This is a genomic window from Streptomyces sp. NPDC034037, from assembly GCF_055575715.1.
This window is the reverse complement of sequence record NZ_JBVISC010000010.1, coordinates 171,913-221,847: the sequence shown is the minus strand read 5'-3', so window position 1 is coordinate 221,847 and position 49,935 is coordinate 171,913. Positions and strand designations below refer to the sequence as shown.

At 70.3% G+C, this 49,935-nt stretch carries 20 protein-coding genes (1 of these 20 only partly in view); 11 read left to right on the top strand and 9 right to left on the bottom strand.

Annotated features, from left to right (window positions below):
* From ACZ516_RS29835 to ACZ516_RS29815, 5 genes are all read left to right on the top strand, one after another.
* A partial coding sequence (locus ACZ516_RS29835) for a type I polyketide synthase (protein ID WP_469012620.1) occupies positions 1 to 3,888 on the top strand: 3,888 nt, incomplete at its 5' end.
* Positions 3,812 to 14,212 (top strand): type I polyketide synthase, encoded by a 10,401-nt coding sequence (locus ACZ516_RS29830; protein ID WP_469012645.1) that lies wholly within the window; start codon positions 3,812 to 3,814, stop codon positions 14,210 to 14,212. The genes ACZ516_RS29835 and ACZ516_RS29830, both read left to right, overlap by 77 nt.
* A gap of 61 nt (positions 14,213 to 14,273) precedes the next feature.
* Positions 14,274 to 19,181: a type I polyketide synthase gene (locus ACZ516_RS29825; protein ID WP_469012618.1), complete on the top strand. Its 4,908-nt coding sequence runs from the start codon at positions 14,274 to 14,276 to the stop codon at positions 19,179 to 19,181.
* Positions 19,182 to 19,205: 24 nt separating this feature from the next.
* A complete protein-coding gene (locus ACZ516_RS29820) occupies positions 19,206 to 28,796 on the top strand; it encodes a type I polyketide synthase (protein WP_469012616.1) in 9,591 nt (3,196 codons plus the stop codon).
* Entirely contained in the window at positions 28,772 to 30,004 is a 1,233-nt protein-coding gene (locus ACZ516_RS29815) for a macrolide family glycosyltransferase (RefSeq protein ID WP_469012614.1), read from the top strand. Before ACZ516_RS29820 ends, ACZ516_RS29815 begins: the two co-directional genes overlap by 25 nt.
* 60 nt (positions 30,005 to 30,064) lie before the next feature.
* Here the strand turns inward: ACZ516_RS29815 and rfbD are convergent, their stop codons facing one another.
* Positions 30,065 to 30,973, bottom strand: coding sequence for a dTDP-4-dehydrorhamnose reductase (rfbD, locus tag ACZ516_RS29810; RefSeq protein ID WP_469012612.1), 909 nt, complete (start codon positions 30,971 to 30,973; stop codon positions 30,065 to 30,067).
* 254 nt (positions 30,974 to 31,227) lie between these two features.
* Between rfbD and ACZ516_RS29805 the strand changes: the two genes are divergently transcribed.
* Entirely contained in the window at positions 31,228 to 32,493 is a 1,266-nt protein-coding gene (locus ACZ516_RS29805; protein ID WP_469012609.1) for a glycosyltransferase, read from the top strand.
* A gap of 72 nt (positions 32,494 to 32,565) precedes the next feature.
* On the opposite strand, the gene rfbB is transcribed toward ACZ516_RS29805, so the two are convergent.
* The 7 genes from rfbB to ACZ516_RS29770 all read right to left on the bottom strand — a co-directional run bounded on the left by rfbB (position 32,566) and on the right by ACZ516_RS29770 (position 39,235).
* Complete coding sequence (rfbB, locus tag ACZ516_RS29800; protein WP_469012607.1) at positions 32,566 to 33,513, bottom strand: dTDP-glucose 4,6-dehydratase; 948 nt, start codon at positions 33,511 to 33,513, stop codon at positions 32,566 to 32,568.
* Positions 33,510 to 34,577, bottom strand: a complete 1,068-nt coding sequence (locus tag ACZ516_RS29795; RefSeq protein ID WP_358580698.1) for a glucose-1-phosphate thymidylyltransferase — start codon at positions 34,575 to 34,577, stop codon at positions 33,510 to 33,512. Before ACZ516_RS29795 ends, rfbB begins: the two co-directional genes overlap by 4 nt.
* Positions 34,578 to 34,641: 64 nt before the next feature.
* Complete coding sequence (locus ACZ516_RS29790; RefSeq protein ID WP_358580700.1) at positions 34,642 to 35,205, bottom strand: dTDP-4-dehydrorhamnose 3,5-epimerase family protein; 564 nt, start codon at positions 35,203 to 35,205, stop codon at positions 34,642 to 34,644.
* A gap of 79 nt (positions 35,206 to 35,284) precedes the next feature.
* On the bottom strand, positions 35,285 to 35,704 hold the full coding sequence (locus ACZ516_RS29785; protein WP_358580703.1) for a cold-shock protein: 420 nt from the start codon (positions 35,702 to 35,704) through the stop codon (positions 35,285 to 35,287).
* Positions 35,705 to 36,015: 311 nt separating this feature from the next.
* Complete coding sequence (locus ACZ516_RS29780) at positions 36,016 to 37,125, bottom strand: hypothetical protein (protein ID WP_469012604.1); 1,110 nt, start codon at positions 37,123 to 37,125, stop codon at positions 36,016 to 36,018.
* A 45-nt stretch (positions 37,126 to 37,170) separates the two neighbouring features.
* Positions 37,171 to 38,595, bottom strand: coding sequence for a hypothetical protein (locus ACZ516_RS29775; protein ID WP_469012602.1), 1,425 nt, complete (start codon positions 38,593 to 38,595; stop codon positions 37,171 to 37,173).
* Positions 38,596 to 38,647: 52 nt separating this feature from the next.
* Positions 38,648 to 39,235: a hypothetical protein gene (locus tag ACZ516_RS29770; RefSeq protein WP_469012600.1), complete on the bottom strand. Its 588-nt coding sequence runs from the start codon at positions 39,233 to 39,235 to the stop codon at positions 38,648 to 38,650.
* A 342-nt stretch (positions 39,236 to 39,577) separates the two neighbouring features.
* On the opposite strand from ACZ516_RS29770, the gene ACZ516_RS29765 reads away from it, so the two are divergent.
* The 5 genes from ACZ516_RS29765 to ACZ516_RS29745 all read left to right on the top strand — a co-directional run bounded on the left by ACZ516_RS29765 (position 39,578) and on the right by ACZ516_RS29745 (position 49,657).
* Entirely contained in the window at positions 39,578 to 40,978 is a 1,401-nt protein-coding gene (locus ACZ516_RS29765) for an RCC1-like domain-containing protein (protein ID WP_469012599.1), read from the top strand.
* A 147-nt stretch (positions 40,979 to 41,125) separates the two neighbouring features.
* Positions 41,126 to 42,664: a sigma-70 family RNA polymerase sigma factor gene (locus tag ACZ516_RS29760; RefSeq protein ID WP_469012597.1), complete on the top strand. Its 1,539-nt coding sequence runs from the start codon at positions 41,126 to 41,128 to the stop codon at positions 42,662 to 42,664.
* A 194-nt stretch (positions 42,665 to 42,858) separates the two neighbouring features.
* Positions 42,859 to 45,240: a non-reducing end alpha-L-arabinofuranosidase family hydrolase gene (locus ACZ516_RS29755; RefSeq protein WP_469012595.1), complete on the top strand. Its 2,382-nt coding sequence runs from the start codon at positions 42,859 to 42,861 to the stop codon at positions 45,238 to 45,240.
* An 81-nt stretch (positions 45,241 to 45,321) separates the two neighbouring features.
* Complete coding sequence (locus ACZ516_RS29750) at positions 45,322 to 47,511, top strand: WD40/YVTN/BNR-like repeat-containing protein (RefSeq protein ID WP_469012594.1); 2,190 nt, start codon at positions 45,322 to 45,324, stop codon at positions 47,509 to 47,511.
* Between the two features lie 271 nt (positions 47,512 to 47,782).
* Positions 47,783 to 49,657 carry an APC family permease gene (locus ACZ516_RS29745; RefSeq protein WP_469012591.1) on the top strand — a complete coding sequence of 625 codons (1,875 nt, stop codon included), beginning with the start codon at positions 47,783 to 47,785 and terminating at the stop codon, positions 49,655 to 49,657.
* An 18-nt stretch (positions 49,658 to 49,675) separates the two neighbouring features.
* Here the strand turns inward: ACZ516_RS29745 and ACZ516_RS29740 are convergent, their stop codons facing one another.
* A protein-coding gene (locus ACZ516_RS29740) for an APC family permease (RefSeq protein WP_469012589.1) crosses the window boundary here: on the bottom strand, positions 49,676 to 49,935 show its end. It continues 1,717 nt past the right edge of the window; 260 of the gene's 1,977 nt are visible here — the last part of the coding sequence; its start codon lies off the right edge, out of view; the stop codon is at positions 49,676 to 49,678.

The following is a 49,935-nucleotide window of genomic DNA, read 5'->3' as shown; positions in this document are numbered from 1 at the left end:
CTGTGGCTGGGGTCGCTGAAGTCGAACATCGGCCACACCCAGGCCGCCGCGGGTGTCGCCGGCGTGATCAAGATGGTGCTCGCCATGCGGCACGGTGAGCTTCCGCAGACCCTGCACGTCGACGAGCCGTCGACGAAGGTGGACTGGTCGGCGGGCGCGGTCGAGTTGTTGACCGAGCAGCGGGAGTGGCCGGAGAGTGACCGCCCGCGCCGCGCCGGTGTCTCCTCGTTCGGGGTGAGCGGTACGAACGCGCACGTCATCTTGGAGCAGGCCCCTGAGGTGGCCAAGCTTCAGCGGACCGAGGAGCCGGGTGCGGCTCCCGCGGTGGTGCCGTGGGTGGTCTCGGGTCGTGGCGCGCAGGCGCTGCGCGAGCAGGCGGGCCGGCTGCTGTCACACGTCCGGAGCGACAGCCGTCTGTCGCCGGTCGATGTCGGCTGGTCGCTGGTGTCCGCGCGGTCGGAGTTCGAGCACCGGGCCGTCGTGGTCGGCGGGGACCTGGACGCACTGGTGTCCGGAGTCGGCGCCCTGGCGCGGGGTGAGTCGGTGCCGGGCGTCGTGACGGGGCCGGTGGACGGCGTGACACGGACGGCTGACCGTGTGGTGTTCGTCTTCCCGGGTCAGGGTTCGCAGTGGGCCGGAATGGGTGCCCGTCTGCTCGATGCCTCTCCGGTGTTCGCGGAGGTGATGAACGAGTGTGCGGTGGCGCTCGCACCGTATGTGGACTGGTCGTTGCTGGATGTGGTGCGGCAGGCGGATGGTGCTCCCTCGTTGGAGCGGGTGGATGTGGTCCAGCCGGTGTCGTTCGCGGTGATGGTGTCGCTGGCCGCGTTGTGGCGTTCGTATGGTGTTGAGCCGGCTGCGGTGGTGGGGCATTCGCAGGGTGAGATCGCGGCCGCGTATGTGGCGGGTGCGCTGTCCCTGCGGGATGCGGTGCAGGTGGTGGCGCTGCGGTCGCAGGCGATTGCCGGTGGGTTGGCGGGGCTTGGCGGGATGGTGTCGGTGGCGTTGCCGTTGGTGGAGGTGGAGTCTCGGCTTGAGGCGTTCGGCGGCCGGATCGAGGTCGCGGCGGTGAACGGGCCGGCGTCGGTGGTGGTGGCCGGTGAGGTCGAGGCGCTTGATGAGTTGCTGGCCCAGTGCCAGGCTCAGGATGTCCGGGCGCGCAGGGTTCCGGTGGATTACGCGTCGCACACTTCGCACGTGGAGCGCATCGAGGGCGAGCTGGCAGGGCTGCTGGCGGGGATCGAGCCGGCGTCGGCCCAGGTCCCGCTCTACTCCACGGTGCACCGGGACTGGCTCGGAGACACGCTTGTCGACGCGGACTACTGGTACCGCAACCTGCGCCAAACCGTGCACTTCGAGTCGGCCGTCAGGGAGCTCGTGGCCCAGGGCTACGGGGCGTTCGTCGAGGTCAGCTCGCATCCCGTGCTCACCATGAGCATTCAGGAGGCCCTGGAGGGGGAGCACGGTGCGGCCCCGGTGGTCACCGGCACCCTGCGGCGCGACGAGGGTGGTCTCGACCGCTTCCTCACCTCGCTCGCGGAGGCCTACGTCCAGGGTGTGACTGTCGACTGGGGTGCGGCCTTCGCCGGCGCGGGCGCGTCCCGCGTCGATCTGCCCACGTACGCCTTCCAGCGCAAGCGCTACTGGCTGGACGTCACCCCCCTGCCCGCGGGCAGCGGCTCCCAGGGGCGCGCGGAGAGCCTGGACGGGAGCTTCTGGGCGGCAGTCGAGCGCGGCGATGTGGAGTCCCTGGCCACGACGCTCGCGGTCGAAGGCACCGAGGAGCAGTCCTCGCTGAACTCCCTGCTGCCCGCACTCTCCTCCTGGCACCGGCAGCGCCGTACGCAGTCGACGCTCGACGCCTGGCGCTACCGGGTCACCTGGAAGCCGCTGGCCGCCGAGCGGACCTCGGCGGCGCTCGACGGTACGTGGCTGCTGGCCATCCCGGCGGGACACGCGGACACCGACTGGGTGGCCGCCGCGTCCCGGGCGCTCACCGAGCGCGGAGCCAAGGTCGCCCGCGTCACGTGGGACGCGGCCGAAGACGACCGCATCCAGCTGGCCGAGCGGCTGCGCCAGGTTCTCGCGTCCACCACCGCCGACGGCGACGAGGTCGGCGGCGTGCTGTCGCTGCTCGGGTTCGACGAGACCCCGCACCCGGCACACGCGGTCCCCCGCGGCGTGGCAGGCACGCTGCTGCTGGTGCAGGCACTGGGTGACGCGGGGCTCGACGCGCCGCTGTGGCTGGCGACGCGGAACGCGGTGGCCACGCAACGTGGGGACGAGGCAACCATCAGCGCGGCGCAGGCGCAGCTGTGGGGCTTCGGCCGGGTCGTCGGGCTGGAACACCCGGAGCGCTGGGGCGGTTTGATCGACCTTCCGGAGTTGAGCGTTCCGGCTGCCGCGGAGCGACTCGGCGAGGTCCTCGCGGGAGCTCCGACACACTCCGAGGACCAACTCGCGGTACGGGCATCGGGGTTGTTCGTACGCCGCCTGGTGCACGACCCGCGTGGTGATATTCGTCCTGTACGGGACTGGAAGCCGCAGGGTACGGTCTTGATCACAGGTGGCACAGGTGCGCTCGGGGGGCAAGTCGCCCGTTGGCTCGCGCATCGGGGTGCGGAACACCTCGTATTGACCAGCCGCCGCGGCGCACAGACACCGGGCGCCGCTGAGCTGGAGACAGAACTGACGGGGGTCGGTGTGCGTGTGACGGTGGCCGCATGCGACGTCGCGGATCGTGCCGCGGTCGCAGCGCTGCTGGACGGGCTGAGGGCTGAAGGCTCGCCCGTACGGTCGGTGGTGCATGCCGCCGGCGTGGTGCGGTCCGCGCGTATCGACGAGACCGACGTGGCCGCGTTCGCGGACGGCACGGAGGCGAAGGTCGCGGGTGCCATCAACCTGGACGAACTGCTGGCGCGGGACGAGCTCGACGCGTTCGTGCTCTTCTCCTCGAACGCGGGCGTCTGGGGCAGCGGAGGCCAGGGCGCGTACGCCGCGGCCAACGCCCACTTGGACGCGCTCGCACTGCGCCGCCGCGCCCGTGGCCAGGCCGCGACCGCCGTGGCCTGGGGCGCTTGGGCGGGCGGCGGCATGGCCACCGACCGCGAGGCGGAGGAGCAGCTGCGGCGACGCGGTGTGCTCGCCATGGACCCGGAGCTCGCCATCGCGGCGCTCCAGCAGACGCTGGACCACGGCGAGGCCAACTCGGTGGTCGCGGACGTGGACTGGGCGCGCTTCGCACCGGGCTTCACGGCGGCGCGGCGACGGCCGCTGCTCGACGAACTGCCCGAGGTCCAGGACTTCCTGCGGGCCGAGAGCAGCGACGCCGAGCAGGCGGACGGCGAGTCCTCCTCGTCGCTCGCCCAGCGGCTCGCCGAGGTGACGGAGCCCGAGCGCGATCGCATGCTGCTGGACCTGGTGCGCTCCAACGCGGCGGCCGTACTGGGTCATGTGGAGCACGAGTCGGTCGGCGCGAGCCAGGCGTTCAAGGAGCTCGGCTTCGACTCCCTGACCGCCGTCGAACTCCGCAACCGGCTGCAGTCCGCCACCGGCCTGCGACTGCCCGCCGCGCTGGTCTTCGACTACCCGACACCCACGGACCTCTCCGACTACCTGCGCGCACAACTGGTCGGTTCCGAAGCGGCCTCCGGAGAGACCGCGCTGGCGGAACTCGACAAGCTGGAAGCGGCGATATCCGCTTCCGCGACGCTCTCGGAAAAGGAAGAGCTCCGCTCCGAGGTCACCACCCGACTCCAGATCCTGCTGTCGAAGTTGAGCGAGATGCAGGGCGAATCGAACGACGCGCCGGATACGCGAGACCAGCTCGTGTCGGCATCGGACGACGATCTGTTCGAATTCATCAATCAAGAGTTCGGCAAGTCCTGAGCGACTTGTAACAGCGTCCGGCGAATCACCGAAACAGGCAAAGGCTGAAATGGCGAACGAAGAGAAGCTCCGCGAATACCTCAAGTGGGTTACGGCTGACCTGCACGAGACGCGCAAGCGTCTTCAGGAGCGGGAAGCGGGAGAGCGGGAGCCAATCGCTATCGTCGCCATGAGCTGCCGGTACCCGGGTGGTGTGGGAAGTCCGGAGGACCTGTGGAAACTGCTGTCCAGCGGCGGTGACGCGGTCTCCGGATTTCCCGAGGGCCGGGGCTGGAACTTCGACGAGCTGTACGGGTCGGACCCCGACGCGGCGGGCACCAGTTACGCGCGCGAAGGTGGATTCGTCTACGACGCCGACCGGTTCGACCCGGCCTTCTTCGGGATATCGCCGCGCGAGGCCCTGGCCATGGACCCGCAGCAACGGCTGTTGCTCGAAACGACGTGGGAGGTGGTCGAGCGCGCCGGAATCAACCCCACCTCACTCAAGGGCACCAAGGCCGGTGTCTTCGTCGGCGGCACGCCCTCCGGCTACGGCTCCGCACTCGGCACTCTCCCCGAGGACGTCCAGGGCCACATGCTGACCGGCAGCTCCGGCGCCGTACTCTCCGGACGGCTCTCCTACTTCCTGGGCCTCGAAGGCCCGGCGGTGACGGTCGACACGGCGTGCTCGTCCTCTCTGGTCGCACTGCACCAGGCCGTCCAGGCGCTCCGACAGGGCGAGTGCTCGCTCGCCCTCGCCGGTGGCGTCACGGTCATGTCCACCCCGACGGCGTTCGAGGAGTTCAGCCGTCAGCGGGGGCTCGCGGCGGATGGTCGCTGCAAGTCGTTCGCGGACGGCGCGGACGGTACGGGCTGGGGCGAGGGCGCGGGCATGCTGCTCCTCGAGCGGCTGTCCGATGCCCGCAAGAACGGCCACGCGGTGCTCGCGGTCGTGCGGGGCTCCGCCGTGAACCAGGACGGCGCGTCGAATGGGTTGACGGCGCCGAATGGTCCGTCCCAACAGCGGGTGATCCGTCAGGCGCTGGCGAGCGCACGGCTGACGGCCGCCGATGTGGACGCGGTGGAGGCGCACGGCACGGGCACGACACTCGGTGACCCGATCGAGGCCGACGCGCTCCTTGCCACATACGGCAAGGAGCGGCCGGAGGGGCGACCGTTGTGGCTGGGTTCGCTTAAGTCCAACATCGGCCACACCCAGGCGGCTTCCGGCGTCGCCGGTGTGATCAAGATGGTGCTCGCCATGCGGCACGGCGTGCTGCCCCGCACGCTGCACGTGGATGAGCCGACGCGGAAGGTGGACTGGTCGGACGGCACCGTCCGGCTGCTCGCCGAGCAGCAGCCGTGGCCCGAAACGGGTCAGGCGCGCCGGGCGGGTGTGTCGGCGTTCGGTGTGAGCGGTACGAACGCGCACGTCATCCTGGAGCAGGCGCCGGTGGTGGCCGAGGAGCCGGCGGAGGCGTCGGTGGTGCCTGCGGTGGTGCCGTGGGTGGTGTCGGGGCGTGGTGCCCAGGCGTTGCGGGGGCAGGCGGGGCGTTTGGTGTCTCGTGTGGAGCGTGATGGTGGGTTGTCGCCGGTGGATGTGGGCTGGTCTCTGGCGTCGGGGCGTTCTGCTTTCGAGCACCGGGCTGTGGTGGTCGGTGACGGTCGGGATGCTCTGCTGGCGGGGTTGGGTGCGTTGGCGCGGGGTGAGGATGCGCCGGGTGTGGTGAGGGGGCCGGATGAGGGTGTGGGTTCTGGTCGGTTGGCGGTGTTGTTCTCGGGCCAGGGCAGTCAGCGGGTGGGGATGGGCCGTGAGCTGTATGGCCAGTTCCCGGTGTTTGCGGATGTGTTTGACCGGGTGTGTGGGCTGCTGGACCAGGAGCTGGCGGGGCATGTGGAGTGCTCGGTTCGTGAGGTGGTGTTCGGGGATGCTGGTCTGCTGGGTCAGACGGTGTTCACGCAGGCCGGCTTGTTCGCGGTCGAGGTGGCTCTGTTCCGGCTAATCGAATCCTGGGGCGTGACACCGGAGTTCGTTGGTGGACATTCCATCGGTGAGATTGCGGCGGCTCATGTGGCTGGGGTGTTCTCGTTGGAGGACGCGGTGCGGCTGGTGGCGGCTCGTGGCCGGTTGATGCAGGCACTTCCCACCGGCGGGGCGATGATCGCCGTCCAGGCCACCGAAGAGGAGGTCACGCCTCTCCTCGCCGAGTACGGGGACCGGATCGGCATCGCGGCGATCAACGGACCGACCTCCGTGGTCGTCTCCGGCGACGAGGACGCTGCTCTCGCCGTCGCGGAGACGCTGCGCGGTCAGGGCCGTAAGACCAAGCGCCTTGACGTCTCGCACGCGTTCCACTCGCCGCGCATGGCCCCGATGTTGGACGACTTCCGTGCGGTTGCCGAGTCCCTGACCTACGCGGCGCCGCGCATCCCCGTGGTCTCGAACGTGACCGGGAAGCTGGCCACGAACGATGAGCTGGGCTCGGCCGAGTACTGGGTCCGCCATGTCCGTCAGGCTGTGCGCTTCGCGGATGGCGTGACTGCCCTTGCCGAGCAGGGCATCTCGACGTTCCTCGAAATGGGCCCCGATGGCGTGCTGAGCGCCATGGGTGCCGACATCATCGATGAGGGCCTTTTCGTTCCGGTACTGCGGGCAGAGCGACCTGAGACGCAGAGCCTGTTGTCGGGCTTGGCGCAGGTCTGGGTGCAGGGCGTGGCTGTGGATTGGGCCGCGGTGTTCGCCGGTACGGGTGCGTCGCGGGTGGATCTGCCGACGTATGCGTTCCAGCGTGAGCGGTTCTGGTTGGAGGCTCCCGCGTCGGCTGGGGTGTCGGTCGATGAGGTGGAGGCGCGGTTCTGGGAGGCGGTGGAGCGGGAGGATTTGGAGTCGCTTGCTTCGACGCTTGATGTTTCTGGTGATGAGTCGTTGAGTGCGGTGTTGCCGGCGTTGTCGTTGTGGCGGCGGCAGCGGCAGGTGCGGTCTCGGCTGGATGGCTGGCGTTATCGCATCGGCTGGAAGCCCGTGCCGGTTGAGCCGTCGGCGGTGCTGTCGGGGGTATGGCTGTTGGCGGTTCCTGCGGGTGTGGCCGATGACCCGTGGGTGGAGGAGACGGTGCGCGGGCTGGAGGGCCGGGGCGCCGAGATTCGACGTCTGGTCGTGGAGATCGATGGTGATCGTTCGCGTCTGGCGCAGTCCATATCCGAGGCGGCGGCCGGCGCTTCTGTGGGTGGTGTGTTGTCGCTGGTGGCGCTGGACGAGGCGGTGCGTGACGGTGTTCCCGTGGGGTTGGCGGGTTCGTTGGTGTTGGTGCAGGCGTTGGGCGACGTGGGGGTGGAGGCGCCGTTGTGGGTGGTGACGCGTGGTGCGGTTGCGGTGGGTGGGTCTGAGTCGCTGGTGAGTGCGGTGCAGGCGCAGGTGTGGGGGTTTGGCCGGGTGGTGGCTCTGGAGCATCCGGAGCGTTGGGGTGGTCTGGTGGATCTGCCCGAGACGCTCGACGAGCGTGTTGCGGACCGGCTGGCGGGTGTGCTGGCCGGTGCGGGCGTTGGTGGCGAGGATCAGGTTGCGGTCCGCTCGGCGGGTGTCTTTGGTCGTCGTCTGTTGCGGGCTGGTGGCCGCGGTGTCGGCCAGGAGTGGCGGACCAGTGGCACGGCCCTGATCACCGGTGGTACGGGCGCGCTGGGCGGGCATGTCGCCCGCTGGCTGGCCCGTAACGGTGCCGAGCACCTCGTACTGACCAGCCGCCGTGGCCTGGATGCCCCCGGCGCTTGTGACCTGGTCGGTGAGCTGGAGGCCCTGGGGGTGAAGGTCACCGTTGCCGCTTGTGATGTGGCCGACCGGGCCGCGCTCGGGCAGCTGCTGGCCTCGATACCTGCCGCGCATCCATTGACGACCGTGATCCACGCGGCCGGTGTGCTGGACGACGGTGTCATCGAGTCCCTGACCCCCGAGCGCTTCGCGAGCGTGCTGCGTGCAAAGGCGGACGCCGCCCTCAACCTGCACGAACTCACGAAGAACCTCGACCTCTCCGCGTTCGTCGTGTTCTCGTCCTTCACCGGGGTTGTGGGCAATCCCGGCCAGGGCAACTTCGCCGCCGCCAACGCCTTCCTCGACGCGCTCGTGCAGCAGCGTCGGGCGTCCGGTCTGCCGGGCACGTCCGTCGCGTGGGGACCCTGGGCCGAGGCCGGAATCGCCGCCGAGAAGGCGGGCGAGGAGCGTCGGCAGCGTGGTGGGATGGTCGCGCTGGCGCCCTCCGACGCGGTGACGGCCCTCGGTCAGCTGCTGGGCCGCGACGACGGCTGTGCCGTGATCGCTGACGTGGACTGGGAGCGGTTCGCCCCCACCTTCACCACGGTCCGGCCGGCCCCGCTGATCGGCGAGGTCCCGGAGGCCCGCCGCGTACTGGACGCGGCCGGCGCCGCGACCGCGGAGTCCGAGGCCGCCTCCGGCCTGCGGGGGCAACTCACTGGACTCTCCCCCGCAGAACAGGACAAGAAGCTGCTCGACCTGGTCCGGGGCCAGGTCGCGGCGGTGCTCGGCTACCCGAACATGGAGGCCGTGGCGGGGAGCCGGGCCTTCCAGGAACAGGGCTTCGACTCGCTGATCGCGGTCGAACTCCGCAACCGCCTCCAGGCCGCCACCGAGCTGACCCTGCCAGCCACGCTGGTCTTCGACTACCCCACCCCCGCCGCGCTCGCTCAGTACCTTCGTTCGGAGGTCGTGGGCGACGCGGAGGACGAGGCGGCCGACTTCTCGTCCGTGGCGGGGGCCGCCGAGGACGACCCCATCGTCATCGTGGCCATGAGCTGCCGCTTCCCCGGGGGAGTCGACAGCCCGGAAGGGCTCTGGGACCTGGTGGCCTCGGGCACCGACGCGATCTCGGACTTCCCGGCCAACCGCGGCTGGGATCTCGATGGCCTGTACGACCCGGACCTTCAGCGGCCCGGTACCTCGTACGTGCGGGAGGGCGGCTTCCTGCACGACGCCGCCGAGTTCGACCCCGGGTTCTTCGGGATCTCGCCGCGTGAGGCCCTGGTCATGGACCCGCAGCAGCGCCTGCTGCTGGAGACCGTATGGGAGGTCTTCGAACGCGCGGACATCGACCCCACGTCGGTCCGCGGCAGCCGGACGGGCGTCTTCGCCGGGACCAACGGCCAGGACTACACGCTGCTCCTGACCGAGGCCATGGAAGCCGCCGAAGGGTATCTGGCCACGGCGGCCACGGCGAGCGTGATGTCCGGGCGTCTGTCCTACACCTTCGGCCTCGAAGGCCCCGCGGTCACGGTCGACACGGCCTGTTCGTCTTCGTTGGTGGCGCTGCACCTCGCCGTGCAGGCGCTGCGGCAGGGCGAGTGCTCGCTCGCGCTCGCCGGTGGCGTGGTGGTGATGTCGACACCGGCCGCGTTCGTGGAGTTCAGCCGCCAGGGCGCCCTGTCGCCCGACGGCCGCTGCAAGTCCTTCGCGGCGGCAGCCGATGGCGCGGGCTGGGGTGAGGGCGCGTCGATGCTTTTGCTGGAGCGGTTGTCGGATGCCCGCCGTAACGGTCATCCGGTGTTGGCGGTGGTGCGTGGTTCTGCGGTGAACCAGGACGGTGCCTCGAATGGGCTGACGGCGCCGAATGGTCCGGCTCAGCAGCGGGTGATCCGCCAGGCGCTCGCGAACGCGCGGCTGACGGCCGCCGAGGTCGATGCGGTGGAGGCGCACGGGACGGGGACGACACTGGGCGACCCGATCGAGGCGCAGGCACTGCTCGCCACGTACGGTCAGGATCGCCCCGAGGGCCGGCCGCTGCTGCTGGGCTCGCTGAAGTCCAACATCGGCCACACCCAAGCGGCTTCCGGCATCGCCGGCGTGATCAAGATGGTGCTCGCCATGCGGCACGGGGCCCTGCCCCGGACCCTGCACGTGGACCAGCCGTCACCGAAGGTGGACTGGTCGGCGGGCGCGGTCGAGCTGCTGACCGAGCAGCGGGAGTGGCCGGAGAGCGACCGTCCGCGTCGCGCCGGTGTCTCCTCGTTCGGGGTGAGCGGGACGAACGCGCACGTCATCTTGGAGCAGGCCCCTGAGGTGGCCGAGCTTCAGCGGACCGAGGAGCCGGGTGCGGCCCCCGCGGCAGTCCCGTGGGTGGTCTCGGGCCGTGGCGCGCAGGCGCTGCGGCAGCAGGCGGAGCGGCTGCTGGCGCACGTCGAGGCGCGTGGCGAGTTGTCGCCGGTGGATGTGGGGTGGTCGCTGGTATCCGGGCGCGCGGAGTTGGAACACCGTGCGGTGGTGGTCGGTGAGAGCCAGGACACGCTGGTGTCCGGGCTCCGCGCGGTGGCGCAGGGCGCCACGGCCGCGGGCGTGGTCGAGACGCCTGCCTCCGGCCTGGGGCCCGCGGGCGGCAGGCCTGTGTTCGTCTTCCCGGGTCAGGGGTCGCAGTGGGCGGGTATGGCGGTCGAGCTGCTGGACCGCGCGCCGGTGTTCGCCGACCGGTTCGCTGAGTGCGGGCGGGCGCTGGCGGAGTTTGTCGACTGGGATCTTGAGTCGGTGGTGCGGCAGGTGGATGGTGCCCCCTCGTTGGAGCGGGTGGATGTGGTCCAGCCGGTGTCGTTCGCGGTGATGGTGTCGCTGGCCGCGCTGTGGCGTTCGTATGGTGTTGAGCCTGCTGCCGTGGTGGGGCATTCGCAGGGTGAGATCGCGGCCGCGTATGTGGCGGGTGCGCTGTCCCTGCGGGATGCGGTGAAGGTGGTGGCGCTGCGGTCGCAGGCGATTGCCGGTGGGTTGGCGGGGCTTGGCGGGATGGTGTCGGTGGCGTTGCCGTTGGTGGAGGTGGAGTCTCGGCTTGAGGCGTTCGGCGGCCGGGTCGAGGTCGCGGCGTTGAATGGTCCGGCGTCGGTGGTGGTGGCCGGTGATCCGGATGCGTTGGATGAGTTGCTGGCCCAGTGCCAGGCTCAGGGGGTCCGGGCGCGCAAGGTTCCGGTGGATTACGCGTCGCACACTTCGCACGTGGAGCGCATCGAGGGCGAGCTGGCAGGGCTGCTGGCGGGGATCGAGCCGGCGTCGGCTCAGGTACCGCTCTACTCCACGGTGACGGGTGAAGTCATCGACACCGCAGGCATGGATGGCGCGTACTGGTACCGCAACCTGCGGCACACGGTTCGTTTCGAGGAGACCATCGGCACCGTTCTGGAGGCAGGTGACGCGGTCTTCATCGAGGTGTCCGCGCACCCGGTGCTGGTTGTCGGAATGCAGGAGACCGCCGAGGCGCGCGGCGCGGACGGCACAGTGGCGCTCGGCTCGCTGCGGCGTGACGAAGGCGGTCTCGACCGCTTCCTCACCTCACTCGCCGAGGCCTACGTCCAGGGCGTGGCCGTCGATTGGGCACAGGCCTTCGAGGAGGCTCGGCCTTCGCGGGTGGACCTGCCCACCTACGCCTTCCAGCGCAAGCGCTATTGGTTGGACACCGCCGGCGCCACGGCCGGTTCGGCCTCGGGCCTCGGGATCAGCTCCGCGGAGCACCCGTTGCTCAGCGCCGCCGTGGAACTGCCGGACTCCGAAGGCGTCGTGTTCACGGGCTTGTTGTCGCTGCGTACGCACCCCTGGCTCGCCGATCACGCGGTGGGCGGCACCGTGCTGCTGCCCGGCACCGCGTTCGTGGAACTGGCCATCCGCGCGGGCGACGAGGTCGGCTGCGACGTGGTCGAGGAACTGACGCTCCAGGCCCCGCTGATCCTTCCCGAGCGCGGCGGCATCCAGCTGCGGCTCACGGTCGCCGAACCGGACGAGACCGGGCGTCGCACCCTGAGCGTCTACTCGCGGCGCGACGAGGAGGCCGCCGGCGAGCCCTGGACATGCCACGCCACCGGAGTGCTGGCGGTCGGCGCGCCCACCGCCTCGTGGAACCTGGCGGCGTGGCCCCCCGCGGGCGCGACCGCCGTGGCCACCGAGGGGCTGTACGACGCGCTGACTGAGGTCGGGCACGGCTACGGGCCGGTCTTCCAGGGACTGCGCGCGGCCTGGCGGCGTGGTGAGGAGATCTTCGCCGAGGTCGTGCTCCACGAGGACCATCAGTCCGACGCCGCCCGCTTCGGTGTTCACCCGGCCCTGCTCGACTCGGCGCTCCACGCCGTCGGGCTCGGCATCGTCGACTCCCGGACGGCAGGCGGCGACGGAGCGGAAGCGCCCAGGGCGCGGCTGCCGTTCGCCTGGCGCGGGGTGTCCCTGTACGCCGCGGGCGCCGCGCTGCTACGGGTGTCGCTGACGCCCGCCGGCACGGACGCGATGACCGTGGCGGTCGCCGACGGCACCGGCGCCCCGGTGGCCAAGGCCGAGTCCCTCGTGCTGCGCCCGGTCGACCCGCAGCAGCTCGGCGGCGCCCAAGGCGGTCAGCACGAATCGCTCTTCCACATCGAGTGGATCAACCGGCCGGTGTCCGGTGACGCCTTCGCCCCCGGCACCGACCGGTGGGCCCTCGTGGGCGACGACCGCCTCGGCCTGGCGGCCGCGCTGAGCGGCACACGCGTCTTGGCCAAGCCGTACGAGGACCTGGCCTCGCTCGGCGACAGCCTCGCGGAGGGCGAGCCCGGTCCAGCGGTGGTCCTGCTCAGCTGCGCGCCTCGGATCGACGCCACCCCGGGTGCCACGGCTGACGCCGCGCGCGACGCGGTGCACCAGGCCCTCACCCTGGCGCAGGAGTGGCTGGCCGCCGACGAGCGGTTCGCCGAGTCGCGGCTGGTCGTCGTGACACGGGGTGCGGTGTCCACGGGCACGGGCGAGGACGTACAGGATCTCGCGGCGGCCCCGGTGTGGGGTCTGCTGCGCTCGGCGGAGTCGGAGAACCCCGGCCGCTTCGTCCTCCTGGACACCGACGACTCGCAGCCGTCGTGGCAGGCCCTGCCCGCGGCGGTGACGTGGGCGGTAGCCCAGGACGAGTCGCAGGTGGCGCTGCGCGCGGGCGAGGTACGGGTGCCGCGACTGGCGCGGGTCCCGATCCCGGCCCGGACCGACGAGGCGCGCACGGATACCGGAGCCGGCGCGTTCGGCTCAGGCACGGTACTGATCACGGGTGCGACCGGGACGCTGGGCGGCGTGTTCGCCAAGCACCTGGTCGCCGAACACGGCGTGCGCCGACTGCTGCTGGTGAGCAGGAGCGGACCCGCCGCCCAGGGGGCCGACGAGCTGGTGGCACAGCTCGCCGAGCTCGGGGCGGAGGCCACGGTGGCGGCGTGCGACGTGGCCGACCGCGCGGCGCTGGCCGAACTCCTCGCCTCCGTACCGGCGCAGCACCCGCTGACCGGCGTCGTGCACACCGCCGGTGTGCTCCACGACGGAGTGATCTCCTCGCTGACCCCGGAACGCGTCGACCAGGTGCTGCGCCCCAAGATCGACGCGCTGGTTCACCTGCACGAGCTGACGCGCGACCTGGACCTCTCGGCGTTCGTCTTCTTCTCCTCGGCCGCCGCCACCTTCGGCAGCCCCGGGCAGGGAAACTACGCCGCGGCGAACGTGTTCGGCGACGCCCTCGCACACCACCGCAGGGCTCAGGGCCTGCCCGCCGTCTCGCTCGGCTGGGGCTTTTGGGCGCAGAGCAGCGGCATGACCGGCGACCTCACCGACGCCGACATCCAGCGCATGGCGCGCGGCGGCATGACCCCGCTGCGCACCGAGAAGGGCCTGGAACTCTTCGACACGGCCCAGGGCATCGACGAGGCACTGCTGCTGCCCATGCAGCTCGAAGCCGCCGCGCTGCGGCGCCCGGTCACCGCCGACGCCATCCCCGTGATGATGCGCGGTCTGATCCGCGTACCCGCGCGGCGCACGGCGGAAGCGGGATCGGCGGCCGATGACTCCCTGCTCAAGCAGCGGCTCGCGGGCCTCTCCGACGCCGAACGGGAACGCGCACTGCTGGATCTGGTGCGCGCGCAGGCCGCGGCCGTGCTCGGATTCGCCACACACGACGCGGTGGAGCCCGGACGGGGCTTCCTCGAGGTCGGATTCGACTCGCTGACCGCGGTCGAGCTCCGCAACCGCCTGAACGCCGCCACCGGGCTGCGGCTGCCCGCGACCCTGGTATTCGACTACCCGACGCCCACCGCGCTCGCCGGACTGCTGCGCACCGAGATCCGTCTGGACGGAGTCGAGACCGGGACCTCGCTGGTCGAGGAATTCGACCGGCTGGAGTCGGTGCTCTCCGCCGTCGCCGCCGACGACGGCAAGCGAGTCGAAGTCATGGTCCGTATGAAGGCCCTCCTGGCGAAGCTGGGCGACACCGAGGGAACGACGAGCGACCTCGATGAAGACGGCGATTTCGACGAGGCGACAGATGAAGAGCTGTTCAGCGCTCTCGAGAACGAGCTGAGGAAGTCCTGAACCACATGAGCGTGACCGTGCACACCGCCGTATTCGCCGTTACCGTGAGGAGCTGATCCCGATGGCCAGCGAGGAGAAGCTTCGCACCTATCTCAAATTGGCGACCACCGACCTCCGCCAGACCCGTCGGCGGCTGGAGGAAATGGAAGCCAAGGAGTCCGAGCCCATCGCGATCGTGGGCATGGGCTGCCGCTATCCGGGAGGCGTGGGCTCGCCCGAGGAACTCTGGGACCTGGTGGCCGCCGGCACCGACGCCGTCTCCGACTTTCCGATGGACCGCGGCTGGGACGTCGAGAACCTCTACGACCCGGACCCGGACCGGCAGGGCAAGAGCTATGTGCGGGAGGGCGGCTTCCTGTACGACGCCGCCGAGTTCGACCCCGGGTTCTTCGGGATCTCGCCGCGCGAGGCGCTCGCGATGGATCCGCAGCAACGCCTGCTGCTGGAGACCGCGTGGGAGGCGTTCGAACACGCGGGCATCGCCCCATCCTCCGTACGGGGTTCAAAGGCGGGCGTTTTCGCCGGCGTGATGTACAGCGACTACGTGTCCCGGCTGAAGGTCGCCCCAGAAGGTTTCGAGGGCTACTTGGGCAACGGCAGCGCGGGCAGCGTCGCCTCGGGCCGCATCGCCTACACCCTGGGTCTCGAGGGCCCGGCGGTGACGGTCGACACGGCGTGCTCGTCCTCGCTGGTGGCGCTGCACCTGGCGGCGCACGCCCTGCGCCGCGGAGAGTGCGCCCTCGCGCTGGCCGGCGGTGTCACGGTGATGTCGTCCCCGATGGCGTTCGTGGAGTTCAGCCGCCAGCGTGGCCTTGCCGCGGACGGCCGCTGCAAGTCCTTCTCCGACGCGGCCGACGGCGCCGGCTGGGCCGAGGGTGCGGGCATGTTGCTGCTCGAGCGGCTCTCGGACGCCCGCCGCCATGGGCACCCGGTGCTCGCGGTCATCCGGGGCAGCGCGGTCAACCAGGACGGCGCGAGCAGCGGCCTGACCGCACCGAACGGCCCCGCCCAGCAGCGGGTGATCCGCCAGGCGTTGGCCAGTGCTGGTCTGTCGTCGGCCGAGGTAGATGCGGTGGAGGCGCACGGTACGGGTACGACGCTCGGTGACCCGATCGAGGCGCAGGCACTGCTCGCCACGTACGGTCAGGATCGGCCGGAGGGTCGACCGTTGTGGCTGGGTTCCCTGAAGTCGAACATCGGTCATACGCAGGCCGCCGCGGGCGTCGCCGGTGTGATGAAGATGGTGCTTGCCATGCGGCACGGCGAGCTTCCGCGCACCCTGCATGTGGACGAGCCGTCGCGGCAGGTGGACTGGTCGGCAGGTGCGGTCGAGCTGCTGACCGAGCGGCGGGAGTGGCCGGAGAGCGACCGACCGCGGCGGGCGGGTGTGTCGTCGTTCGGCGTGAGCGGCACGAACGCGCACGTGATCGTTGAGGAAGCGCCCGCGCTGGAGGCGGCGACGTCGGAGTCTGATGAACCTGCGGGGCCGGCGGTGACGCTTCCGGTGGTGCCGTGGGTGGTGTCGGGGCGTGGCGCGCAGGCGCTTCGGGGTCAGGCGGCCCGGTTGTTGTCGCGTGTTGAGGGTGATGGTGGGTTGTCGCCGGTGGATGTGGGCTGGTCGCTTGCGTCCGCGCGTTCTGCTTTCGAGCACCGGGCTGTGGTGGTCGGTGACGGCAGGGATGCCCTGCTGGCTGGGTTGGGTGCGTTGGCGCGGGGTGAGTCTTCTCCTGGTGTCGTTGTCGGTCAGGGTGTGGGTTCGGGTCGGTTGGCGGTGTTGTTCTCGGGTCAGGGCAGTCAGCGGGTCGGAATGGGCCGTGAGCTGTATGGCCAGTTCCCGGTGTTTGCGGATGTGTTTGACCGGGTGTGTGGGCTGTTGGACCAGGAGCTGGCGGGGCATGTGGAGTGCTCGGTTCGTGAGGTGGTGTTCGGGGATGCTGGTCTGCTGGGTCAGACGGTGTTCACGCAGGCCGGCTTGTTCGCGGTTGAGGTGGCTCTGTTCCGGCTGGTGGAGTCCTGGGGCGTGACCCCGGAGTTTGTGGGTGGGCATTCGATCGGTGAGGTTGCGGCGGCTCATGTGGCCGGGGTGTTCTCGTTGGAGGATGCGGTTCGGCTGGTGGCGGCTCGTGGTCGGTTGATGCAGGCGTTGCCCGCGGGCGGGGCGATGATCGCCGTGCAGGCCACCGAAGCTGAGGTCACGCCTTTGCTCGCCGAGTACGGGGACCGGATCGGCATCGCGGCGATCAATGGGCGGACCTCCGTGGTCGTCTCCGGTGACGAGGACGCTGCCCTCGCTGTTGCGGAGACGCTGCGCGGTCTGGGCCGTAAGACGAAGCGCCTTGACGTCTCGCACGCGTTCCACTCACCTCGCATGGACGCGATGTTGGACGACTTCCGTGCGGTTGCCGAAAGCCTGGCCTACGCGGCGCCGGGCATCCCCGTGGTCTCGAACGTGACGGGTGCGCTGGCCACGTCCGACGAGCTGGGCTCGGCCGAGTACTGGGTCCGCCATGTCAGGGAAGCAGTCCGCTTCGCGGATGGCGTGACCGCCCTCGCTGGGCAGGGCATCTCGACGTTCCTCGAACTGGGCCCCGACGGCGTGCTGAGCGCGATGGGTGCGGAGTCCGTAAGCGGTGGAATGTTCGCACCCGTGCTGCGGTCCGGTCGGCCCGAAGCCGAGACGCTGCTGTCCGGCTTGGCGCAGGCGTGGGTGCAGGGGGTGGCTGTGGATTGGGCCGCGGTGTTCGCCGGTACGGGTGCGTCGCGGGTGGATTTGCCGACGTATGCGTTCCAGCGGGAGCGGTTCTGGCTTGATGCGCCGGCTGGGGTGGTTGGTGTGGATGAGGTGGAGGCGCAGTTCTGGGAGGCGGTGGAGCGGGAGGATGTGGAGTCGCTTGCTTCGACGCTTGATGTTTCTGGTGATGAGTCGTTGAGTGCGGTGTTGCCGGCGTTGTCGTTGTGGCGGCGGCAACGGCAGGAGCGGTCTCGGCTGGATGGCTGGCGTTATCGCATCGGCTGGAAGCCCGTGCCGGTTGAGCCGTCGGCGGTGCTGTCGGGGACATGGCTGTTGGCGGTTCCCGCGGGTGTGACCGATGACCCCTGGGTGGAGGAGACGGCGCGCGGGCTGGAGAGCCGGGGCGCCGAGGTAGTGCGCCTGATGGTGGAGCCTGCCGCAGACCGGACGCGGCTCGCGCAGTCCATATCCGAGGCGGCGGCCGGCGCTTCTGTGGGTGGTGTGTTGTCGCTGGTGGCGTTGGACGAGGCTGTGCGTGACGGTGTCCCTGGGGGTCTTGCGGGTTCGTTGGTGTTGGTGCAGGCGTTGGGTGACGCTGGGGTGGAAGCGCCGTTGTGGGTGGTGACGCGTGGTGCGGTTGCGGTGGGTGGGTCTGAGTCGCTGGTGAGTGCGGTGCAGGCCCAGGTGTGGGGGCTTGGCCGGGTGGTGGCTCTGGAACACCCGGAGCGTTGGGGCGGTCTGGTGGATCTGCCCGAGACGCTGGACGAGCGGGTCGCGGACCGGCTGGCGGGCGTGTTGGCCGGTGCCGGTGCCGGTGGCGAGGATCAGGTTGCGGTCCGCTCGGCTGGTGTCTTTGGCCGTCGTCTGTTGCGGGCTGGTGGCCGCAGTGCCGGCCAGGAGTGGCGCACCAGTGGCACGGCCCTGATCACCGGTGGCACAGGCGCACTGGGCGGGCATGTCGCCCGCTGGCTGGTGTCGCGTGGTGCCGAGCACTTGGTGTTGACCAGTCGCCGTGGCCTGGATGCGCCGGGTGCGGTGGATCTCGAGGCTGAGTTGCTGGGGCTTGGGGTGAGGGTGACGATCGCCGCGTGCGATGTCTCTGACCGGGCGGCGGTGGCGGAGCTGTTGGCTTCGATGCCTGCGAAGTATCCGTTGACGACGGTGATCCACGCGGCCGGTGTGCTGGATGACGGAGTCATCGAGTCCCTGACCCCTGAGCGGTTCGCGGGCGTGCTGCGTGCGAAGGCGGACGCGGCGCTGCATCTGCACGAGTTGACCAAGGACCTCGACCTCTCCGCCTTCGTGCTGTTCTCATCTCTTGCCGGGGCTGTTGGTGGAGCGGGTCAGGGCAACTACGCGGCTGCGAACGCGTTCCTCGACGCGTTGGTGGAGCAGAGGCGTGCGCTCGGTCTGCCGGGCACGTCCGTGGCCTGGGGACCCTGGGCCAATGGCGGCATGGCCGTGGACGGTGTGGGCGAAGTACGGATGCAGCGCGGCGGACTCGCGTCGATGGCTCCGGGCGACGCGATCGCCGTGTTGGGCGGGGTGCTCGACCGTAACGACGGCGGTGTCGCGGTGGCGGACGTGGACTGGGAACGTTTCGCGCCGGCGTTCACGGCAGTCCGTTCAGCCCCGCTGATCAGCGACATTCCCGAGGTCCGCAAGGCCCTGGAAGCGGCAGTCCGCGACACGCCGGGCATGGAGGCGGACACCGCCGCCGCGTTCCGCGAGAAGCTGGCCGACCTCAGCCCGGCCGAACGGGACAGGGCGCTGCTCGAACTGGTACGTACGCAGGTCGCCGTAGTGCTGGGGCACGCCGGCACTGACACGGTTGTTGCCGATCGGGCGTTCAAGGAGCTCGGCTTCGACTCACTGACCGCCGTTGAGCTCCGCAACCGCCTCCAGGCGGCCACCAGCCTGACCCTGCCCGCCACGCTGGTCTTCGACTACCCCACCCCCACGGCCCTCGTGGACGCCCTTCGGGACCAACTCTTCCCCGCGGGAAGCGACGAGGCCGCATTGCAGCCTCAGGAGATCCGCATTCGGGAAGCATTGGCGTCGATACCCCTGGCCAAGCTTCGGGACGCAGGATTGATGGAAGTCTTGCTGCAATTGGCCGATTTCCACGAAGAGGTTGGCGTGGCGGTGGACGAAGGCAATGAGGAGACCATCGACTCCATCGATTCCATGGACGCTGAAAGCCTGCTTCGCATGGCGTTTGACAGTACTGATTCCTGAAGTGCCTGACATGTGGAGCTGGCGATGAACACGTCTCCTGAGAAGATTCTCGAAGCGCTGCGTACGTCTCTCAAGGAGAACGAACGGCTGCGGCAACAGAACCGGCAGATCGCGGCGGCTGCGCGGGAGCCGATCGCGATCGTCGGAATGAGCTGTCGTTTCCCGGGGGGAGTGAGTTCACCGGAGCAGTTCTGGGAGCTGCTCGTCTCGGGGGCCGACGCGGTTTCGGAATTTCCGATGGACCGGGGTTGGGACGTGGAGGGCCTCTACGACCCGGACCGGGAGCGCCCGGGAACCTCGTACGTGCGAGAAGGCGGTTTTCTCTACGAGGCTGCCGGGTTCGACCCGGCGTTCTTCGGGATCTCGCCGCGCGAGGCCCTCGCGATGGATCCGCAGCAACGCCTGCTGCTGGAGACCGCATGGGAGGCGTTCGAGAACGCGGGCATCGACCCGGCTTCACTGAAGGGCAGCCGCACCGGTGTCTTCGCCGGTACGAACGGCCAGGACTACGCTGCCCTTTTCCAGCACGCGCCCGAGGGGCTTGAGGGGTACTTGGGAACGGGCAGCGCGGCCAGTGTCGTGTCTGGACGGCTCTCCTACTTCCTTGGCCTTGAGGGCCCCGCGATGACGGTCGACACGGCGTGCTCGGCTTCGCTGGTGACCCTGCACCTGGCCGCTCAGGCACTGCGCCAGGGCGAATGCTCGCTCGCACTCGCGGGCGGTGTCACCGTCATGTCCACCCCCGTGGCCTTCGTGGAGTTCAGCCGTCAGCGGGGGCTTGCGACGGACGGCCGCTGCAAGGCATTCGCGAATGCTGCGGACGGTACGGGGTGGGGTGAGGGCGCGGGCATGCTGTTGCTTGAGCGGTTGTCGGATGCCCGCCGTAACTGTCACCCGGTGCTCGCCGTGGTCCGTGGCTCGGCGGTGAACCAGGACGGTGCGTCGAATGGGTTGACGGCGCCGAATGGTCCGTCGCAGCAGCGGGTGATCCGTCAGGCGCTCGCGAACGCGCGGCTGACGGCCGCCGATGTGGACGCGGTGGAGGCGCACGGTACGGGGACGACGCTCGGTGACCCGATCGAGGCGCAGGCACTGCTCGCCACGTACGGTCAGGACCGGCCGGAGGACCGGCCGCTGTGGCTGGGCTCGCTGAAGTCCAACATCGGCCACACCCAGGCTGCCGCAGGTGTCGCCGGTGTGATCAAGATGGTGCTTGCCATGCGGCACGGCGAGCTTCCGCGCACCCTGCATGTGGACGAGCCGTCGACGAAGGTGGACTGGTCGGCGGGTGCGGTTGAGCTGCTGACCGAGCGGCGGGAGTGGCCGGAGAGTGACCGGCCGCGGCGGGCGGGTGTGTCGTCGTTCGGGGTGAGCGGCACGAACGCGCACGTGATCATCGAGCAGGCACCTGAGGTCGAGTCGGAGTCGGAGTCGGCGGGGCCGACGGTGACCCTTCCGGTGGTGCCGTGGGTGATGTCGGGCCGTGGCGCGCAGGCGCTGCGGGAGCAGGCGGCCCGGCTGTTGTCGCGTGTGGAGCGTGATGGTGGGGTGTCGCCGGTGGACGTGGGGTGGTCGTTGGCGTCGGGGCGGTCGGCGTTTGAGCACCGGGCTGTGGTGCTCGGTGATGGTGTTGGTTTGCGGGTTGGGTTGGGTGCGTTGGCGCGGGGTGAGTCTGCTCCTGGCGTTGTCGTCGGTCAGGGTGTGGGTTCTGGCCGGTTGGCGGTGTTGTTCTCGGGCCAGGGCAGTCAGCGGGTCGAAATGGGCCGCGAGCTGTATAGCCAGTACCCGGTGTTCGCGAAAGCGTTTGACCAGGTCTGCGGGCTCCTGGACCAGGAGCTGGCCGGGCATGTGGAGTGCTCGGTTCGTGAGGTGGTGTTCGGGGATGCGGATCTGCTGGGGCAGACGGTGTTCACGCAGGCCGGCTTGTTCGCGGTTGAGGTGGCTCTGTTCCGGCTGGTCGAATCCTGGGGCGTGACCCCGGAGTTCGTGGGTGGGCACTCCATCGGTGAGATAGCGGCGGCTCATGTGGCCGGGGTGTTCTCGCTGGAGGACGCGGTCCGGCTGGTGGCGGCTCGTGGCCGGTTGATGCAGGCGTTGCCCGCGGGCGGGGCGATGATCGCCGTCCAGGCCACCGAAGAGGAGGTCACGCCTCTGCTCGCCGAGTACGGGGACCGGATCGGCATCGCGGCGATCAATGGGCGGACCTCCGTGGTCGTCTCCGGCGACGAGGACGCCGCCCTCGCTGTTGCGGAGACGCTGCGCGGTCTGGGCCGTAAGACCAAGCGCCTTGACGTCTCGCACGCATTCCACTCACCTCGCATGGACGCGATGTTGGACGACTTCCGTGCGGTTGCCGAAAGCCTGGCCTACGCGGCGCCGGGCATCCCCGTGGTCTCGAACGTGACGGGTGCGCTGGCCACGTCCGACGAGCTGGGTTCGGCCGAGTACTGGGTGCGCCACGTCAGGGAAGCAGTCCGCTTCGCGGATGGCGTGACCGCCCTCGCTGGGCAGGGCATCTCGACGTTCCTCGAACTGGGCCCCGATGGCGTGTTGAGCGCCATGGGTGCGGAGTCCGTAAGCGGTGGAATGTTCGCACCCGTGCTGCGGTCCGGTCGGCCCGAAGCCGAGACGCTGCTGTCCGGCTTGGCGCAGGCGTGGGTGCAGGGGGTGGCTGTGGATTGGGCCGCGGTGTTCGCCGGTACGGGTGCGTCGCGGGTGGATTTGCCGACGTATGCGTTCCAGCGGGAGCGGTTCTGGTTGGAGGCTCCGGCGTCGGCTGGGGTGCCGGTCGATGAGGTGGAGGCGCGGTTCTGGGAGGCGGTGGAGCGGGAGGATGTGGAGTCGCTTGCTTCGACGCTTGATGTGTCGGGTGATGAGTCGTTGAGTGCGGTGTTGCCGGCGTTGTCGTTGTGGCGGCGGCAGCGGCAGGTGCGGTCTCGGCTGGATGGCTGGCGTTATCGCATCGGCTGGAAGCCCGTGCCGGTTGAGCCGTCGGCGGTGCTGTCGGGGACATGGCTGTTGGCGGTTCCTGCGGGTGTGGCCGATGACCCGTGGGTGGAGGAGACGGCGCGCGGGCTGGAGAGCCGGGGCGCCGAGGTAGTGCGCCTGATGGTGGAGCCTGCCGCAGACCGGACGCGGCTCGCGCAGTCCATATCCGAGGCGGCGGCCGGCGCTTCTGTGAGTGGTGTTCTGTCGCTGGTAGCGCTGGACGAGGCGGTGCGTGACGGTGTCCCTGGGGGTTTGGCGGGTTCGTTGGTGTTGGTGCAGGCGTTGGGTGACGTGGGGGTGGAGGCGCCGTTGTGGGTGGTGACGCGTGGTGCGGTTGCGGTGGGTGGGTCTGAGTCGCTGGTGAGTGCGGTGCAGGCCCAGGTGTGGGGGCTTGGCCGGGTGGTGGCTCTGGAGCATCCGGAGCGTTGGGGCGGTCTGGTGGATCTGCCCGAAACGCTGGACGAGCGTGTTGCGGACCGGCTGGCGGGTGTGCTGGCGGGCGTTGGTGGTGAGGATCAGGTCGCGGTCCGCTCGGCCGGTGTCTTCGGTCGTCGTCTGTTGCGGGCTGGTGGCCGCAGTGCCGGCCAGGAGTGGCGCACCAGTGGCACGGCCCTGATCACCGGTGGTACCGGCGCGCTGGGCGGGCATGTCGCCCGCTGGCTGGCCCGTAACGGTGCCGAGCACCTCGTACTGACCAGCCGCCGTGGCCTGGACGCCCCCGGCGCTTGTGACCTGGTCGGTGAGCTGGAGGCGCTGGGGGCGAAGGTCACCGTTGCCGCTTGTGATGTGGCCGACCGGGCCGCACTCGGGCAGCTGCTGGCCTCGATCCCCACCGCGCATCCGCTGACGACCGTGATCCACGCCGCCGGTGTGCTGGACGACGGAGTCATCGAGTCCCTGACCCCCGAGCGCTTCGCGAGCGTCCTGCGCGCCAAGGCCGACGCGGCGCTGCATCTGCACGAGTTGACCAAGGACCTCGACCTCTCCGCCTTCGTCGTGTTCTCGTCCCTTGCCGGAGCTGTTGGAGGGGCGGGCCAGGGCAACTACGCAGCCGCGAACGCGTACCTCGACGCGTTGGTGGAGCAGCGCCGTGCGCTCGGTCTGCCGGGCACGTCGGTGGCCTGGGGCCCCTGGGCCGAGGCCGGAATGGCGACCGACGGGGTGACCGAGGAGCGCATGCGGCGCGGCGGCATCGCGTCGATGGCGCCCGACGACGCGATCGCGGTCCTGGACCAGATACTGAAGCGCCAGGACGGCTGCGTAGCGGTCGCCGATGTGGACTGGGAGCGGTTCGCGCCGGCGTTCACGGCAGTCCGTGCAGCCCCGCTGATCAGTGACATCCCCGAGGCCCGTGACGCCCTGGAAGCGGCGAGTGCGACCGGCAAGGCGACGGAGACCGGCGCAACGTCCGCACTGCGCGACCAGCTGCTCGGCCTCTCCTTGGCCGAGCAGGACCGTACGCTGCTTGAGCTGGTGCGCGCGCAGGTGGCGACCGTGCTCGGGCACGCCGACACCGGTGCGATCGCGCCGGGCAAGGCGTTCAAGGAGCTGGGCTTCGACTCGCTGACCGCCGTCGAGCTGCGCAACTGGCTCCAGGCCGCCTCCAGTTTGACGCTGCCCGCCACGCTGGTCTTCGACTACCCCACCCCCACGGCGCTCGCCCAGTTCCTCCGTAACGAACTCATCGGCACCGAGGACGATACGGCCACCGTTGGGTCCGTGGCCGCGCCTGCGGACGAAGACCCCATCGTCATCGTGGCCATGAGCTGCCGCTTCCCCGGAGGTGTCGAGACGCCCGAAGCGCTGTGGGACCTGCTGACATCGGGCGCTGACGCGGTCTCCGACTTCCCGGACGATCGAGGTTGGGACGTCGAGGGCCTGTACGACCCGGACCCGGACCAGCGGGGCAAGAGCTACACCCGCTCAGGCGGTTTCCTGCACGATGCCGCCGAGTTCGACCCCGGGTTCTTCGGAATTTCGCCGCGCGAGGCCCTGGCCATGGATCCGCAGCAGCGGCTGCTGCTGGAGACCTCGTGGGAGGTCTTCGAGCGGGCCGGTATCGACCCGCAGTCCCTGCGAGGTACCCGTACAGGCGTCTTCGCCGGCACGAACGGCCAGGACTACATCGCCCTGTTGCAGCACGCGCCGGAGGGCCTTGAGGGCTACCTCGGCACGGGCAGCGCGGCCAGTGTGGTTTCCGGGCGGCTGTCGTACACCTTCGGCCTGGAGGGCCCCGCGGTCACGGTCGACACGGCGTGCTCGGCTTCGCTGGTGACCCTGCACCTGGCCGCTCAGGCGCTGCGGCAGGGCGAATGCTCGCTCGCGCTCGCGGGCGGTGTGACGGTGATGTCGACGCCTGCGGGATTCGTGGAGTTCAGCCGTCAGCGCGGCCTCGCCGCGGATGGCCGCGTCAAAGCCTTCTCCGCGGATGCGGATGGTACGGGCTGGGGTGAGGGCGCGGGCATGCTGCTGCTGGAGCGGTTGTCGGATGCCCGCCGCAACGGTCACCCGGTGCTGGCGGTGGTGCGTGGCTCGGCGGTGAACCAGGACGGTGCGTCCAATGGTCTGACGGCGCCGAATGGTCCCTCGCAGCAGCGGGTGATCCGCCAGGCGTTGGCCAGTGCTGGTCTGTCGTCGGCCGACGTGGACGCGGTGGAGGCGCACGGTACGGGGACGACACTGGGCGATCCGATCGAGGCGCAGGCGTTGTTGGCGACGTACGGTCAGGACCGGCCGGAGGACCGGCCGCTGTGGCTGGGGTCGCTGAAGTCGAACATCGGCCACACCCAGGCCGCCGCGGGTGTCGCCGGCGTGATCAAGATGGTGCTCGCCATGCGGCACGGCGAGCTTCCGCAGACCCTGCACGTCGATGAGCCGTCGACGAAGGTGGACTGGTCGGCGGGTGCGGTTGAGTTGTTGACCGAGCAGCGGGAGTGGCCGGAGAGTGACCGCCCGCGCCGCGCCGGTGTCTCCTCGTTCGGGGTGAGCGGGACGAACGCGCACGTCATCCTCGAGCAAGCCCCCGAGGTGGCCGAGGAGTCCGCGGGGCCGGCGGTGACGCTTCCGGCAGTGCCGTTGGTGGTGTCGGGCCGCGGTGCCCAGGCGCTTCGGGGTCAGGCGGAGAGTCTGCTGTCCCACCTCGAGGCGCACGGGGAGTTGTCGCCGGTGGATGTGGGCTGGTCTCTGGCGTCCGCGCGTTCTGCTTTCGAGCACCGCGCTGTGGTGATCGGTGACGGCAGGGACGCTCTGCGGGTCGGGTTGGGTGCGTTGGCGCGGGGTGAGTCTGCTCCTGGTGTCGTTGTCGGTCAGGGTGTGGGTTCGGGTCGGTTGGCGGTGTTGTTCTCGGGCCAGGGCAGTCAGCGGGTCGGAATGGGCCGTGAGCTGTATGGCCAGTACCCGGTGTTCGCGAAAGCGTTTGACCAGGTCTGCGGGCTGCTGGACCAGGAGCTGGCGGGGCATGTGGAGCGCTCGGTTCGTGAGGTGGTGTTCGGGGATGCGGATCTGCTGGGTCAGACGGTGTTCACGCAGGCCGGCCTGTTCGCGGTCGAGGTAGCACTGTTCCGGCTGGTCGAATCCTGGGGCGTTGCACCCGACTTTGTGGGTGGCCATTCGATCGGTGAGATTGCGGCGGCTCATGTGGCCGGGGTGTTCTCGTTGAGGGACGCGGTGCGGCTGGTGGCGGCTCGCGGCCGGTTGATGCAGGCACTGCCCGCAGGCGGGGCGATGATCGCCCTCCAGGCCACCGAAGCCGAAGTCACACCTCTCCTCGCCGAGTACAGCGGGCGGATCGGCATCGCGGCGATCAATGGGCCGACCTCCGTGGTCGTCTCCGGCGACGAGGACGCCGCCCTCGCCGTCGCGGAGACGCTGCGCGGTCAGGGCCGTAAGACCAAGCGCCTTGACGTCTCGCACGCATTCCACTCGCCCCGCATGGACCCGATGCTGGACGATTTCCGTACCGTCGCCGAAAGCCTGACCTACGCGGCGCCGCGTATCCCTGTCGTCTCGAACGTGACGGGGAAGTTGGCCACGTCCGACGAGCTGGGCACGGCCGAGTACTGGGTGCGCCATGTCAGGGAAGCAGTCCGCTTCGCGGATGGCGTGACCGCCCTTGCCGAGCAGGGCATCTCGACGTTCCTCGAACTCGGCCCCGACGGCGTGCTGAGCGCCATGGGTGCCGACATCGTCACCGACGCGGTGTTCGTACCCGCCCTGCGCTCCGACCGCTCAGAGACGCAGGCGCTGCTCTCGGGTCTCGGCCGGGCCTGGACCCAAGGCGTGGCCGTGGACTGGGCCGCGTTCTTCGCCGGTACGGGCGCCTCGCGCGTCGATCTGCCGACGTACGCCTTCCAGCGCCGCCGCTACTGGCTCGACACCTCGGACGTGCTGGCCTCAGGTGCGGGGGCGGCTTCCGCGCTGGGGCTGGGCTCGGCGGAGCATCCGTTGCTGGGCGCGGCCGTGGAGCTGCCGGACTCCGAAGGGTTCCTGTTCACCGGACGACTGTCGGTGCGGACGCACCGTTGGCTGGCCGATCACACGGTGCGCGGCGCGGTGGTGCTGCCGGGCTCCGCGTTCGTGGAGCTGGCGATCCGCGCGGCGGACCAGGTCGGCTACGAGGTGGTAGAGCGGCTGACGCTCCACACCCCGTTGGTCCTGCCGCAGCGCGGTGGTGTCCAGCTCCGGCTGACCGTCGCCGAGCCGGACGCGGACGGCCGTCGCGCGCTGAACATCCATGCGCGGCCGGAGAGCGCGGCCGCTGAGCAGGGGTGGACGCGGCACGCCGAGGGCACGCTTGCCGAGCGTACGCCGCAGCCGGACTGGGAGCTCGGGGTGTGGCCGCCGGCGGGCGCGGTCGAGCTGGAGCCGGATGCTCTGTACGGGGCCCTCAGCTCCGAAGATGTCGACCTCAGCTCCGCAGGCGTCGGCCACAGCTCCGCAGGCGTCGGCAACGTCCCCGCTTTCGCGGGCCTGCGTACGGCCTGGCGGCACGGCAAGGACATCCTCGCGGAGGTCGCCCTGCCCGAGGACCAGGAGGTCGAGGCCGGTCGGTTCGGCATCCACCCGGCACTACTCGACTCCGCTGTGCGCGCGTGGCGAATGGCGCCCGGCACAGGTGAGGACGCCGAGGGACGGGAGCACGCCGTATGGGTGCCCGCGACCTGGCGGGGCGTGGCACTGCACGCGGTCGGTGCGTCCACGCTGCGGGTGCGGATCAGCAACAGCGGGCCCGACGCGTTCACCGTCCGGATGGCCGATGCCACTGGTGCGCCGGTGGCATCGGTGGACTCCATGGCGCTGGTCCGGCTGGAAACCGAGGCGCTGGAGGCCATCGCCGAGCTCGCGGGGGAGCGTACGCCCGTGCCGTCCGGTGCCCAGGGCGCGCCCGCCGTACGCACTTCGGCCCGTCGCGCCGTCGCGGTCGAGCAGATGGCCGGTGGGCTCTCGCCGGCGCAGCGCCTCGCGGGGCTGCCGGACGGGGAGCAGGAGGCCGCGCTGCTCGCGCTCGTCCGTGCCGAGGCGGCGACGGTCCTCGGGCACGACTCACCGGACGAGATCGAGGTCCACCACGGCTTCTTCGAGCTGGGCCTCAACTCGTTGACCGCCGTCGAGCTGCGCAACCGGCTGAGCGCGGCGGTGGGGCTGAGCCTGCCGAGCGCCTTCTTGTTCGACTTCAGCACGCCCACCGCGGTGGTCGCCCATCTGCGCCGGGAACTGGCCGGGGCCGGTGAACGGCGGTCCGAAGCCGAGCCGCAGGCTGCTGGAGCCGCCTTCGACGTGGAGGCGCAGGACGGCATCGTGGCGCTCTTCAGGCAGGCCTTCGCCACTGGGCGCAATTCCGTGGGCAACGACCTGATCGTGGCGGCTTCGCGTTTCCGTCCGACCTTCGGCAGTGCCTCTGTGGCCGAGCACGTTCCCGACGCGGTGCGGTTGTCCGCGGGTGACGCCGCGACGCGGCTGATCTGCTTCCCCGCCGTGGTCGCGACGGCCGGTCCGCAGCAGTACTCGCGGTTCGCCGAGCATTTCCGCGGTCGCCGCGACGTCTCCGTGCTGCCGCTGCCGGGTTACATGCGGGGCGATTTCCTCCCGGAGAGCATGGAGGCACTCGCCGCACTGCTCGCGGAGGCTGTGCTGCGTGTGGCGGGAGAAGGTCCGTACGTGCTCGTCGGGCATTCCGCGGGCGGGCAGATCGCGCATGCCGTCACCACGCGCCTGGAGAGGCTGGGGGAGCGGCGTCCTGCGGGGCTCGCGCTCCTGGACACGCCGTGGCCGGGCGACGAGGTGAGCGAGCAGGCCAGCACGGCCATGCTCGGTGTGGTCTTCGACCGTGAGGCGAAGCTCGGTGGGGACATCATGAATGCGACTCGCCTGACGGCCATGGGCGGGTACCACCGCATTCTCGAGGACTGGCGTCCTGAAGTGATCGAGACGCCCACCCTGCTGGTAAAGGCCACGGACCAACTGCCCACCGCCGGTGGGACTCTCGGCGACGACGAGGGTCTGCACATCACCTGGAAGCTGGACCACACGGTCAAGGCGGTGTCGGGAAATCACTTCTCCCTCATGGAGGAGCACACCGATTCGACCGGGCGAGCCGTTGAAGAATGGATTATGGAGTTGAAGCGTTGAAGCGTCACATCGCATTCTTTGGTGCGCCCTTCTGGGGGCATGTCAATCCCACGCTGGCCGTGCTCGCCGACTTGGCGAGGAGGGGGCACCGGGTCACCTACGTCACGACCGAGGAGTTCTCCGCGGCGGTGGCGGCCACCGGCGTCGAGGTGGTGCGGTACGAGTCCACCTGGCCCGCGGGCCGGAGCGCGCCCTCGCAGGTCTCCGCCGACGAGATGGCCGGAGGACCGCTGAAGTACCTGGTCGAGAACGTCGCGGCGGCGACCGGCGCCGAGCCCGCCTACGACGGTGACCTGCCGGACGTGGTGGTCTACGACACGCTGATGCACTCCGCGGCGCGTGCGCTCGCCCACAAGTGGCAGCGGCCGACCGCCCAGTTCATCCCGCTGTTCGCGTCGAACGAGCACTTCTCGGTCGCCCAGCAGCTGGCGGCCGAGTTCCCGGCCCTCGACCCGCAGCACCCCGCGCTGATCGAGTTCGGCACGAAACTGGCCGAGTTCCGCGCCTCGTACGGGATGGGGGAGGCGTCGCCCGCGGACTTCTTCGGTGTCGTCGAGGACCTCAACCTGGTGTTCCTGCCGAAGGACTACCAGCCCGCGGCAGACACGTTCGACGAGCGGTACGCGTTCGTCGGGGCGAGCCTCGCCGACCCGAGCACCCAGGGCGCGTGGACGCCGCCGGAGAGTGGAGCCCCGGTGCTGCTCGTCGCGCTGGGCACGCTGTTCAACGAGCGCCCCGAGTTCTACCGGATGTGCGTCGAGGCGTTCGCGGAGCAGCCATGGCACGTGGTGCTTGCGGTGGGTCGGCACGTCGACCCCGCCGACCTCGGCCCGCTGCCGCCGAACATCGAGGCGCATCAGCACGTACCCCAGCTCGCCGTGCTGGAGTACGCCAGTGCCTTCGTGACGCACGGGGGTGTGCGCAGCACCATGGAGGCCCTCCACTTCGGCGTCCCGATGGTGGCCGTGCCGCAGGCCGTGGAGCTGGAGATGGCCGCGCGCCGAACCGCCGAGCTGGGCCTCGGCATACGGATCGGGCGTGATGAGGTCACTCCCGAGCGGCTGCGCGAAGCGGTGCTGGAGGTGACGCGGGACGCGGAGATCGGCCGGAACGTCGCGGAGATGCGGCGCGTGACCCGCGAGGCGGGTGGCGCCGGCCGGGCCGCGGACGAGATCGAGGCGTACCTGGACCGCGTTCTGCGCGCCTGACGCCGATGCGCGGGTGCCGGGCGGGCTGGAAACCCGGCCCGCCCGACACCATCGCGCACGTCAGGCCGGCAGCGCCGCGTCCTCGGCCCGCACCAGCGAGGGGAAGGCCGCTTCGAGCCCCGCCCGCCAGTGGCGGATCGGCTCGATGCCGACGGCCTGCCAGCGCGCGTGCCCCAGCACGCTGTACGCGGGCCGCGGCGCCGGGCGGCCGAACGCCGCCCCCGTGCTCGGCCGCACCCGCTCGGGGTCGGCGCCGAGCAGTCGGAAGACCTCCTGGGCGAGCTCGTACCAGCTGGCCTGGCCACCCGCGCTCCCGTGGTAGGCGCCCGCGGGGGCCCGCCCGTCGAGCGCGGCGCGCCCCAGCCGTATCAGCTGGTCGGCGGCGTCCACGGTCCAGGTCGGCTGACCGCACTGGTCGGCGACGACCTCCACCTGGTCCCTTTCGCGCTCCAGCCGGATCATCGTGCGTACGAAGTTGGTGCGGCCCGCGCCGAACAGCCAGGCGGTCCGGAAGACGTAACCCGTCTCGGGCAGGCATTCGAGCACCGCACGCTCTCCGGCGACCTTGGTGCGGCCGTAGGCGTTGACGGGGCGGGTCGGGGCGTCCTCCGCGAAGGGCACCGCGACGCCGCCGGAATCGTCGCCGGCGAAAACGTAATCGGTGGAAACATGGATGAGGCGCGCCTCGAACTCCGCGCAGGCGGTCGCCAGAATACGGGCACCCCCGCCATTGATCCGCAGCGCGCCCTCTTCGTCGTTCTCCGCCTTGTCCGGTGCGGCGAATGCGGCGCAGTTGACGACGATCGCGGGCCGGTGTTTCGCCATCACCTCGCGTACCGCGTGTGCGTCGGTGATGTCCAGGGCCTTATGGTCCAAGCCCGTCGCGGTCTCCCCCGCCTCCCGTAGGCCGGTCAAAACGTCCTGGCCGAGCAGTCCTCCCGAACCAGTGACCAACCACGTGCCATTCACGGTGAGTTCCCCTCGTAGGAATTTCGTTGTGCGATGGGTGCGGGCAAATGCGCCTGCGCAGACATGCTGAGTGCACTCATCGTATCGGCGGGTGAACTCCCGTACGGGGTGACTGACTTCACACGGCGCCCGGTCAAGCTCGGCTTGTGCGTGGGCCTTTGCTGCCACGAGGATGATCTTGTTTTGTAAATCGGGGGAGCTGCGCCTGCTGAAAGCTCCCGAATGGGGCATGGCCACCAGTTACGGAGGACGGCATGAAGGTTGCACTCCTCGCCTTTGGGTCACGAGGCGACATACAACCATTCCTCGCTTTGGGTACCGGGCTCCGGGCCCGTGGGCACGAGGTGGACCTGGCCACCACCACGGATTTCAAAGGGATGGTCGAGCACGCCGGGTTGAACTTCCGGGAGATCCCGGGGAGCACCGGGAACTACTTCAAAATGCCCGGGGTCATCAAGGCGCTGCGGAAGAGCCCCTCCATCGTCAGGGCGAGCCGGGCGATCCCGCGGCCGACCCAGGACGAGGTCGTCGCGGCACTCGACGCGATGCACGAGGCGACGCAGGGCGCGGACTTCATGGTCAACGCGATGCTCACCCGGGGCGCGGGCTACGCGGATCCGGGCGTGCCCTGGGGCACCGTCGCCTGGTGGCCGATCGTGCCGACCGGCCGGTTCCCCGCCTTCGGCTTCCCCGAGCTGCCGCTGGGCGCCCCGTACGCCCGGCTCAGCCATTCCCTCGCCGGGCAGCTCGACTGGGCGATGAACCGCGGACCGGTGAACAAGTTCCGCAAGAACAGGGGGCTGCCCCCGCTGAGTGGTGGCTCGCCGGCGAAGAAGCTGGGCGTCGAGTGCCCGGTGTTCCACGCGACCAGCCCCAGCGTGGTCGTGCCGCCGTCCGACTGGCCCGCCCGCGCCCATGTGACCGGCTACTGGTTCTGGGACCGCCCGTGGGGGCCCCCGGCGGAGCTGGTGGACTTCCTGGAGAGCGGGGAGCCGCCGGTCGCGCTGACCTTGGGCAGCACCTGGCCCGTCTACGGCGAGGAGACCTTCGAGCGGGTGCTCAAGGCGGTGCGCAAGGCCGGCCGCCGGATGGTCCTGGTGGACGGTCCGGAGGGCGATATGCCGGACGACGTGTTCCGGGCCGGCGAAATGGACTACAGCTGGCTCTTCCCGCGTACGGCGGCGGTCATCCACCACGGCGGCCCCGGCACGGTGGCGGAGGTGCTCCGGGCGGGAGTGCCCAACGTGGTGCTGCCGTGCTTCGCCGACCACCCGTACTGGGCGGCCAGGCTCCTGGAGATGGGTGTCTCGTCGCAGCCGGTGCCGCTGACCAAGCTCACCCAGGAGCTGCTCGACCATTCCGTGTCGACCGTGCTCGGCGACCCGCGCATCGCTGAGCGCGCCGCGGCCCTCGGCCCGCGGATCGTCGGCGACCGCGGCGTCGAGACCACCTGCGAGCTGATCGAGGGGTACGTGAACGGCCAGGCGTCGGGGGAGCGGGGCGCGTCCGCCGCCCGTTGATCCTCCCGCACGGCGAAACGCCGGGTCCCCGCAGCGATCGTGCTGCGGGGCCCCGGCGTCGGTGCGTACGTCTCAGAGCCGCGCGCGGTACCAGTCCACCGTCTCGGCGAGCCCGGCCGTGAAGGCGTGCGCCGGCCGGTAACCGAGCTCGCGGCGGATCTTGCTCCAGTCGACCGAGTACCGCTGGTCGTGCCCCTTGCGGTCCGCGACCCACTCGACGCGCTCCCAGCCCACGCCGCAGGCGTCCAGCAGCAGCGCGGTGAGCTCCTTGTTGGACAGCTCCGTACCGCCGCCGATGTTGTAGATCTCGCCCGCCCGGCCCCCGGTGAGTACAGCGAGCAGGCCGCGGCAGTGGTCGTCCACGTGCAGCCAGTCCCGCACGTTCTCCCCGTCCCCGTACAGCGGGACGCTGCGGCCCCGCAGGAGGTTGGTGACGAAGAGGGGGATCACCTTCTCGGGGAACTGGTACGGGCCGTAGTTGTTGGAGCAGCGCGTCACCCGGACGTCGAGCCCGTGCGTGCGGTGGTAGGACAGGGCCAGCAGATCGCTCGAGGCCTTGGTGGCCGAGTACGGCGAGCTGGGCTGGAGGCGGTCCTCCTCGGTCGCGGAGCCGAACTCGACGGATCCGTACACCTCGTCGGTCGACACGTGGACGAACCGGGAGACCCCGTGCCGCAGCGCGGCGTCGAGCAGCACGCCCGTGCCCACCACGTTGGTGTGCACGAAGGCCTGAGCGGAGTCGATGGAGCGGTCCACATGGGACTCGGCCGCAAGGTGGATGACGGCGTCGTGCCCCGGCATGAGCCGGTCCACGAGCGCCGGGTCGGCGATGTCGCCGTGGACGAAGGTGTAGCCGGGGGCCTCGCGCACCGGGGCGAGGTTGTCGAGGCTTCCGGCGTATGTGAGCTTGTCCAGGACGGTGACCTGGACATCGTCGCCCAGCGGCCGCTCGGAGCCGAGGACCAGCCGGGCCAGGTGGGAGCCGATGAACCCGGCGGCGCCGGTGATGAGGATCTTCATGCGCGAATCTGGACCTTGCTGTGGTCGCCGAGTATGAGGCGGTGGGCTTGCGGGGTGCGCGGCGCCGGGGTCACTTCCACGGCACGGCCGATGACCGAGGCCTCGATGCGGCCCACGCCGTCGATGGTCGCGCCGGGCAGGATGATGGAGTACTCGATCTCGCTGTCGACGACCGCGCAGTCGTCGGCCACGGAGGTGTAGGGCCCCACGTACGAGCCTTCGACACGGGCACCGTCGCCGATGATCGCCGGGCCGACGATCCGCGATCGCACGACCGAGGCCCCGGGCTCCACGACCACCCTGCCGACCAGCTCGCTCTGCTCGTCCACCGCACCTTCGACGCGGTGTTCGAGGCGATCCAGGACGGAACGATTCACCTCCAGCATGTCGGTGGCGTTCCCGGTGTCCTTCCAGTAGCCGGTGACGATCGAGGAGTCCACTCGGCGCCCCTGGTCGATGAGCCACTGCAGCGCGTCGGTGATCTCCAACTCGCCGCGCGCGGAGGGACGGATGCTGTCGACCGCCTCGTGCACCGCCGGGGTGAAGAAATAGACGCCGACGAGCGCGAGATCGCTCTTGGGGATCTCCGGCTTTTCCTCCAGGCCGGTCACCCGGCCGTCCGCGTCCATTTCGGCGACACCGAACGCGGTCGGGTCGGGGACCCGGGTGAGCATGATCTGCGCGTCGGGCCGTGTCGCCCGGAACTGCTCGGTCTGCTGGGTGATGCCGCTGAGCAGGAAATTGTCGCCGAGATACATGGCGAAGTCGTCGTCACCGAGCCATTCGCGCGCCGTCAGGACGGCGTGGGCGAGGCCGAGCGGCTTTTCCTGCGGAATGTAGGTGACCTCGACGCCGAACCGGGAGCCGTCACCCACCGCCTCGCGGATCTCGTCGGCGGTCTCACCTACGATGATGCCGACTTCGCTGATCCCGGTCTCCGCTATTCCTTCGAGGACGTAGTAGAGAATCGGTTTGTTGGCTACCGGCACCAATTGTTTGGCGGAAGTGTGGGTAAGGGGGCGTAGACGAGTTCCGGAACCTCCGGAAAGGACAAGCGCCTTCACGGTACTCCTCGCTGAGATGCGTTGCGCTGCGTTTGCCTGCCGTTGTGCTGCCAGATCGGGAGATTCAGGGCTGGTAAACAGGCAGCAGCCCGGCCGCCTGGGCCTCGGCCACGGTGGGCGCAACGGTGTCTTTGGCGGAGAGAATGGGCTCGATGCCGGGGAGCCACTCGATACCGAGATCCGGGTCGAGCGGGTGAATCGCGCGCTCGCGTTCCGCGACATAGCCGGTGGAGCACATGTAGACGATCGTGGCTTCCTCGGTGAGCCCTTGCACGGCGTGCCCGATGCCCTCGGGCAGGAAAAGCGCCCGGTGGCTCTGGTCGTCCAGGTCCACGGCCTCCCAGCGGCCGAAGGTCGGCGACCCGACGCGCAGGTCGACGACCACGTCGCGCACGGTGCCACTCGCGCAGGTGACGTATTTCGCCTGGCCCGGTGGGACATCGGCGAAGTGGATGCCGCGAATGGCCCCGCGGCGAGTGGTCGAAAGATTGGCCTGGCCGAGCGGCATGCTGCGGCCGGTGGCCTGCTGGAAAACGTCCCCTTGGTACCACGCTGCGAAGGTGCCCCGAGTGTCGTCGAACAGCTGAGGCTCGAACAACCAGGTGCCCTCGATGGACAGCGGTCTCATCACCAACGTGCCTTCCCCCGGTATGCATGACAGAACAGCGAGCCGCGCTGGAACACGCGACCCGCTTCTGCTGATTTCTTTACGGCTCCACCCAGTTGTGCGTCTGGACCAGCTCCAGTACGCACCGCCGGGCCTGCTGGATCTGAGCGGCGGTCAAGGTGGGTACGCCCTGGATCAGGGCCTCTGTCAACTCCTGGAGAAAGTCCCCACGGGAGAGGACATCACAGAGGCTCTCGTCGTCCTCGTCGCGCACCACCGTGCTGAGCGGCCTCTCGGGTGGGGTGTGCTGGACGGGCTTCTCGAGGAGGTGGACGTTGGAGGCCTTCAGGCCGCGATCTCCGTCTTCCACCTCGAACCCGACCCGCAGACCGGCTCGGAAGAGGTACTTGTCGTCACGCAGGTCGTTCGCGTGCATGAAGACGTCCTCACCCCCGTCGTCGGGAGCGATGAAGCCGTAACCACGCGTCTCATCAAACCGCAGGATCTTGCCCGTTACCACCACAACTACCTCTACCCCAAGTACCTTTACCCGGCCACAGCAGTGCCGAGGTGATCATCAACGCTCTTGAACACTACCTGCTGGGGATTGATTTGCGCGAGAGTCGTAGATCACTTCGACACGTCGGCATTCCGGCCGCGGGCCCCTTGCCTTGGGTATTCGGAGTGCGCCCTTGGGCGGGCGCTGCTGGAGATGGCCTGCGTTCGGGGCACAGGGACGGTGCGGCACGGCCTGTGCGGCGGCATGGGGTCGTAAGTGACCAGCGGGCAGCCGGAGCGAGGCCCGGTCCGACTGCCCGTGCGCTTGTCGCGTCAGCCGGTCTTGCGCCAGACGCCCCCCTGCTCCAGCCGGTACGTGCCCGTCAGCCGGCGCTGGTCGGCGCCGGCCCGCGGCTTGGCGCTCCGGTCGCCGTTGTCGTCCGGCTGCTTCGCGGTGGCACCGGACGGGCGGACGCTCTGGCACTTGTCGGGGTTGGTGTAGGTCTGCGCCACGACAGTGGAGGAGTTCGTCGTCGACGGGCCGTCCACCGCGATGTCCTTGACCAGCTTGCCGGTGCCGTCCACGTGCAGGTCGCCGACGATGCGGGACGTGGAGTTCAGCGCGCCGCACTGGATCTCGTCGTTGGGCTTCAGGGTGAACGAGACCTCCGTGGCCTCGGAGTCGGTCATGCTCCAGGTGTGGTTCCAGGTCCCCTTGAACGCGGCGGTGAACGCACCCCGCAGCGCGAGGTGGATGAGGCTCTTGAACGCCGCGGTCGTGCTGCCCTTCTCGGTCATCTGGGCCGTGCCGGTCAGCGTGTTCTCCACCGTGGCGCTCGTGGAGGCCGTGCTCTCCGAGGTGGAGTCCTGGTTGGGGCCCTTGTCCTTGGGCGCCGTGTGGTTGGTCTCGCTGCTCTTGCTGGTGTTCTCCGTGGTGGCGCTGCCCTTCGTGGCGTCCTGGAGGGTCTGCTGGGACTGGACCTCGCCGGTGCCCGAGCCGCTGACCTCGTTGTCCGTCCAGGCCGTGCCCTCGATGGTGCCGCTGCCGGAGATCTCACCGCCGATGTTGTCGGAGCTCGTGGTGTCCAGCTTCACCGTGCGCTTGATGGTCATGTCGGCGTTGGTGCAGTTGATGGCACCGTTGGACACGGAGTAGACGGCGCTGGTGAACTCGCGCTTGCGCTCGGGGTCCAGTCTGAACGAGCAGTTGTACCGCTTGGTCTGACCGCACAGGGAGGTGACTTCCTGGACGGACTTCAGGGGCTTCTTCCCGTCGAGCGCCAGGGCCTTGGGCATCGCCTCGATGCCGTAGGCGCCGGCCTTGTCGCCCCGAGGTGCCGCCGCGGAGGGAAGCGCGGCGTTCAGCGTGAGGGCCGACAGCAGCACGAGCATGCGGCGGGCCGACGTTCGCCGGCGCCGGGAGGAGTACGCGGTGTGAACCATGTCTGCGTCCTTTCGTTGCTGGGATGGGAGAGGCGCGGTGTGTCCTCAGTCCCGGGCCGGGGGCTTGTCGACGGTCAGCGCGACGGTGCGGGCCTTGATGCCCTTGGGCGCCTCGCCCACCGGCACCAGGTGGGGCGCCGTGCGCAGCGTGGGCGCGCCGATGGTGTTGTCCGGGGTGCGGGCGTTGTCGCGGGCGTCGGCGCACCGGGACAGTTCGATCTTGCTCATCGGGCCGGTGCGCTGGTACATGCGGTCACCGAGGGAGCCGGAGGGCACGTCGGCGAAGACGTCCATCCGCTCGTTCTTGCTCTCGTGGATCAGCGCACCGGCGAGCCGCTCCCGGGCCCCCTGGACCTCGATCCAGCTCACCTCGCCCGGCTGGACGGTGACGGACACCGTCCGCTGCTCCTTGCGCCCGTAGAGCAGGGGGTTGTTCGTCTCCATCTCCGCCGGGTTGCCGTCGGCACGGGTGAAACCGGCCGCGATCTGGGCGGCGATGTTCTTGTGCTCCTCCCGGAGGTCGGTCTGGTGCGACTGCTGCGGGGTCTTCTGCTGCTGCAGGCCCTGCGGTCCGGGCTGTTGCGGCTTCTGCTTGTCGTCCTTGCTCCGCGCGAAGAACTGCGTGATGTTGTCGTAGGGCAACTCCTCCCAGTGCACCGGGCGTTCGTCGGTGAGGGCGTTACGGGTGCAGTTGATGTACGCCTGGCCGACCATGCGCGGCCGGTCGTAGTACCGGTAGGAGTAACGCTCGTCCTTCTCGAAGCGACAGGTCCTGGCACCCGCCAGGCAGTCCTGCGCCACCAGCCGGGGATCGATCGGCTTCTGCCCCTGGTACGCCTGGGGCATGGGCAGCCGCGCCTTCTTGAGGTCGTAGGGCACCGGCGCCGGGTCCTGGGTGGCCCGGAAGCGCGTGAGGAGCGGTCCGCACTTGGACGCCTTCGGGTACGTCCAGCTGATCTGCGGGTTGTTCTCCGCGGCCGTGAAGGAAAGGGACCTCCCCTCATGCCAGTTGGGCTTGCCCGACGTGGTGGTCTCCGTTTTGACGGTCTGTGTGGAGTCGGCCTCACCGGCGACGGACACCAGGTACTCCTGGCCCTTGGTGGGGTCGTCGGTCCCGCATCCCGTGAGCGGGCTGGGGCTGTCGTCCCAGACCACGGTCACCTGGGAGCCCTTCTGGACGCGCCACAGGCGAGTGCTGAGCGTGCCGGCGGCTCCGTCGCTGAGCGAGGCCGCCTGCAGTCCGTCGTGGTCGGCCCGGTCGGCGGCGAACAGCTGGGTGTGCTCACCGTCCCAAGCGGCCGGCGTCTGCTTCTGGATGGTCCCGGCGGGCACGGTGGGCCGGGCGAGATCCGGGTTCTCGATCGGTGCGTCGACCGCCTCCTGGGCGAGCGCGTCACCGGGCAGGGTGCTCAGGACGAGGGAGCCGCCGAGCAGTGCGGACAGGCAGTACGTCATGGTGCGTCGAGGCATGAAGGTCTCCTTGGGGGAAGTGAGGGGGGCTGGGCCTGGGCTGCCTGGGGGTTCAACAGGCCCACCAAGAGGACTGCGGCACGATGACCTGGTCGTCGGAGAGCCGGTCGCGCATGCCGGAGTTGGCACCGCACTGCTGCGCCACCCCCTCTCCGGGGGGCGCGGACCGCGAGACGTCCCCGAAGTCCGTCTGTTCCTGGACGTAGTTGTCCTGGTCGCTCTTCCAGGCGTCCTGGGCCTCGCCCGTGATGGGCCGACTGCACGAATGGAAGCTCTCCACCTGGCACTTGTCGTTCGCCTGCTGGTTCTTGCCGACGCCCTTGCAGGCCTCGCTCGACGGGATGCCGTTGATGCCCTCGGACGCACAGGGATCGGTGCCCGGCGGGGAGGGGACGGGTGACTTCTTGTCCACCTCCGGCGGCTCGGGCTTGGGGGCCGCCGGCGGCGGGGGCGCGGTCTGGGTGTCGGGCTTGGGGGTGGGGGTGAACGCCGCCGAGGGCGGCTCAACCGCCTTGGCCACCACGGCCGTGGGCTCGGTGGCGACCGCCGGCGTCAGGCTCAGGCCGACCAGGGCGGAGGTGCCCGCCACGGTGACGATGCCGGCCGCGAACAGGGCGCGGCACACAACGGGAGTACGCATGGGTCTCCTTCGGAGGTGGGGGGGGGAATGCGGCGGCCTCGGAGCCACACCTCGGTGGGGGCCGCCGCTCTCACATTCCGACACCTCGGCGATCTCCGCCATTCGACCACCGGCCGAACGTGCGCCGATCGCCGAAGGATGGCGCCAATTGGCCGCAGGCCTCCGAGCCTTGGCGTAGCCACGGTTCGCGGGCCGCCACCCGAAGGCGTGAACTCGGGCTCTCGGAGGCCGAAAAGCGGTTCGAACGCGCCAGACATGTTGCTGGACGCCCCGATCCGACCGGGCGGTCCTCCAACTCCGGTGCTGCGCTTACGCCGTGGTGCCCGAACGAACGGAAATCCCATGAACGCGAAGTCCCGTGGGCTGCGCCTGCGCGCTGCCCTGATAGTCATGGCCACCGCGACCGCGCTGGGAGCGACAGCGTCCCCGGCCCTCCCCGCGGTGGGGCACGACCCGCTGGTGTACGCCTGGGGCGCCAACTCCGGTGGCCAGCTCGGCAATTCCACGGACACCGACCGGTACTCGCCGGCGCCGATCCCTTCCCTGCCCAAGCAGGACGTCGCGGAGATCGCGGCGGGCGGCGGTGACAGCGACGGCTGGGGCTTCGGTGTCGCCCTGCGCAACGACGGTTCCGTCTGGACGTGGGGCCAGAACGACAAGGGCCAGCTCGGCACCGGCCCCACGGACCCGGACCACAACGCCGCGCCGGGCAAGGTGCCGGGCCTCAACGGCATCGTGGACGTCGCCGCGGGCGGCCGGCACGCGCTCGCTCTGCGCGTGAACACCGGTAAGGGCGACGGCGTCTACGCCTGGGGCCTGAACGACAAGGGCCAGGTCGGCGACCACACGAACGACACCCGCACGGTGCCCAAGCTGGTGCAGAGCATGCACGGCGGCAAGCAGGTCGCGGCCGGCTGCAACCACAGCATGCTCCTCACCGACAAGAACACCGTGCGGACCTGGGGCACCAACGACATGGGCCAGCTCGGTACCGGTACCGGCAAGGACGACGACGAGAACAAGGACCACAACACCCCGGTCGAGGTCCCGAACCTCACCGGCGTCGTGAAAATCGCCGCCGGGTGCAACTACAGCCTCGCCCAGAAGTCCGACGGCACGGTCTGGGCCTGGGGCGACAACTCCAAGGGCCAGCTCGGCATCAACAAGGACGAGGTGAGCTTCAGCAACAAGCCGGTGCAGGTCCAGGGCCTGCCCGGGACCCGGCCCGAGCAGAGCGATGCGGCCACCCAGCCGGACGGAACGCAGACCGGGACGGACACGGGCACCGGCACGGGCACGGGCACGGCCGACGGCACGAGCGACGGCACGGCGGACGGCACGGGCGCCGCGGTGCGCGACATCGTCGCCGGCCACGACCACGCGTACGCCCTCTACTCGGACGACAAGGTCTACGGCTGGGGCAACAACGAGAACGGGCAACTCGCCGACGGCACGACGACCAACCGGTCGAGCGCCCACGAGGCCACGGAACTGCCCTCGGTGGAGTCGATCTCGGCGGGCCGCGGCTACGGCCTCGCCGTCCGCACCGCCGGTGAAGGCACCAGCCGCGACATCATCAGCTGGGGCCTGAACAACCACGGCCAGCTCGGCGACGGTGACACCAAGACCCACGACCTCAACGACAACGACCGGTTCGTGACGGTCTTCCCGCAGGAAGGAGAGCAGGAGAACCCGTTCACCCGGGTCACCGCGGGCAACAGCCAGACCAGCTACGCCTACTGAGCCGGACCGACCAGCCGCCCCCCCCGGGGCAACCGACCCGGGCGTCGTGTGAGCCTTGCCCCTGGGGGGCGACGTCCGGGTCCACACGGTTAGGGTGATCCGCCGTACTCGGCGGATCACTCCCCTGAAGAGATGGGACCGGGGCTCATGGACGCGGATCACGTAAGGCTGGTCGTCGCGGCGCAGCGCGGCGACGAGCGGGCGCGCGAGGAGCTCGTTTCCGCGTATCTGCCGTTGCTGTACAACATCGTCGGACGGGCGCTGAGCGGCCATGCCGACGTGGACGACGTGGTCCAGGAGACGCTGCTGCGCGCGGTACGCGACCTGCCCGCCCTGCGGGCCCCGGAGAGCTTCCGCTCCTGGCTGGTGTCGATCACGCTCCGGCAGATCAATACGTACTGGCAGCGGCAGCGCACCCTCGCCGACCGGACCACGCTCATCGACGAGGCCCTCCCGCTGCCGGACGCCGCCGCCCCGCTGGAGGACACGACGATCCTGCGGCTGCGCATGTCGGACGAGCGCGCGCAGGCGGCCGAGGCCGGCCGCTGGCTCGATCCGGAACACCGGGTGCTCCTTTCGCTGTGGTGGCAGGAGTGCGCCGGGCTGCTCAGCCGCCAGGACATCGCCGACGCGACAGGCCTCGGCGTCTCCCACACAGGGGTGCGCCTCCAACGCATGCGCGAGCAACTGGACCTGAGCCGGACGATCGTCGCCGCGCTGGCGGCCGACCCGCGCTGCCCGGGCCTGAGCGCGACCGTCGCCGGCTGGGACGGCGCGCGAACGTCCGTGTGGCGCAAGCGGATCGCCCGGCACACACGCGACTGCGCCATATGTACGGCGACGGCGGCCGAGCGCGTGCCGGCCGAGTTGCTCCTGTCCCGCCTCACACCGCTGGCTGTGCCCGCGACACTCCTCGGGGCGCTGGTCGCGAAGGGCCTGCTGTCGGCTACGACGGTGACGACGGCGGCCACCGCGAGCGCCACGGGGACGGCGGCGGGGGGCGGCGCTCTGCTCGGCAAGCTCCACGCGGTGACCGCCCATCCGATCGCGGCCCTCGCCACCGGCGCGGTGCTCGTCACCGGGACCGCCACGTACCTCGCCTGGCCCGAACCGGAGCACCGGGCGCCCGGTGTCGCCGCCGCGCCGACGGCCGGTATGAACACGACGGCTCCGTCGGCCACACCGGTCACGCCGACCCCCTCGGCCACCCCGGCTCCCTCGGCCACCCGGGCTCCCTCGGCCACGCCATCGCCATCGTCGTCGGCGTCAGGCCCGGCCGTGGTTCCGCTGGGTGTGCGGTCCCTCGAGTCCGTGGACCGGCCCGGCCAGTTCCTCACGTACGACGGCGACTACGCGACGCTCAGCAGCGGTGCGGCCGCCTTCACCGTCAGCAAGGGGCTCGCGGACAGCCGGTGTGTCACGTTCCGGGCGGCCGACGGCCGGTATCTGCGCCACCACTATCTGCGGCTGCGCCTGAGCGCCGACGACGGCAGCCGGCTGTTCCGGGAGGACGCCACCTTCTGCCCCCGCCCCGGCACGGCCGACGGATCGGTGACTCTGTACGCGCACAACTACCCGGGCTCCGCCCTGCGCCCCCGCGACGGATCGATCCACCTCGACGGCTTCAACGGCACGCGTACCTTCACCGGCCAGGCCTCTTTCGTCGTCCGCGCGCCGCAGGGGTGAGCGCGGGGATCCGCGTTGCAAGCGAAGGACTTCGCGACCGCGCCCCGCATTACGTTTTTCTGCTGCGAGATCCCTCACCGCGCCGGCGTGCACATTTTTCGTTACGCCGACCCGTCTTCCCCGGCCTCCTCTTCAGGGGCGCCCCTTCACAGGCGTCCCCCGCTGATCTGTCCCCTGAAGAAGGCCACCCCCCCATGACCAGACACACCGACGAACCCCGCAAAGGCCTGCACCGCCTCCGCCGGCCTCGCCGGACGCTGGCGATCGGTCTGAGCGCCTCGGCCCTCGTGGCCGGTGCCGTGACGTTGCTCCCCAACTCCGCCGGGGCCGCGAGCCTGGAGGACGAGGCATCCTCGTCGGGCCGGTACTTCGGCACCGCGATAGCCGCCGGCCGGCTCGGCGACGCGACGTACACCAAGATCGCGGACCGGGAGTTCAACATGATCACCCCGGAGAACGAGATGAAGTGGGACGCGGTCGAGCCGTCCCGCGGAAGGTTCCGCTTCGATGCCGCGGACCGGATCGTCGCCCGGTCCCTGGAGCGCGGCCAGCGGCTGCGCGGCCACACCACGGTGTGGCACTCGCAGCTGCCGGACTGGGTGAAGGCGATCAACGACCCGGGCACGCTGCGCGACGTCACGAACAACCACATCAAGACGACGATGGGCCGCTACAAGGGCAAGATCTACGCCTGGGACGTCGTCAACGAGGCCTTCCAGGACGGCGGCAGCGGCGCGTTGCGCGAGTCGGTGTTCAAGAAGGTGCTCGGCAGCGGCTTCATCGAGGAGGCCTTCCGCACCGCCCGCGCGGCCGACCCGGCCGCGAAGCTCTGCTACAACGACTACAACATCGAGGACTGGTCGGCCGCCAAGACGCAGGGCGTGTACCGCCTGGTCAAGGACTTCAAGGCGCGCGGTGTCCCCATCGACTGCGTCGGCTTCCAGAGCCACTTCGGGGCGGGCGGCCCGCCGGCCAGTTTCAAGAAGACCCTCGACAGCTTCGCCGCCCTCGGCGTCGACGTGCAGATCACCGAACTGGACATCGCCCAGGCGTCCCCCCGCCACTACGCGAGCGCCGTCAACGCCTGCCTCGGCGTGCGGCGTTGCACCGGCATCACGGTGTGGGGCGTCCGCGACAGCGACTCGTGGCGCGCGGACGAGAAGCCGCTGCTCTTCGACGCGGCCGGCAAGCCGAAGCCCGCCTACGACGCCGTCAAGGACGCGTTCGGCACCGGGCCGGGACGGACCCCGGCGGGCGCGGGCGACGGCACCGGCGCGATCAAGGGCCTGCCCTCCGGTCGCTGTATCGACGTTCCCGCCTCCTCGACCGCCAACGGCACCCAAGTACAGCTGAGGGACTGCGACGGGCAGCCGAACCAGACCTGGACGTACGGCGCCGCCAAGCAGCTGAAGGTGCTCGGCGACAAGTGCCTGGACGCGAAGGCGAAGGGCACGGCGAACGGCACCGAGGTGGTCATCTGGGACTGCAACGGCGGCACGAACCAGCAGTGGAACATCAACGCCAACGGTTCGATCTCCGGCGTCCAGTCCGGCAAGTGCGTGGACGCGGTCGGCGCGGGCACGTCCAACGGCACCAAGATCCAGCTGTACACCTGCGCCGACGTCGCCAACCAGAAGTGGACGGCCCCCTCCGGGTCGGCCGGTGGCACGTGCGCGCTGCCGTCCACGTACAAGTGGAGCTCGACCGGCGTCCTCGCGAACCCCGCCAACGGCTGGGCCTCGCTGAAGGACTTCACCCACGTCACGTACAACGGCAAGCACCTCGTCTACGGGTCGATGTCGGCGGGCACCTCCTACGGCTCGATGGCGTTCGCCCCGTTCGCCGACTGGTCCGGCATGGCCACGGCCACGCAGACGAGGATGAACCAGAACGCGGTCGCGCCCACCCTCTTCTACTTCGCGCCGAAGAGGATCTGGGTGCTGACGTACCAGTGGGGGGCCTCGCCCTTCAGCTACCGCACCTCCACCGACCCGACCAACCCCAACGGCTGGTCCGCGCCGCAACCCCTGTTCACCGGCAGCCTGCCCGACTCCCGGACCGGTCCGATCGACCAGACGCTGATCGGCGACGACCAGAACATGTACCTCTTCTTCGCCGGTGACAACGGCAAGATCTACCGGGCGTCCATGCCGATCGGGAACTTCCCCGGCAACTTCGGCTCCTCGTACACGACGGTCATGAGCGACACGGTCAAGAACCTCTTCGAGGCACCGCAGGTCTACAAGGTCCAGGGCCAGAACCAGTACCTGATGATCGTCGAGGCGCGGGGCGCCAACGAGAACCGCTACTTCCGCTCCTTCACGGCGAGCAGCCTGAACGGTACGTGGACCCCGCAGGCCGCCACCGAGGCCAACCCCTTCGCCGGCAAGGCCAACAGCGGTGCGACCTGGACCAACGACATCAGCCACGGCGACCTGATCCGCTCCAACCCGGACCAGACCATGACCGTCGACCCGTGCAACCTCCAGCTGCTCTACCAGGGCAAGGACCCGAAGTCGGACGCCCCCTACGACGCGCTGCCGTACCGGCCGGGTGTGCTGACCCTGCGGCGCTGAGCCGCTCCACCGTTCCCCGTTCCACCGTTCCACCGTTCCGCCGTTCCACAGTCAGTCATCCGCAAGGAGCACGCCTTCCCCATGAACATCTCTTCCCCCACCCGCAGGGCATCCCGGCGGCGCGGTCTGCACCGTCGCCGCCGGGGCGCCGTCGCCCTGCTGCTCGCGGTGCCCGCCGCGGCCGTGCCGTACCTGCTCCTCACGCAGGACGACTCCCAGGCCGCGAAGGCCCGGACGTCCGCGGCCACACCGTACAAGTGGAGGAACGCGCAGACCGTGGGCGGCGGTTACGTCCCCGGCCTCGTCTTCAACCAGCGTGAGCGGGGTCTGCTGTACGCCCGCACCGACATGGGCGGCGCGTACCGCTGGGACGCCGGCGCCGAGAAGTGGATCCCGCTGACCGACTGGCTCGGCGAGAAGGACTGGAACCTGCTCGGCATCGACTCCCTCGCCACCGACCCCGTCGACCCCGACCGGCTCTACCTCGGCGCGGGCACGTACACCAACGACTGGGCGGGCAACGGCGCGATCCTCCGCTCCACCGACCGCGGCCACACCTTCAAACGCACCGAGCTGCCCTTCAAGATCGGCGGCAACGAGGACGGCCGCGGCGCCGGGGAACGCCTGGTCGTCGACCCGTCCGACCACTCGAAGCTGCTCCTCGGCTCCCGCAAGAACGGCCTGTGGCGGTCCACCGACTACGGTGCGACCTGGCGACAGGTCGAGTCCTTCCCGGTCAAGGACGGGGCGGGCAGCGGTGCCGGGATCTCGTTCGTGACGTACGGGCCGAAGGGCAGCGGCACCGTGTACGCCGGTGTCGCCGACAAGTCCACGTCCCTCTACCGGTCGACCGACGGCGGTGCCACCTGGCAGGCGGTCGCCGGGCAGCCGACCGGCCGGCTGCCCCAGCACGGCGTCGTCACGGGCGACGGCACGCTGTATGTGACGTACACCGACAACCTAGGACCCAATGGCGTCACCGGCGGCTCGGTCCACAAGTACGCGCCGAGCGGCGGGGGTTGGAAGGACGTGTCCCCCTCGAAGGGTTCGTACGGCTTCTCGGGGCTCGCCGTCGATCCGCGCAAGCCGTCCACGGTCATGGTCACGACGCTGGACCGCTGGTACCCCGAGGACGAGATCTACCGCACCACGGACGGCGGTTCGACCTGGAAGGCCCTCGCCGGCAAGTCCGTGCGGGGCGCCTCCGGCGCGCCCTACGTCGGCACCCACACCGGTCACTGGATGACGGCCCTCGCGATCGACCCGTTCGACTCCGGGCATGTGCTGTACGGCACCGGCAACGGAATCTGGCGGAGCAAGGACGCCGACGCCGCGACGAGCCATTGGACCGTGGGGGCCAAGGGACTCGAGGAGACGGCGATCCTCGACGCCATCGCCCCGCCCGGCGGCGCGAGCGTCCTGACCGCCATGGGGGACCAGGGCGGATTCCGGCACACCGACCTGACGCGGGTGCCGTCCGGGCGCATGAAGAACCCGCTGATGAGCAACAGCACCGACATCGACTACGCCGCGTCGAAGCCGTCGGTGATGGCGCGGGTCGGTACGGGAGGCGCGCAGGACGGCGCCTACTCCACCGACGGCGGCGCCACCTGGCGGGGCTTCGCCGCCGAACCGGTGGCCGGCGCCCACAGCGGCCGTATCGCCCTCGCGGCGGACGGCTCCACGCTGGTGTGGACCCAGGCCGGGCAGTCCCCGTACCGCTCGACGGACAAGGGAGCGACCTGGTCGAAGGTGCGGGGGCTCGGCACGGCGGCGGAGGTCGTCGCCGACCGCTCCGCCGCCGGCACCTTCTACTCCCTGACCGGCGGCACCCTCTACGCCAGCACCGACGGCGGCGCGACCTTCACCGCCCGCGCGACCGGCCTGCCCGCCGACGGCCGCCTCAAGGCCCTCCCGGGCCGGGCCGGCGACCTGTGGATCGCGGGCGGCGGCAAGGGCCTGTTCCACTCCACGGACGGCGGCGGCAGGTTCACCCGGCTCACCTCGGTGACGTCCGCCTCGGCGGTCGGCTTCGGCAAGGCCGCGCCGCGCGCCTCGTACCAGACGCTGTACCTGATCGGCACGGTCAAGGACGTCACCGGCGTCTTCCGCTCCACCGACAAGGGCGCCACCTGGACCCGCGTCAACGACAACGCCCACCAGTGGGGCGCCATCGGCAGCCAGGGCGTCGTCACCGGCGACCCCGACACCTACGGCCGCGTCTACATCGGCACCAACGGCCGCGGCCTCCAGTACGGCGACCCGTCCTGACCCCCGTGCCTCACCCGTGACGGCGGGCCGCCTTCCTGACGTTCGGGAGGGCGGCCCGTGGCGTACCCGACCGTCGTGCCGCGAGGGCGGGCGGGGGAGGAGGGGGGAGCCTGGCGAATTCGGCGGTGGCGGCCCCGGCCGGCGTCCCCGGCCAGGCGTCAAGGCGACGTATCGACTCCGCCCCATGGCGTCAAGGAGGCAGAAAGGCGGTGCGGGGACGGGCGGTCCGGGGCGCAGGCTGAGCGGACCAGTCGTGAAAGGGATCAACCCGATGGCCGTCCTGACCACCCCGAACACCGCCACCCCGAACACCGCCGCTCCGAACGCCGCCACCCCGAACGCCGAGGAACCTCCCGATTCCGCTGCCCGTCACCGGCTGACGGTCGTCACCGGCCTCGCCGCGCTCTCCCTGGACGCCATGGCCTCCGTGGCGTACGGGCCCGAGGCCATCGTCCTCGTCCTGGCCGCCGCGGGCGCCCACGGCCTCGGCTTCACCCTTCCCGTCACGCTCGCGATAGCCGGCCTGCTGGCTGTGCTGGTCGCCTCGTACCGGCAGGTGATCGCCGCGTTCCCCGACGGGGGCGGCTCCTACGCCGTCGCCAAGGCGCACCTCGGCCGGCGTACGAGCCTGGTCGCCGCCGCTTCGCTGGTCCTGGACTACGTGCTGAACGTGGCCGTGGCGGTCACGGCCGGGGTCGCCGCGCTGACCTCGGCCTTTCCCGCGCTGTACGGGGAGCGGCTGTGGATCTGCCTCGCCGTCCTGGTTCTGATCACCGCGGTGAACCTGAGAGGGATCGTCGACTCGGCTCGCGTGTTCATCGTTCCCACGGCGATCTTCATCGGCGCGATCCTCGTCCTGATCGTCGTCGGCTTGTTCCGCGAGGCCCCCGTGTCCACCGCGGCCTCCTCCGGTCACGCCTCCGTACTAGCGGACAACGCCACCGCCGTCGGCACTCTCCTGCTGCTCAAGGCGTTCGCCGCCGGCTGCTCGGCGCTCACGGGCGTGGAGGCGCTCGCGAACGCGGTGCCCTCCTTCCGGGCCCCGGCCGCCCGGCGGGCGATGCGTGCGGAGACCGCGCTGGGTGTGCTCCTGGGCGGGATGCTGCTCGGCCTGTCGGTGCTGATCTCCCGCTTCGGTCTCCAGCCGGTCGAGGGCGTCACCGTCCTCGCTCAGCTCGCCGACGCCTCCCTCGGCCACAACTGGGCCTTCTACGTCGTGCAGTTCGCGACCATGGTGCTGCTGGCGCTCTCGGCGAACACGTCGTTCGGCGGTCTGCCGGTCCTGCTGAAGCTGCTGGCCCGGGACAACTACCTGCCCCACGTCTTCGGGTTGAAGGCGGACCGCCAGGTGCACCGGCACGGCGTGGTGTGGCTGGCCGCGGTCTCGGCGGCTCTCCTGGTGTTCTCGGGCGGCGACACCAACACGCTCGTGCCGCTCTTCGCCATCGGCGTCTTCGTCGGGTTCACGATCGCCCAGACCGGCATGGTGCTCCACTGGCTCGGGGAGCGTGGCCCCCGCCGGGCGGGCAAGGCTCTGCTCAACGGCCTGGGCGCGCTGCTGGCCGGCGTCTGCGCGGTCGTCGTCACGGCCACGAAGTTCCACGACGGGGCCTGGCTGATCGTGATCGCCGTGCCGCTGCTCGTCGCCCTGTTCGAGCACGTCCACCGGACGTATGGACGCATCGGGGAGCGCCTGGGCATCGGCCGGATCCCGGAGCCGCCGCGCCGTCAGCGCTCACTCGTCCTGGTGCCGGTCTCGTCCTTGACCCGGCTGACCAGCGAGGCGCTCACGGCCGCCGTCTCCCTGGGCGACGAGGTGCGGGCGGTGACGGTGTGTCATGCGGACGAGGAGGACCGGGTGACGACCGAGGCGCTGGAGCGCGACTGGGCGTTGTGGAATCCGGGTGTGGACCTCGTCCGCCTGCCGTCCGAGCGCCGCACGCTGGGCCGCCCGATCACCGCGTACGTCCGCGCACTGGTCGCCGCGGAACCCGGCACCCGCGTCACCGTGCTCATCGCCGAGACGGAGCCGGAGCGGCGGTGGCAGCGCCTGCTGCAGAACCAGCGCGGCGCGGTTCTCGCCCACGCCGTACGCCGCGACACCGACGCCGTCATCTGCCGGCTCAGGTTCCGGACGGCGCCGTAGCAGCCCACCGTCCGAAGGTCAGCCGACGTGCACCCGGGGGCGGCGGTCGGGGTCGGATTCCTGCCTGCGGAGGATCTCGCGGGTGACGGGGGCGGTGTCACCGCGGCCGAGGAGGAAGTAGCGGAACATGTGCTTCAGCGGGCTGCCTTCGGCCCAGGCGAAGTAGCAGTGCGGTTGGACGCCCGTGGTGTCGCGCAGGGCGAGGAGGATCGCGGCGATGGCGTTCGGGGCGGCCGGCGCCTCGGCGCGCAGGATCCGGTAGCCGTCGACCTCGAAGC

Bases quoted from the DNA above. Each gene is read 5' to 3' on its own strand.
- ACZ516_RS29825 (WP_469012618.1), top strand. From the start codon at position 14,274: ATGGCCAGCGAGGAGAAGCTTCGCACCTATCTCAAATTGGCGACCACC.
- ACZ516_RS29820 (WP_469012616.1), top strand. From the start codon at position 19,206: ATGAACACGTCTCCTGAGAAGATTCTCGAAGCGCTGCGTACGTCTCTC.
- ACZ516_RS29815 (WP_469012614.1), top strand. From the start codon at position 28,772: ATGGATTATGGAGTTGAAGCGTTGAAGCGTCACATCGCATTCTTTGGT.
- ACZ516_RS29805 (WP_469012609.1), top strand. From the start codon at position 31,228: ATGAAGGTTGCACTCCTCGCCTTTGGGTCACGAGGCGACATACAACCA.
- rfbB (WP_469012607.1), bottom strand. From the start codon at position 33,513: ATGAAGATCCTCATCACCGGCGCCGCCGGGTTCATCGGCTCCCACCTG.
- ACZ516_RS29790 (WP_358580700.1), bottom strand. From the start codon at position 35,205: ATGAGACCGCTGTCCATCGAGGGCACCTGGTTGTTCGAGCCTCAGCTG.
- ACZ516_RS29780 (WP_469012604.1), bottom strand. From the start codon at position 37,125: ATGGTTCACACCGCGTACTCCTCCCGGCGCCGGCGAACGTCGGCCCGC.
- ACZ516_RS29775 (WP_469012602.1), bottom strand. From the start codon at position 38,595: ATGCCTCGACGCACCATGACGTACTGCCTGTCCGCACTGCTCGGCGGC.
- ACZ516_RS29770 (WP_469012600.1), bottom strand. From the start codon at position 39,235: ATGCGTACTCCCGTTGTGTGCCGCGCCCTGTTCGCGGCCGGCATCGTC.
- ACZ516_RS29765 (WP_469012599.1), top strand. From the start codon at position 39,578: ATGAACGCGAAGTCCCGTGGGCTGCGCCTGCGCGCTGCCCTGATAGTC.
- ACZ516_RS29760 (WP_469012597.1), top strand. From the start codon at position 41,126: ATGGACGCGGATCACGTAAGGCTGGTCGTCGCGGCGCAGCGCGGCGAC.
- ACZ516_RS29755 (WP_469012595.1), top strand. From the start codon at position 42,859: ATGACCAGACACACCGACGAACCCCGCAAAGGCCTGCACCGCCTCCGC.
- ACZ516_RS29750 (WP_469012594.1), top strand. From the start codon at position 45,322: ATGAACATCTCTTCCCCCACCCGCAGGGCATCCCGGCGGCGCGGTCTG.
- ACZ516_RS29745 (WP_469012591.1), top strand. From the start codon at position 47,783: ATGGCCGTCCTGACCACCCCGAACACCGCCACCCCGAACACCGCCGCT.